Genomic DNA, 57671 nt, shown 5'->3' on the forward strand with positions numbered 1-57671 from the left:
CAAAATCGCAGCACGGCTCAATGAAAGGCCTAGAAAAACCTTGGACTTCAGATCCCCGGCAGATAAACTAAGCGAGGCTGTTGCAACCACCCATTGAACCCACCGCGGCGTACTTTGCGCAGGACACGCTGCAAGGTACGCCTGGATTCAAAAAATGAAATCATGCTGGCCCATTCGGGCAATGTGCCGGGTCTTGGGAGTTAGTGAGAGTGGCTATTTTGGCTGGCAGCGCCGGCAGAATGGCAGATCGCCACGCGTCTCGAGCTCCAGGCTTGGCGAGCCATGCGTGTTGGCCCACATCCGCGCCATACATGCCGAGGTCAAGGGCGAATATGGCTGGCCCCGGATGCACAGGGAGCTATCCAACCGAGGTGTCAGGGTGGGAAAAGAGCGCGTGCGCCTGTTGATGAAACGTCATGGCATACGCGCAAAAACGAAACGCCGGTTTATGGTTACCACGGACAGTCGGCACACCTTGCCGATAGCCCCGAATCTGGTGAGCCGTCAATTCAACGCCGGGGCTCCGAATCAGGTGTGGGCAGGTGACATCACTTACATCCGCACCGCAGAAGGTTGGTTGTATCTGGCAGCAGTGATCGATCTGTTCAGCCGGCATGTAGTGGGCTGGAGCCTGAAGCCGCACATGCAGACCGAGTTGGTCAAAGAAGCCTTCCTGATGGCCTGGTTCTGACGCCGCCCCAGTACAGGGTTGATCTTCCACAGCGACCGTGGCAGTCAGGGCTGTAGTCATGAATTCCAGCAGGCGCTTAAAGATTGCCAGACTCGTTCTTCGATGAGCCGCAAAGGCGATTGTTGGGATAACGCTCCCACAGAAAGCTTCTGGGCACGTTTAAAGGCGGCTACTCTGCATAGCGGGACATTTGCCACACATCAGGATGCCAAGGCCGTGATCATGGACTGGATCACCTTCTACAACCATCGCCGTCTTCATTCGACTCTAGGATATCTCAGCCCCATGGACTATGAGAAACGCTGGCGTGCAGCACAGCATAAAATCGCTGCATAACCTCGGAGCTAAGGACTACGAAATTCGAGGGCAACATCAACGTGACGCAAATGCATTATGCGCGCCGAGGAATAATCACGCCGGAAATGGAATTCATCGCCATACGCGAGAACTTGCGGCGCGAGCACTATATCGAAACGCTACGCGCCAGCGGGCCGGAAGGTGAAAAGCGGGTCGCCCGCATGTTGCACCAACACGCGGGGCAGTCGTTTGGCGCCGCTATTCCAGAGTCGATTACACCTGAATTCGTACGCGATGAGGTCGCGCGAGGCCGAGCCATTATTCCCGCCAATATCAATCACCCTGAAAGCGAACCTATGATCATAGGCAGGAATTTTCTGGTGAAAATCAATGCGAACATCGGCAATTCGGCGCTTGGCTCCAGTATTCAGGAAGAAGTCGAAAAAATGACCTGGGCGATACGCTGGGGCGGCGATACGGTCATGGACCTGTCCACAGGCAAGAACATTCACGAGACGCGCGAATGGATCACCCGCAAATCGCCCGTGCCCGTCGGTACGGTGCCTATTTATCAAGCCCTAGAGAAGGTGGACGGCAAGGCCGAAGAGCTGACATGGGAAATTTTTCGCGACACTTTGGTCGAGCAAGCCGAGCAAGGTGTGGACTATTTCACGATCCATGCGGGCGTCCGACTGCCCTTTATTCCGATGACTGCCGAGCGTATGACCGGCATTGTCTCTCGCGGTGGCTCCATCATGGCCAAATGGTGCCTTGCCCACCACAAAGAAAGCTTCATTTACGAGCGCTTCGAAGACATCTGCGAAATCATGAAGGCCTACGACATCAGCTTTTCACTCGGCGATGGACTGCGCCCCGGGTCGGGCTATGATGCCAACGACGAGGCGCAATTCGCCGAACTTAAAACGCTTGGCGAACTGACCCAGCTTGCCTGGAAGCACGATGTGCAGGTCATGGTCGAAGGCCCCGGGCATGTTCCCATGCACCTGATCAAGGAAAACATGGACATGCAGCTCAAGCATTGCCATGAGGCGCCTTTTTATACGCTTGGGCCGCTGGCCACGGACATTGCCCCCGGATACGACCACATCACGTCGGGCATCGGCGCGGCGTTGATCGGCTGGTACGGTACCGCCATGCTGTGCTACGTGACGCCCAAAGAGCATCTGGGTCTGCCTAATAAAAAAGATGTCAAGGACGGCATCATCACATACAAAATCGCAGCGCATGCGGCCGACCTGGCCAAGGGTCACCCCGGCGCGGCTATTCGTGACAACGCTTTGTCCAAGGCGCGTTTCGAGTTCCGTTGGGAAGACCAGTTCAACTTGGGTTTGGATCCAGACACGGCCCGGGACTTCCATGATGAAACCCTGCCCAAAGAGTCGATGAAGGTGGCCCATTTTTGCTCAATGTGCGGCCCGCATTTCTGCAGCATGAAAATAACCCAGGACGTACGCGAATATGCCAAGCAAAAAGGCATGTCTACAGACGAAGCTGTGCAACACGGCATGCAGGAGAAAGCGATCGAGTTCGTACAAAAAGGAGCCCGAATTTACCATCAATCATAGACGGCGCAAGGAGTCCACCTGCGGTTGTGTGAGGGCAAAAGCGAGGCGAAATCTTTCACGCAGCTCAATCTAAATATTCGTCAGAACGACATGGCTGTGCCTGAATAGCGGAGGCCAGAAACACTTGTCGTTCTGGTCTATTCATCGTTAAATCAACCAGCCGCTGATCGAATCGCGCAGTCCATTGTAATCGCGCGACCCTGCTCGAACCACAATGTTATCGGCAAGGTTTCTCCGATTTTCAATGTCGAGGTTGGCTTTTCAAGCATAACGTGATGGCCCCCAGGCGCGAACTCGAAGCTGCCGCTGGCCGGCACCTCGATCTTGTCCGTGTGCACCATGGCAGCCATGCCGGTCACGGTCTTGCTGGCATGCAGCATGACTTTGCCGAAGGCTTTGGACTGCGCGCCGACGAGCACGACATCACGGTCGCCGCCGTTGCTCAGCGTGAAATAGGCGGCCGATGGCAAGCGGTTAGGCAATGCGCGGATCCAGCAGTTCGTGACTGTGACACCTTCGGGCGCGGCGGCAGTGGCCGCATCGCCGAAACTGGATTGCCCCGGATGCGGGTGCGCAGGGTGATCATGCCCAGCGTGGGCCTGTGCGGACAGGGAGGTGGCGGCGGCGAACGCCGCCACGAGGAGCTTGAATGCGTACTTCATGGTTTTTCCTGTTTTAGTGCTTGTTATGGTGGCCACCGCTTGGCGCGCCGCTGGTCAATGGGCGCACGGGGGCTTCAATGTTGACCGTCTCACGCTTGCCGTCAGGACTCTCAAAGGTCAACGTCATGGGAACATGGTTGCCTTCGTGAACTTGCGTCTTCAGATCGATCAGCATGATGTGGTAGCCGCCAGGCTTGAGTTCGACGGCTTGTCCAGCGGGCAATGCCAGCCGAGGAATTTGGCGCATCTTCATGACATCGTTCTCCATGATCATTTCATGAATCTCGACATGTTGAGCGGCCGGTGAGTCGGCCTGCACGAGGGCGCTGTCCGCCTTGGAGGAAAGGCGCATAAAGGCTCCTGTGGCCTGTTGCTGCGCCACGGTGGCGCGAACCCAAGGTTCGTCGACGGTCACTTGGGCGTGAGCGCTTGCGGCTACGAGCAGCACGCCGGCGGTGGCGAGGGTCTCCCTTCATAGCCGACGCGCTCTTTGAGGCATCGGCCACCAGTGTGGGTGGCTACTGCTTGGGCAGCAGCGTCAGTCCCGGTGCGGGAGAATCGGAATGGTCATCTGGCGCTTTCTTATTGGCTGAAGGCAGGTCGATCCAGCGCGCCACACCCTGTTCGCACTCTTGTACGACAGGAAAGTACAGCGTGGTATCAGGCGCCGATTCGCCGCTCAGGTAGCCTACAAAGACGAATTCGTCGTAGTGTTCGTCCAGCAGCGGGCCGCCTGACCAGATCACCTCTTTGACGCCTGACGTGACCTTGGCGCCGTATTGTGTGTAGGGCTTGGCGTAATCGCCTTTGACAGTCTGAAGCGTCCACCCGGCCTTGGGTTGAGGCTTGACGCCGACGACCCCTTCAGGGACACGGACGCGGATTTTTGTGGTGGGTGAACCTTTGCAGCCGTGCGGAACGCTGAAAACGGCTTTGTAGCCGCTGTCTGCCGACGCTTGCTTGATTTGAAGCGTTACGTGCGAGTACGCCGCAGGGGCGAGAAAGAATGCGGCCAGCATGACGGTGGCACGCGTGCGAACGCGAAGAATGGACATGAAAAAACCTCGGGAATGAAATCGTTGGAAAGTGACCGGGTCAAGCACGATCACTTACGAAAAATCAACCGAGGTTTGAAGGGGGAGCACGTGAGCCCAGTGGCGGACCCAGCGCGGACATCGGCGGCATGAGGCATAATGACACGGTATGTTTTACCGTTGGTATCCAACCATACCGCCCCCATCCAGTTTTCAGCATGACATCCCCCTCCCCTAGAACACCTGAAGAATCTGCCGCGCTTTCTTCGGTATGGACGCTTACCATGCCCGTTGCCATGGGGTATATGCCCCTGGGCATGGTATTTGGATTTCTGTTCGTACAAGCCGGTGCAACGGCGTGGCTGGCCGTCCTGGCCAGCATTGTTGTCTATGCAGGCGCTGCGCAATACATGATGATTCCCATGATCGCCGCAGGACTGCCCGTGAGCTCCATTGCCCTGGCCACGCTGATCATCAATCTGCGCCATATGTTTTATGGGCTGTCATTGCTGGGCAAGTTTCCACAATCAAAACTGCCCCGCTGGTATATGGTGTTTGCCCTTACCGACGAAACATACTCTGTACTGACCACTTTGCCCACCGGTACCCCGGCGCGCCAGCTGCTTGGCATTGCTGCCCTGAACCATATCTGGTGGGTGTTGGGAACGGCTATCGGCGCCATCATTGGCGCACAGGCTCAACTGCCTTTATCGGGTCTGGACTTCGTGCTTGCCGCGCTGTTTGCCGTGCTGGCCGTGGAGCAGTGGCGTATTAAAACCTCCCCGCTTCCACTCTGGACGGCATTGGTATCCTATGCCTTGGCCTACGCTGTTGCACCGGCACACGCCCTGGTGATCGCGATTGCGCTGTCCATTGCCGCAGGCATGTTCTGCCGGCCTCGCGCAGACCGGAGGGGAGCTTAATGGAAACCCTTTATGTGCTGGGCGTACTTGCCGCCATGGCTGCAGTCACATTCGCACTGCGCGCCATACCGTTTTTTGCGGCGCAATGGCTGCGCAACAACCCTTTGATCAGGCACCTTGGGCGATTCCTGCCGCTGGCCATCATGACATTGCTGGTGCTGCATTCCGTGGTTGGCCTGGCCGGCCAGCACGCTGCCAAACCCTGGCCGGAGCTGGCTGCGCTCGCACTGACTGTGCTGGCGCAATGGAAAACAAGAAATCCCCTGGTCAGCATTGCGGCCGGCACGTTTGTATACGTGGTCATGCGCAATAATCTGCTGGCATTCGTTTCTTAGTGAACCAAAGGATAAATATGCATACCGCCATTGTCCTGCGTGAAGCAGGCCGCCCCGAGCAACTCAATTTAGAAAGCATCAACGTTCCTGAGCCCAGCCCTGGCGAAGTCCAGGTCCGTCACGAAGCCATTGGGGTCAATTTCCACGACGTCTACGTGCGCTCCGGCCTGTACAAAACCTTACCCTTGCCTGGCATTCCCGGCCTGGAAGCGGCCGGCGTCGTCACCGCGACAGGGGCCGGCGTCGAACACTTCAGAGAGGGTGACCGTGTGGCCTACTTCACCAGCCTTTACGGAGGCTATGCCAGCGGGCGCGTCATTTCACAAGAGCAGTTGATTCCCTTGCCCGAAGCAATCTCTTTCGAGCTCGCGGCCTCGCACCTGCTCAAGGGCCTGACTTCATACGCACTCGCGCATGAGGTCTATACTGTCAAACCCGGCGACACCGTGTTGGTTCATGCTGCGGCCGGCGGCGTAGGCTCCTTGCTGTGCCAGTGGGCGGCCGCTGCCGGCGCCACCGTCATTGGCACAGTAGGCTCTGCAGAAAAAGCGGAATCTGCACGCCGTTATGGGTGTTCACATATCGTGCTCTATCGTGAAAAAGACTTTGTGCCACGCGTGCAAGAAATCACTGACAGCAAAGGCGTTCAGGTCGCCTATGATTCGGTCGGCAAGGATACATTCGCTGGCTCACTGGCCTGCCTGGCGCCCTCTGGCCATCTGGCCAATTTCGGACAGTCCTCCGGCCCGATTCCTCCGTTCGAGATATCTCAACTGTTCCCCAAATCGAATTCTGTTTCTCGCCTGAACGTATTCGTGCATTTTCGTGATATCGCGCGCCGTCGCCAGGCTGCACAAGCCTTATTCACAGCCTTTCAAGACGGCACCCTTCAGCCTTCACCCATTCAACGCTTTGCTCTGTCAGAAGCTGCTCAGGCGCACCACAGTCTGGAATCACGCGATCGGCAGCATGCGCTGGTTCTGGTTCCTTGAGCCACCAATCTGTTGGATTAACACCTCTACCATGGCACATTAATGTCGTTACGGGTGGAGGTGTCCATCCCATTGCTACCGATTAGTCGAGCTTGATGCCAGCCTTGCGGATCACGTCGCCCCACATCTGGCCTTCACTCTTCGCAAATGCTGCGAACTCCTCCGGGCTCATAGGCATTGGCTGTATGCCCAGCAAGTCGAATTTCTCGATAATGACATCGCTCTTGAGCGCGTTATTCAGCGCACCACTCAACTTGTTGACGATGTCATCAGGCGTATCTTTAGGCGCCACGAAACCCTGCCAGGCATAGGCCTCGAAACCCTTGATTCCTAGTTCGTCAAAAGTCGGCACATCAGGCAACACGCTAAGGCGCGTGGGGGTTGCCACAGCCAGCACCCTGAGCTTGCCTGCATTGATCATTTGTATGGATGGCGGTAAATCCACAAACATGGATTCCACCTGTCCGCTCATGAGATCCTGCAAAGCGGGTGCCGACCCTTTGTAGGGGACATGAAGCAGGTCTACATTTTCGCGCTGATTGAATAGTTCAAGCGCTACATGCAACGGCGAGCCATGCCCGGAAGACGCAGAGGTGACCTTCCCCGGCTGCTTGCGTACGATGTCCATGAATTCCTGCAGATTCTTGGCTGGGAATTCTGGGTTCACCGCCAGGACCAGCGGCATACGCCCCAATCCGCCAATGAAGGTGAAGTCCGTTTTGACGTCATAGGTCAGTTCAGTATAAAGCGCGGGATTAAACGCGAGGGTACCCGAATCGGCCGTACCGAATGTGTATCCATCAGGCGTCGCGCGGGCGATCTGCGTCGCACCGATAATGCTGGCGGCGCCGGGCTTGTTGTCGATGACTATCGTCTGACCTAGAGATGAGCCCATTTCGTTGGCCAAATGACGCGCCATCACATCGGTCGTGCCGCCTGCAGCATAAGGCACAACCCAACGCATGGTGCGATCAGGAAAATCCCCGGCTGCGGCGGTATGCATGAGTGCTGCGGCCGACAGCGCGCCAATCAGTTTGAATAAGGTCTTGTTCAAGTTTGTCTCCAATAAAAAAAGTCAGAAAGTCGATTTCTCATGGCCATACTCGATGGCTGAATGTTGTTCGAGGCGGTAGGCCAAGGCAATGAATAGTGCCTGGGCCAAACAAATCGTCGAGGTAAGTGTCCTGAAGCCGAATGCAGTGTGTTCCCTGGTAAACAACACAACATTGGCCAGCGGACAGATCGGCGCGAGCGATGTATCAGTAATCAACAAGATGTTTGCACCGCATGCCCGGGCCTGCTCCAGGCATTTTGTGGTTTCCGGTGCGTACGGGGCTGCGGTAATAGCCAGCAATGTATCGCCAGGCTCCATGGTGCGAACGGCCAGCGTTGGCGTGCTGCCCATACCCGACACAAAATGCGTGCGCTTGCTCAGATTGCGCAAGGCATAGACCAGATAGGCCGCCACCGATAGTGACCGGCCCATGCCCACTACATAGATGTCGCGTGTGGTGGCAAGCAGCTCAACGGCGCGCTCGAAGGCCTGATCGTCCAACTCCCCCGACAGCTCATCCAGACCGTCTTTACTCGCCTGGATGAATGAATGAGCCAACATGGCGCCGGAATCTGGCGCTCCACTTGCCATTTCCCTGCGTATGCGTTCGGCATAGCTAACCGGTGAAGCGTCGCTGGCGCGCATCGCGTCGCGAAACACGCCTTGAAGCTCGCTATAGCCGGAGAATCCGAAGCGCTGCGCGAAGCGCACAACGGCTGAGGGCTGCACGGCACAAGCGCCGGCAATATCCTGCACCCGCTGGAATGCGATTTGGGCCTGATGGCTCTCGAGATAGACGGCAATGCGCTGCAGTTGCTTGGGCAGCTTAGGAAACTGCTCCGTGACCGCATCGAGAAACACGCGCTGATCTGCATTTGGCTTCATAGTCGTTTGCCCCTTATGGTCGTCTCATTGGCGCCAATGTTACGGCTGCCGAGCTTGCCGGCCATAATACAACAATTTTTCTATTTTAAAAAGAAATAGAAAATTATTTGAAATAAAACAGGAAAACCCGTAAAGTACTCTCTTTCATATCGTTCCAATCTGCTGCCCGTTCGCCGAAGACAGGCCTTCCGACTTAAAGAATTCGCCATGAAACACGCTACACATTCCGAGACCTCGCAGCGTCCCCTGGATCTCATTTGTCTGGGCAGGCTTGCCGTCGACCTGTATTCTCAGCAGGTCGGGGCACGCCTTGAAGACAGCAGCAGTTTTGCCAAGTATCTCGGCGGCTCGTCCGGGAACATCGCCTTCGGAACAGCAAGACTGGGCTTGAAGTCCTCCATGCTGACGCGTGTGGGCGATGACCACATGGGCCGATTTCTCATCGAAACACTGCAGGCCGAAGGCTGCGACACCAGCCACATTGCGATCGACCCGCAACGCCTGACGGCGCTAGTCCTTCTGGGCATCAAAGACAGGGAAACCTTTCCGCTGATTTTCTATCGGGAAAATTGTGCAGATATGGCCGTATCACCCGCTGATTTTGACGATGATTACATCGCCTCCGCAAAGGGTTTGCTGATTACCGGCACCCATCTTTCCTCACCGCAAGTGCTAGAAACCAGTCTTGCTGCGTTACAAGCGGCGCGCAGACACGACGTAAAAACCGTCCTGGATATTGACTATCGCCCGGTTCTGTGGGGCCTTACCGCCCGGGCTGACGGCGAGAACCGCTACGTTGCCAGCGATAAGGTATCGTCGGATCTGCAGAAAGTCCTGCCCTTGTTCGACCTGATAGTCGGCACTGAAGAGGAATTCATGATTGCCGGAGGCTCTTCGGATATCTTGGCTGCTTTGCACCAAGTGCGGTCGGTTACGAAGGCAACACTCGTCCTGAAGCGCGGTGCCGACGGGTGCAACGTTTTCGAGCATGAGATTCCCCACGAGCTGCCCAGTACCTATCCTACGTTCAAAGTCAGCGTCTTTAACGTACTGGGCGCAGGGGATGCCTTTATGTCGGGCCTGCTCAAAGGCTGGCTCGAGGGGCGATCCTGGGAGGCATCATGCCGCATTGCTAACGCCTGCGGCGCGCTGGTGGTATCACGCCATGGTTGTGCACCCGCAATGCCCACCTTGGCAGAGCTTGATTATTTCTTCGGTGAGGCCGATCTGAGTCAGCCGCTCGAGCATGACCGCCGCCTGCAGCGCTTGCACCGAAGCAGCGCAAAACAACGGCGATGGAAAGACCTGGCCGTATTTGCTTTCGACCATCGTAGCCAAATGCTGGAACTCGCACAACGCTGCAACGCTGACGTGGCACGCATTCCCGAGCTGAAGCGTCTTTTCGTTAAAGCCGTGGACCAGACGGAGCAATGGTTGCAACACAGCGAGCATGCCAACACCGACATCGGCATTCTGGCGGACGAGCGTTATGGCCAGGATGCGCTCAACGCAGCCACTGGCCGCGGCTGGTGGATCGGGCGGCCGGTGGAGCTACCCGGCTCATTACCAATACGCTTTGAATATGGCCGCAGCATCGGCACCAATCTCGTTTCATGGCCACGCGAACACATTATCAAATGCCTGATCAATTACGATACCGAACAGCCTGTGCCACTGCGCACCGAACAAGAAACTCAAATAAAAAGCCTATACGATGCCGCACAAGCGAGCGGGCATGACTTACTGTTGGAGATCATTCCCCCGGCGAGCCCCCAACTCGACCCGGACACCCAAATTCTGCACGCTGCAACCCGCTTGTACGCCTTGGGAATACAGCCAGAGTGGTGGAAGATTGGCGCCTTGCATAGGGCAGAAAGCTGGCAAAAGCTGGACGCACTGATTGATGCGAATGACCCCTATTGCAAGGGCGTCGTGCTGCTGGGCCTGGCTGCGCCGCTGGAAGACGTCACGTCGGGCTTCGGCCTGGCTGCTGCAAGCCAATACTGTAAAGGCTTCACCGTCGGCCGGACCATTTTCCAGGCCCCCAGTGAAGCCTGGCTGGCAGGCCGTATCAATGATGATGAACTCGTACATCAAGTACGCAACAATTTCGAAACACTGATCACGGCGTGGACTTCAGCACGCCACCAAACGATTGCAACTGTTTAGGACGAACCATGACCACGCTGAAAGTTCCGGCTCAGCCGGGCCACTTGATTACAGACGTTCCCCTAGGTGCCGGCGGCTTAAGCTATGTGGGCTTTTCCGCATATCGTCTGGCTGAAAATGAAACGCTTACTCTGGATAGCGCGGATAACGAAATATGCATCGTCATCCTGTCCGGAACAATATCGGTAACGACCCATGGGGAAGGCGGTGATGCGCAGTGGGATGCCATCGGCGATCGCAAAAGTGTCTTTGAAGAAAAATCGCCCTATGCCGTTTATTTGCCGGCGCAGTCCACGGCTACACTGACCGGAAACAGCACGGCAGAGATAGCCGTGGCGCGCGCACCCAGTGGCTCACTCACACTGCCGACCCGGCTGATCGAACCCGGGCGAATGAAACGCTCAGTGCGCGGCAGTGGCACCAACACCCGCTATGTCTGTGACATCCTGCCCGAAACTGAGCCGGCCAATAGCCTGCTCGTTGTCGAAGTCATTACGCCGCCGGGCAACTCATCCAGCTACCCGCCGCACAAGCACGATGCCAACGCTATTCCGCAGGAAAGTCAGCTGGAAGAAACCTACTACCATCGCCTGCATCCTTCACAAGGTTTTGCCTTCCAACGCGTCTATACCGATGAGCGCGACCTGGACGAAACGCTATGTGTCGAAGACCATGATGTCGTCAAAGTACCCCGGGGCTATCATCCTGTGGTCGTGCCTCACGGCTATACCTCGTACTACCTGAACGTAATGGCCGGGCCGGTACGCGCGTGGCACTTTCACAATGATCCTCAGCACGAGTGGATGCTGCAAAATAGTTGATGTGAGCCTTAAGGTTTTTTAAGTTCCACAAATTGACATCCAACATCGTCAGGCCGTCAGATAACCTCCATCAACTGGCACGATCGCACCCGTCATAAAGGCAGCGGCATCGGAGCACAGGAACATGACCGCCTTCGCGATATCTTCTGGCGTACCCCAGCGCTGCAAAGGCGTACGGTCGATAATGGCGCGATTTCGTACCGGATCGTCCTGTACGCCCTGGGTGAATTGCGTGGCAATCCAGCCCGGGGCGATTGCATTGACACGAATGTTGTCAGTGGCATAAGCCAGTGCCAGCGACTTGGTCAGTTGGGCAACACCGCCTTTGCTGGCCGCATAGCCTGGAACCAGCGCGCCACCAAAAAATGTCAGCATGGAAGCAATATTGACGATGGTTCCTTTGCTGGATGCGAGCAAAGGGCGCGCGGCACTGCAAACACGCATGGAGCCCGTAAGATTGACGGCTACAACGTGCTCGAATACGTCGACTTTATGCTCTTCACCTCGTTGAATTGCACCGGCAGCACTTGCCGGCGCCCCGGCATCGATCACGACACGCTGCAATCTCTGGTCAGCGATATTGTTGAAATCAATCCCGCTACAACGAAGCCGGCTCACCATGCAAGGTAAGCCGCGCTACGGTTCTGCCCGCCGTCTGAATCAGGGAGAACTCGTTGCGGCCTGGATAATGCAGATCCAGACGACGGCATAGGTTGCTCAATCCCAGACCGTACCTGTCCCGCACTTGCGAAGTATGTAATTGCCCGGGGTTGTCCACCTCAATAATCAACGACTCATGCAGACGGGCAACACGAAGGTTGATCAGGAATGGCTCATCGTCGTTCCAATGACCATGCTTGATCGCATTCTCTATCAGGCCTTGCAAGGTCATGTGCGGGATGAGGGCCGACAAGGTGGAGGGATCCACCTGACTTTGGTATGCCAGGCGCTTGTCAAAACGCAGTTCCTGTATGCGTATGTAGTATTCCGCAGCCGCCAGTTCTTCGCTCATGCGACACATACCATCGCCACGATTGCCCAGTGAGTATCGCAAGTAATCCGCCAGACGGCGTGTCATTTCCTCGGCAATGTGGGGCCGTTCGGGTATTTCTGCCACGAGGGTGTTCAGGGCATTGAAAAGGAAGTGCGGTTCTATTTGTGTCTGCAGATGCTCCAGCTCGATCTGTACTGCACGGGTTTCGGCTTTCATCTTGGATATGCGTTCGTTGCGTGCAGCCAGTTCGGCCTCTACACCGAAATAAATCAGTGTCCAGATGGACAGAATACCCATGTAGTAAATGACGCCCAGCCTGAACTGGTGTCCGCGCGTAATGGTGAGTTCTCCCAAATCGAACAGCCCATATACGGTCTGTCCGATCGCAGCCAGCAAGGCTGCGGCGGCCGCACACAGCATTACGACGCAAGGCAGCACGATCGGCAGCGGGATGCCTCTGGGCGCATGGCGCACATGCCATATTGCCGCAGCACTGGTCAGCGCAAAGGCCAGCGGCTCGATCACCAGCGTCAGCCATAGCGATGCCTCAATATTGCCGAACACCACAAGGCGTATGCAGAATCCGAGCACGAGAAGAATCAGCCATCCGGCAACCTGGGCGCGCCAAAACCCTGCAGAAAGGACCCTGCGAGCCGACTCACCAGTTTCAAATGTCATTGTCATAGAGCAACGTCGGAAGACGCCTTGCAGGAAAAATCAACCCACGCACACATTGGCTGTTCACTTGAGCCAAAACATGATTTATATTATGGATATTAAATAAAAGAAGCACCGGCACAACATCTATTTTTCGACGAATCAGCATTTACCGTCGACGAACAGACATAAATCAGACGTGCAGCCTTGGCAATCTAGCCGCCTAACTATGTCTGGCACGCCGGACACCCCAAAGGAGCCGGATGCTGCGGGTACTGATTGTTGACGATGAAGCTCCAGCGCGGCGATATATGCGCCGGCTGCTTGAAGCCGCACCAGATATCCTTATAGAAGGCGAAGCCGCCACACTAGATCAAGCACGCAAGCTCATCCACATACATCGCCCAGACGTCATTTTCCTGGATATTATTCTTACGCAAGGAACAGCATTCGAGCTGCTTGAAGGGCTGGATCACACGCCCAGCGTTGTATTCGTTACCGCACATAGCGATTATGCAACACAGGCTTTCGACATCAACGCGGTCGACTACTTGCTCAAACCGGTCAACCCCGATCGCCTTGCCCAGACCCTGAACCGGCTCAGGCCCCGCGCCACCGACTATCTGACCTCCCGAACCAGAAACGGCACGCGGCAGATTAAAGTCAGGGAACTAACAGTCATACAAGCCGAAGGAGATTATGTTCGCCTGCACAGGGCTGCCCATGCCAACGAGCTGATGCACATCACCTTAAAGCGCCTGGCGGCACAGCTCCCCTCTCCGCCATTCTGTCCGGTATCCCGCTCGCTGATCATCAACCTGGATCATATCGCTCATCTGACGCATCAGCCGGGTATGCAAACCGAAGTCAACTTCATCAACAACGTGGCACCTGTGGTGCTGGGACGCAACGCAACACTACGGTTGCGACGCGCCATGGCCTAGGCCCAGTCTGCCAGACACAATCATTAAGCCGCTCATCGGCTTTAAGACGTTGAGATGACTGTCATGATATAGATCATATAGTTGACTCATCTACCTTTTCACGCATACTATGGTTTGCAGCGGACCCCAATCTGCCGCATACTTTGACGAGCCCTGCGGTAAGTCGGCTCTCATATATAAAAAAATAAGTAGCGGTTTTAGTAGTTGTACATACAACCAGCCTAAAGGCGGAAAAGGAGACAACATATGAAACATGCATGGAAACTTTGCGCCGGCGCAGTAGCTATTGCGTCGTGTATGAGTGTGGCTGCGGCCGAGTATCCCGATCGAACAGTCAACTACATCATTCCGTTCGGCCCGGGTGGCGAATCCGACATTTCTGCGCGTCTTCAAGAGCCCGTATTTCAGAAACTGACCGGGCAGCGTTTGGCCATTCAGTACAAGCCGGGCGGTGGCGGCGCAGTGGTCTGGTCCCAGATGAACCGCCTGACCGACGATGGCTACACAATGATAGGTACGAATCTGCCGCATATTGTGCTGCAGCCTCTTCAGAAAGACGTCGGATATCAAACCGATGATATCAATACGATATTCTGGTTTCACGTAACACCAGATGCTCTGCTGGTACCGGCCGACAGCCCCATCAAATCGCTGAAAGAATATATTGAAGCAGCAAAAAAAACCCCTGGCGCTACCACCGTGTCTGGCTCAGGCACAAACTCGGCCAACCATCTGGCACAACAACGCTTTGACAAGATGGCCGGCATCAAGACCACGTATATTCCGTTTTCGGGTACTGGCAAAGCCAATATGGCCATATTGGGCAACCAGGTCAACGCTGGCTGGGGTTACACCACAGTAAAAATGCAATTGGGCGATCAGGTTCGTTGCCTGGCCGTGGCCATGGAGGAACGCCATCCCAAGCTGCCCGAATGCCCTACCTTCAAAGAGTCTGGCTATGATCTGGTCGGGGGGGCCTACCGCGGTATTGCCTTACCCAAGTCCACGCCCGCTCCCATACAAGAGAAGCTGACCAAGATCCTGCAAGATATCAACAAAGATCCCGACTTCATCGCCAAGATGGAAGACAACGGGTTTTCCATGCTCAATATCGGCCCCAAAGAGATGCCGGCCTTCATGACCGAGATCAAACAGCGGTACGGAGAGTTGGCCAAACAGATGGGCATTACAAAGAAATAAATATACCTATCGGTCCCGGTAGCTTGGTCGCTCCTTGAGTAAGCGGCCGGGCTATCACCATCATCTTCTTTTTAAGCCAACGATATGTTCGACCTATCTTTCCTGGCTGCAGCGATAACGCCGATCAATCTTCTTCTGGCCCTGGCTGGCGTAGTGGCCGGCACGGTTATCGGCGCACTGCCAGGGCTTACCGCCACCATGGCGATTGCAGTGCTGGTGCCGTTTACATTTGTGATGCCTCCCACATCGGCATTGATTACACTGGGCGCCATTTATACGGGTGCTATTTACGGCGGCGCCTATGCGGCAATTTTGCTCAATACCCCAGGCACACCGTCATCCATTGCCACCACCTTTGATGGTTTCCCTATGGCCAAGGGCGGCAATGGCGATCTTGCCATGACGCTGGCTTGCCTGGCTTCGGTAGTGGGTGGCCTGGTGGGTGCATTCTGCCTGATGCTGCTTGCCCCGCCTCTGGCCACCGTCGCACTCAGCTTTGGGCCCATCGAGTATTTTTGGCTCGCCATATTCGGGCTTACGCTTATCGCATCGCTGGACGAAGGCAGCACAATCAAAGGCCTTATCGGCGGATGTATTGGCATGCTGCTGGCGATGGTGGGTGTAGCTGAAGTGGGTGGCGACATTCGTTACGTCGGCGATTTCCAAAGCCTGCTGGGTGGCATCGATGTGGTCGCCGCTTTAATCGGCATCTACTGTGTTCCCGTGATTATCGATTTGGCCGCCAATGCCACCCCACACCTGAAAACACCCGAGAAGGTACGCGGATATCGTCTGTCCGAGGCGGTCGGCCTTATCCGGCGCGGTAAAGCAAATGTCGTGCGCAGCTCGTTGATCGGCACGGTCATAGGCATATTGCCCGGCGCAGGTGGCTCCATTGCTGGTTTGGTCTCGTACTCCGAGGCCAAGCGTGTCTCTCCCAGACGAGACAACTTCGGCAAGGGCGAACCTGATGGCGTCGTTGCCACCGAGTCTGCCAATAATGCCACGGTCGGCGGCGGCCTCATCCCCACGCTTGTGCTGGGCATTCCGGGCACACCACCCGACGCGATCATATTAGGCGCCCTGCTGGTACAAGGCATACGCACCGGCCCCACGCTGTTCAACGATCAAAGCGCCATCGTCTACACATTTATCTGGGGGCTGGTGCTGGCCACCCTTATTATGTTGCCGGTCGGCCTGTTCATCGGGCGCTACGCCTTCAAAACCATCATCGCCATACCCAAGACCATGCTGGTGCCGTCTGTGGCATTTCTTACCATATTGGGTAGCTACGCCATCAACAACAATGAATACGAAGTCCAGCAAATGGTGGTTCTGGGCTGCCTTGCATGGGGGTTGGCACGTGTCGGGTTCACTGCTTCTCCCATTGTCCTGGGGATCATACTGGGGCCAATCGCGGAACACGGCTTCGTTCAAGGCTATCTGATTGGTGGTGCGAAGGGCAGCATCGCAGCCGAGTTCTTCGGACGGCCGATTTCCCTGGGAATTATTGCCTTCATTATTCTGGGTCTGCTGTATCCATACATCATTAAACGACGGGCCCAACGGCGGGCAGCGCAAGCACAGGAGCGAGCATGAATAACAATTCCGCATCGCGCGTCGATATCGGTTCGGTCATTGGCTGCATTGTGCTGATTGTCGTCGGTCTGGCGGCCATTTACTGGTCGAACGACTTTTCAACACTGGGAGCCGTCTTTCCACGCGTTGTCGCCGGGATGATGGTGCTGCTTAGTTGCCTGTATCTGGTCATGGCCTGGACACGCCCTATGCCGCGCCGCACACATGAGCCGGGCTCTGGCATGCGCCGGTTTGGTGTCATGGCCGCCATGCTTGCATGGGCTTTCTTGCTTGCACCACTTGGCTTTTTGCTATCTGGCGTCCTGGCTTTTGCAGCATTGCTCGTCATTTCGCATTTTGGCCGCTGGACGCTTCGACTGGTGATCCTGTATGGGCTGTCGGGCCTGGTTGTGCTGGGCTCGCTATATTCCATCTTCAAATTTGCCCTGCAAGTGCCCTTGCCGGCGGGCTGGCTTTTCTAGCGCCCCGACATGCACCAGCACGGCGCTCTGTTTGTGGGCGCCGGCATCAATCCGGTATGAGCTGAGAAAGCTTGTCCGGATTGCGCACAATATAGATACCCACCAGACGGTTTTGCGTGTCGCAGGAGAAGCAGACCGTGGCCACGACCCGACCATGCTGAAGCAGAATCGCCCCACGCATGCCGTTTATGTCAGCCGCTTGCCATATATAGTCTTTCCAGTAATCGCCGAGTCGGGACGCGATGAAGTCCAATACGCTTTCCTTGCCGAATAGCGGTTCAGGCAATGTGACCACCTTACCCCCACCGTCTGCCCGCAATTCGACGTCGTCCGACATCAACCCGGCCAGCTGAGTAATCTCGCCGGTTCCGATTGCCAGGCTGAATGCCGCGAGCAACTCCTCCTGCCGCTCTCGGGGCACGACATTGCGCACCTCCGGACGACCGATATTGCTCCGTGCCCTGGATACAAGCTTGCGGCAAGTTGCTTCCTGCACCCCCAGCGCCTCGGCAGTTTCGACATAAGAACGATCGAAAATTTCGTGCAACAGGTAGGCCGCCCGCTCTTTAGGTGAGAGCCGTTCCAGCAAAAGCAAAAAGGCCACGGATAACGATGACGACATCTCTACCGCACTTTCGGGTGTGTGCTCAACGCTCTCATGCAAGGGTTCAGGCAGCCATGCTCCCACATAGATCAGACGCGCTCTCTGGGCGGATCGCAACATGTCTATGCAATGCCGTGTGCAGGCGGTAGTCAGCCATGCCGCCGGATTTTCAATCTGGTCATGCTCAGCCTGGCTCCATTTGATATAGGTATCGTGCACAGCATCTTCGGCTTCGGCAACCGACCCAAGAATCCGGTAGGCGAGCCCGGCTAGAAATTTTCGTTGGGCTTCGAACACGCTCGTAGGCTCTGCTGCGGTCATCAGTCCTTCCTTTCGGCTATCGGTAAGTTTCTTTATACGACGATCAAGTCCTGCAGTTTGTGACACGCCATCCCAACAATAACTGGCAATAGGTTAACCTTTATGCTTAACCCAACAGGCTTCTACAACTGAAAACAGGCACCGATATGCAATTGAATCAACTGGAAACGCCCGCGCTTATTCTCGATCGGGTCAAGATGGATCGCAATATCGCTCGCCTGAAAGCAAGGTTGCAGCCCTTTGGCGTCGTACTGCGTCCGCATGTAAAAACCGCCAAATCAGCCGATGTCGCCAAACGTATGGGTACCCCCGACACACCGATTACCGTTTCAACGCTCAAGGAAGCCGAATACTTCTTCAAGCACGGCTGGTCCGATATTCTGTATGCCGTCGGTATCGCTGAAAACAAATTTGCGCATATTGCCGACCTTGTAAGCCGGGGCGCAAAAATGACTGTCGTGCTGGACAACAAGGAAACCGCCACCACACTTGCGCGATTCTGTCGTGACCATACGCTGACGCTGCCGGTTCTGCTGGAGATAGATACCGACGGTCATCGTTCAGGTGTCGTGCCCGATGACCCCGCGCTGCTCGATATCACAGCCGAACTGGAGCGCACCGAGGTTGCCGGTACCGCCTGGCTGGCAGGTGTCATGACGCATGCGGGCGCCTCGTACGACTGCAAGAGTGTTGCCGAAATACAGGCGATTGCCGAACAAGAACGCGCGGGCGTCGTACAGGCAGCCGAACGCCTGCGGGCAGCCGGCTATGCCGCACCGGTAGTCAGTGTGGGCAGCACACCCACCGCGCATTTTGTCCAGTCCCTCGATGGTGTTACGGAAGTACGTGCCGGCGTATTCGTTTTCTTTGACCTGGTCATGAACGGATTGGGCGTATGCGATCAATCCGACATTGCGCTTTCGGTATTGTGCACAGTTATTGGCCACCAAAAGAAAAAGGGCTGGCTGATTACAGATGGCGGCTGGATGGCCATGTCTCGTGACCGCGGTACCGCCAAACAGGCTGTCGATCAGGGTTATGGCGTCGTCTGCGATCAAAACGGCACCCCCATCCCTGATCTTGTCATGCGTGACGCCAACCAGGAGCATGGCATCATTGTTCATCGCCATGATGCCAGCCTGACACCTATGTTTCCCGTTGGAACCATGCTGCGCATCTTGCCCAACCATGCCTGCTCAACAGCGGCCCAGCATGACGGCTATTCCGTCGTGGCAGGTACTGACCACATCGAGGCGCAATGGTCCCGGATCAGCGGTTGGTAAGAACAAGGCTCGAAAGAAGCGCAGCAATCGCATCCTCGTAGGTGCTGCCTTTTGTATTGCAGCCCAGTACCGCTTGCCTGAAAGTATGTTTTTTCGGAGCAAGTATGAAAATAACGCAGGATCCAAGCGGTGTGCTGATAGACGTGATAAAGCCGATACCGCCCAGCGAAGAGTTTCTTGCACAATTTGCAGGCGGCTGACGGGCCCGGAAAGCATATGGCCAGGGTGGCCCGCAAGCATGTATTTTTTTATGTTAAAACTACTGTATATCTAAACAGTAGTTTTAACGCGAGAAAATCATGCCCAACGATCTTTCTTCGCCCGAGCACATCCACCAAGCGCTCTGGCGTGCTTCCCAGCTTTGTCGCTCGCAGGGCCGCTGCGTTGACACCGGCTTCCCGCTGCTTTCAGCCGAGTTGCCGGGTGGCGGATGGCCACTGGGCAATCTGGTCGAATTTCTGGTGCATCAACCCGGCACAGGCGAGCTGCAGCTTCTACGTCCGGCACTAAACCACGTCAGCCAGCGGTCGGTCATGCTGGTCCAACCGCCATACCTGCCTCAAATTGCCGCCTGGTCAAATTGGGGCTGTTCGCCATCCAGCTTGTTATGGGTACACACCCGGCGTCAGGCCGATGCCCTCTGGGCTGCTGACCAGGTTTTGCGCAGCGGCACATTTGGCGCACTGCTGCTTTGGCAGAATCAAATTCGCAATCAGACATTGCGTCGTCTGCAGCTGGCTGCCCAGGCAGGTGACACCTTGTTCATCGTGGTGCGCCCATCAACAGCGGCAGATCAATCCTCTCCTTCGCCGCTGCGCCTGGTACTGCAGCCAAACCGTCAAGGACTCAACCTCTCTATCGTAAAAAGGCGTGGGCCCAGCCATGCCGGGCCGCTGGCCCTGAAGCTTTACCCCGACACCCGATTTTTTGAATTTGATCATGCAATTATGGATAGGCGTGCATCTATCGCACGCAAGCCTGGACACGCATTGCCCGAGCTGGCGCACTGAGCCTGTCGTCATTCTGGATGGCAATAAGGTCAAGGCTGCTTCGCCCACGGCCCTGCAGGCCGGCGTAAGACCGGGTATGCGCCAGGTTGGCGTAAACGCCCTTTGCCCGACAGCAGCCTTGATTGCATACGACGCCCACATCGAAGCACGCGCCATTGATGAAACATCACTGGCATTGCTGCAATACACCCCCGAGCTCACCCTGTCGGACGAGAACACACTGTTGCTTGACGTCTCTGCAAGCTTAAGTCTGTTCGGCGGCGTGCGTCGGCTATATCGGCGGGTCAGGTCTACCCTGGAAGGACTGGGCCTTGCAGCACAAATTTCAACAGCGCCCACCGCACTGGGCGCCTGGCTGCTTGCTGCACGACCTGCCCAGCAACGAAGGATTTTGCAGCTGAATACCCTGGGCAAACGGCTCGATGCGCTGCCGTGTTCGTATCTGCCCGCAACACGGCCTTACCGTGACTGGCTCGACGGCATTGGTTGCTCAACACTGGGATCGCTGCGTGCGCTGCCACGAGCGGGCTTGCAACGCCGCACTAATAAAGCCGTTCTTCAGACGCTGGATGCAGCCTACGGCCATGAGCCCGAGCTTTTCAACTGGGTGGTGGCACCGCCCGAGTTTATCAGGCGCATTGAACTCATGGAGCGCATCGAGCATGCCGAAGCGCTTGTTTTTGTAGCCCGGCGTCTTATCGAGCAGCTTTGTGGCTGGCTGGCAGCCAGGCAGCTTGCCGTCACCCGGATTGTGTTTGCATTGGGTCACGAGCGCGGCCGGCACGCCCGCCCTCCTACTGAGCTGGAACTGACACTTGGCACACCTGCCTGGGAATCCGGACACCTGCTGCGACTGCTCACAGAGCGTCTGCACAATCTTGAATTACCGGCGCCGGTCATCATGGTCGAACTGCATGCTGCCAATACGGAAACCATGGCACCGGTTCCCCAAGACCTGTTCCCCGATCCGGGTGGCAGCCCGGCAGACCGTCAACGACTGATCGAAGTACTGATCGCCCGTCTGGGGCGTGAAAACATTTTGCAGCCCAGCCCCATTGCAGACCATCGTCCGGAAGTTGCCAATCGCTGGATTCCCCTGGACGAAAAACCCGGCTCCGCCGTCTGTGTTGAACAGGCCGAACGTCCATTCTGGCTGCTTGAAGAGCCCGTCGCCCTGCCCATCAGGCAGCACCGGCCCTTTTACGGTTCACCGCTGCATGTTATTAAAGGCCCCGAACGCATCGAAGATGGCTGGTGGGCAGGGCTTGCTGTACGTGACTACTATGTGGCCCAGGCCGAAAACGGCGCGCGCTATTGGTTGTTTCAAGAGCGCGGCGGAGTATCCGGCTGGTTCCTGCATGGTTTGTTTGCATAATCTACTATGTATACACCTTCGATATTGCCGCCTTACAGCGAGCTTCATTGCCTGAGCAACTACACGTTCCTGCGTGGCGCCTCACACCCGGAAGAGCTGGTGGCACGTGCGGCAGAACTTGGCTATGGCGCGATCGCCATCACCGACGAATGCTCGGTAGCCGGCGTGGTACGGGCTCATGTTGAAGCCAGAAAGCAGAAGCTGCCTCTTTTGATCGGCGCCAGCTTCACCTTGCGCAATGCCGTGGGCGACGCAGCGGTGTCACTGGTCGTGCTGGCGCAAACCCGACGCGGCTACGGCAATTTATGCGAGCTCATCACGCTGGCCCGACGACGCGCTCCGAAAGGCGAGTATCGGCTTACGCCTGACGACATCGATAACCCTGCTGATCCTGCCCTGGCTCATTTGCGTGGCTTGCCCGAATGTGTGGCGCTGCTGGTGCCTGAATATGGCGCCCCCTTTGAACGCCTGCTTGCCCAGGCTGAATGGATAACCGCAACGTTCCCGGGCCGGTGCTGGATGTCGCTGACGCTTTTGCATCGCGCCCAGGACGACCGGCACAAGGCTGCCGTGCTGGCAGCGGCAAGCCATGCCGGCATGCGCGTGGCCGCAACCGGCCAGGCTCAGATGCATGTCAGATCGCGCAAACCCATGCACGATACCCTCACGGCGATCCGACTCGGAAAATCGGTACCGGAATGCGGATTCGAGCGCGCGCCCAATGCCGAGCATCATCTGCGTTCACGCCTGCGCCTGGCCAATCTTTACCCGCGTGAAGCATTGGAAGAAACCATAGAGGTAGCCAGCCAATGCCCATTTAATCTGGATGAACTGAAATACGAATATCCCGACGAGATTTGCCCCAAAGACCTGACCCCTGCAACCTATTTACGGCAGGAAACCTACGCAGGTGCCCACCGGCGTTTTCTCAAAGGCATTCCGCTTAAAGTCCAGAATCAGATCGAACATGAACTCGAACTGATTGCAGAGCTCGAGTACGAGCCCTATTTTCTGACGGTCTACGATATCGTCAGGTTTGCCCGAAACCGCAAGATACTCTGCCAGGGTCGCGGCTCGGCCGCCAATAGCGCTGTCTGTTATTGCCTGGGCATCACGGAAGTGGACCCGGCACGCGGCAACAATCTGTTCGAACGGTTCATCAGCAAGGAACGCAACGAGCCGCCCGATATCGATGTGGATTTCGAGCATCAGCGCCGCGAAGAGGTTATCCAATATATCTACGAAAAATACGGTCGTGATCGCGCCGCTCTTACTGCCGTAGTTATTACTTATCGGGTTAAAAGTACTTTGCGTGATACCGGCAAGGCGTTGGGCGTTGACCCGATGATTGTTGATGCAGTCGCCAAGTCTTACCATTACTGGGATGGCCGCAGCAATCTGGCGGCACGCATGGCCGAATGCGGACTGGATCCGGAATCAGCCACCGCCAGGCAATGGGTCAGCCTCGCCGAGCGACTGATGGGGTTTCCCCGGCATATGTCGCAGCATCCAGGTGGTTTCGTCATATCGCGTGGTCCGCTCTGCCGCCTGGTACCCATCGAGAATGCGGCCATGGCCGATCGCAGTGTGGTGCAGTGGGACAAAGACGATATTGATGCTGTTGGTCTGCTGAAAATCGACATCCTGGCCCTGGGCATGCTCAGCGTTATCCGCCGCGCCCTGGACATCGTCTCGCAGCAACGCGGCGAACCCTTCGAACTGCAGGATATCCCAGCCGAAGATACTCCAACCTACGACATGATTTGCGCAGCCGATACCATAGGCACCTTTCAGATCGAGTCGCGTGCGCAAATGTCCATGTTGCCACGCATGCGTCCTCGGGAATTCTATGACCTGGTGATTCAGGTGGCGATCGTGCGCCCGGGTCCAATACAGGGTGGCATGGTTCATCCGTATTTGCGGCGCCGCCAAAAACAGGAAGCCGTCGACTATCCCAGCGACGATGTGCGAACAGCACTGGAACGCACGCTGGGTATACCGATTTTCCAGGAGCAGGTCATGCAGGTTGCCATGCTGGCTGCCGGCTTCACCGCCGGAGAAGCCGATGACTTGCGTCGATCCATGGCGGCCTGGAAGCGCAAGGGCGGCCTGGGCAAGTTTTATGACAAGATCATTGTTGGCATGACCAGTCGCGGCTACAAGCGCGAGTTTGCCGAGCAGATCTTCAGGCAGATCCAGGGGTTTGGCGAGTATGGCTTCCCCGAGAGCCATGCAGCCAGCTTTGCCCTGCTGGCCTATGCAAGCAGCTGGCTCAAGTGCCACGAACCCGAAGCCTACCTGGCCGCGCTCCTGAACAGTCAGCCCATGGGGTTCTATTCTGCTTCCATTCTGGTGCAGGATGCCCGTCGACACGGCGTAACCGTCCTGGCGGCCGATGCCACAATCAGTAACCATGAGGCCACACTCGAAACGACCGGCGGCTCGCGGCCGGCCGTAAGGCTGGGATTGAATCAGATAGACGGCATGCATGCAGAAAGCGCCTGGCGAATCGAAGAGGCTCGTGCTGTAAGGCCATTCGATTCTGTTGCCGACATGGCCAGGCGCGCAGACCTTACCCGCCACGACTTGAACTGCCTGGCTGCCGGCGATGCCTTGCGTACACTTGCCGGGCATCGCCGCGCGGCGCTGTGGGAATCAGTAGTCAGCACGCCTGAACGCGGGTTGCTCAAGGAAGCACGAATCCACGAGCAGGCTACGCCGGAACTGCCCTTGCTCACAGAAGGCCAGGCGCTGGTGGCAGACTACCAGACGCTAGGCCTGACTTTGGGGCGGCACCCCCTGGCCCTGCTGCGCGACAAGCTCACAGCAATGCGGTTTTCTTCTTCGGGCCAACTGCGTCAACAGCCCGATCGACGCCTGGTGCGTGCCTGCGGCATTGTCACTGGCCGCCAGCGTCCCGGAACGTCCAAAGGCGTGGTTTTTGTGACGCTGGAAGATGAAGAGGGTCACGTCAACCTTATCGTGTGGCCAAAAATTATTGAGCGCCAACGCAAGGAACTGCTGACCGCAAGACTGCTTGGCGCTTATGGCACCTGGCAATCTGAAAATGGCGTGCAGCATCTGATTGTTGGCCGGCTCGTTGACTTGACGCCCATGCTGGGCAAGCTGGAAACCTCAAGCCGCGACTTCCATTAGCAGCGCTTTACAAAACGCCCTGCATGTCTCGGGCCGCCTTGTTCAGATACGGCAGCAGCTCGAGCGCCCGTTCCAGCGACATTCTTGCCGTGGGGGCATGCATGGCGATCGCCGCCTGCACTTCGCCGCGCGTATCGCGCACAGGCACGGCCACCGCAACCATGCCGGAGATGAATTCCTCGCGGTCAGTCGCATAGCCTTGCTCGAGAATCTGCCTGCATTCACGCTCCAGTTCCATCAAACAAGTGATGCTGCTCTCGGTGCAGGCATCCAGTTGAAGATAAGGAAGAATGCGCGCGGCTTCACTGGCTCGCATATGCGCCAGCAGCAGCTTGCCGCTGGCTGTGCAATGCAATGGAACACGTGAACCGGCATCAAAAATCAGGCGCAGGGGCCACTGCGCCTCGACACGATCCAGGTAGACCACCCGTGTGCCATCAAGAGTATTGAAATTGCAGGTTTCGCCAACCTTCTTGACCAGTTCAATCAGGATATCGTGACGCAGGCTTTGTATGGAGCGGTGCTTGAGCGTACTGAGTGCCATGCGCTGCAAGGCCTTGCCCACCGCGTAGCTGCGGTCATCCACATCACGTGCCAGATAGCCCATGGAAACCAGCAGGGAACAGAGTCGATGCGCGCTGCCTTTGGGCAAGGAAAGCGTTTCGGCAATCTCGGCCAGGCTCATGGCTCCGCCATACGATGAAACCAGGTCCAATATGCGCAAGGCGCGGGCCGGTGCTCCACCGTTGGTTTCATTATTTGCACGCTCTTCGTCGAAATTCGGAACAGAATTCACGGGAAAATCCTAGGAAGAAACTAGTGGCTCATGCCTTGTTAGGGCGCGACAGGATGTATACCATAGCAGCAATAGCAGAACAGATTGTTCCATTTTTTTCTGCCGCTGTCACGAAACATTAAAAATAAGGCAAGCGCATGAGCAAACACTACGACTACATCGTTGTAGGCGCTGGATCCGCCGGGTGCGTCCTGGCCGGCCGGCTAAGCGAAGATCCTTCCGTTCAGGTGTTATTGCTCGAGGCAGGGCCGCCCGACACCTCCGTCTGGCTGCATTTGCCCATAGGCTATGGCAAAACCATGTGGAGCACGAAATACAACTGGTGCCTGCACACCGACCCCGATCCCAACATGAATGGCCGCCGCATTTATTGGCCGCGCGGCAAAACCCTGGGGGGTTCCAGCGCAATCAATGGCCTGATCTACATACGCGGCCAGCGCCAGGATTACGACCACTGGGCTGAACTGGGCAATACAGGCTGGAGCTACGACGACGTGCTGCCCTACTTCATCAAGTCGGAAACGAATGAACTTGGCGCCACGCCCCATCATGGCGACAGCGGCCCACTCAGGGTGTCCAACATTCATCACAAGCACGAACTCATTGAAGCTTTCCTGAGTGGCGCACAAGAAATAGGCGTACCACGCACCACCGATTTCAACGGCGAAGATCAGGAAGGTGCGGGCTATTATCAACTTACCACCCACAAGGGATTGCGCTGCAGCACGGCCACCGCCTACCTGCGGCCGGCACGCAAGCGCAGCAACCTGACGATCATCAGCAATGCCCGGGCCACCGGCCTGATCATGGATGGTACCCGCGCGGCTGGTGTGAACTATCTTGTGGGCAACACTCGTCAAAGCGCGCAGCTCAATCCCAACGGAGAAGTCCTGCTGTCGGCAGGCGCCATCTATTCTCCGCAGTTGCTGCAGCTATCGGGCATAGGCCCCGCCAGCCTGCTGCAGGAACGCGGCATACCCGTGGTGGCCGATATACCCGGAGTGGGCGAGAATCTGCAAGACCACCTGCAGATACGTCTGGGTTTTGAATGCACCAAACCCATCACTACCAACGATGCGCTGAACAGCCTGTGGGGCAAGTTCAATATGGGCCTGCAATGGCTCACGCGGCGCGAAGGCCCGCTGGCCATCGGCATCAATCAGGGCGGCTGCTTCATGCGCGCCCTGCCCAGCGAATCCCCCACGCCAGACATCCAGTTCCATGTGGCGACACTGTCAGCCGATATGGCGGGCGGCAAAGTCCACCCTTATTCCGGCTTCACGTTTTCAGTGTGCCAGTTGCGGCCCGAATCCCGAGGCCATGTACGCATCAAATCCACCGATCCTCTGGAAACACCAGAGATCCAGCCCAATTACCTGGACACCGACCTGGACCGCCGCACAACGGTTGCAGGCGTAAAGGCTGCCAGGGCAATCGCCCAGACCGAGGCCATGCGGCCCTACGTAAAACGCGAGGTCAAGCCCGGGCCACAAGCAGAATCAGATGAAGATTTGCTGGAATTCGCCCGGGATACCGGCGCCACAATCTTTCATCCTAGCGGAACATGCCGCATGGGCCCCGACGGGGACGCCATGGCAGTACTCGATCCCCAGCTTCGGGTGCGCGGCGTGCAAGGTCTTCGCGTAATTGACGCTTCATCCATGCCCACTTTGATCTCGGGCAACACCAACGCACCAGTCGTCATGATGGCTGAAAAGGTGGTGGACCTTATGCGCGAGGAAAGGCGGCAGTAATTACAGGCTGTCAGCAGCCAATAAAGGAGACATCAAATGACAACGAAAACCCCTTTGGATCGTCGTGGTTTCATGCGTGTTGCGGGGCGCTATGGCTTAAGCTCCACCATGCTAGCAGCAGTTGGCATGTTCGGCCCGCTTACCCTTGAAGGAGTCGGGCAGGCAGCCGCTCAAACGGCAAACAACCGCAGCGGCAAGGCCAAATACAACTTCAAGATGGGCGCGGCAGGCTTTAACGAGGAAAACCTGAAGATCCAGGAATCCGGTCAGCTCTGGTTTGCCCGCGAGCTGGAAAAGCGCAGCGACGGCGCGATTCGTGTGGATTTCATTGGCAGCAATCAAATCTGCAACCAGCTCGATTGCGTCAAGAAAACCCAGCAGGGCATTGTAGACATGTTCACTGCCAGCACGCAGAACTCGGCCGGTGCGGCACCCTATTACAACGTGCTGGACTTTGCCTACATGTTCCCCAGCCGCGCCGCACAACACTACTTCTTCTACCACCCGAAAAGCGAGCCCTTGCTGCGTGATCCGTTGCGCCGCCTGCACAACATCCAGTTCCTGTTCACTCACTGCGAGTTGCGCGGCCTGATGATGGGCTCAAAATTCGCCGACAAACCAACGGTCTCCAAACTGTCCGAACTGGCCGGCACCAAGAACCGCGTCACGGGTACACAGCTGGGCCGCATCGCCATGGAGCTCATGGATCTGGGCCCCGTGCCGCTGGCCTGGGAAGAAACTGTCGATGGTCTGAAGTCGGGCCTGATCGACGGCGCTGAAACCTGGATGGGTGCCGCAGGCTATGGCGGTCTGTCGCCAGTGCTCTCGCAAGCGGTCGACCTGCGTTTCTTCTGCGGTACCGAACACACGGCAATGAACAACAAAACCTTCGAGAAGCTGCCTCCCGATCTGCAAGACGTCATCATGGAGACCGCTTACGCCGCCCAGCAATACACCCAGCGTGAAAACGAAAGGGCGCTGGTCGAAGTCGTGGGTGCCGTACCCAATCCAGGTCCCGACACCTTGTTCGCCAAGAATAACGTTCGGGTAGCCGTGCTGCCACCCGAGGAAATCAAGAAGGCCGAAGAAGCTTCCTCGCCCAAGTCCAACCCCAAACCCTGGGAAGAATGGCGCGAGCGTCTGAACAAGATGCAGGGCGGCGCAGACACCTACGAGGAAATCTACGCCATCGCGCGCGAGATTCCCGAAGATGCCACCGTAGAAAGCGTAAAGCCGCGCAAATGGTGGGAATCGGCCTAAGGCATCACAATGCGTGCGGGAAGACTCCCGCACGCTGCTGCCTGACCGTGCAGTGGGCCCGAGCAGGACCACTGCGCATACCCGCATAAGGACCAAGCAATGTCGCCTTTGATTTCTACGCTGAAGTGGCTGGATCGCAACGTCGAGCGTGCCTTCATTCTGGTTGCCTATTCCAGTATGGCAGCCATCATTATTTTTGCTGTTGGGCAACGATACCTGTTCAACACGCAAATCCCCTGGAGCGGGTCCATTCCCATTTACCTTTTCCTGTGGGTAACCTGGATAGGATGCTCGTATAACGTAAGGCGACGCTCACACCTGTGCTTTAACGAGTTTCGCGTCCGCATGTCATACCGTGCCCAGTTTGCCTGCATGTGGCTCGATGCCCTGCTATGGCTTTCTTTCGGCGTGCTTGTTGTTTACTTCACGCTCGAGCAGACCATGCTGGCCTACAACAATTTTTCCATCGTGCAAGGTACCGACAACATGATGCAATGGTGGTTTTATTGTGCCACCCCTGTCGCATGGATATTGCTGATGTTCCGCGCATTGCAAAACCTGGCGGCCGACATTGGCCGTTACCGTCGGCAAGAGCCGTTTATTGTCGCCATCCAAAGCGTCGGCGCTGAAACTGTTTAAGGTTCAAGGGTAAATCATGGATTCCAGTCTACTGCTTACGCTTATTACTGCTGGCGTGGTGATCTTGTTCATGCTGGGCGTACCCATCTTCCTGGTCCTGGGTTTCTGGGTGGTGGGCGCTTCGCTGGTCATAGACTTCACCCTGGCCAATATCGGCGTAACGCTATTCGAAGGCCTGAACTTTTTCGGCTTGCTCGCACTACCGCTGTTCATCCTTACAGGCGACCTGATCGCGGCGGCCGGTATTGCACGGCGCATGGCAAATTTTGCCCACGCCTGCCTTAGCTGGATGCATGGCGGGCTGGGCCTGGCAACCATAGGATCCTGCGGCCTGTTCGCAGCCATCTCGGGTTCCAATGCCGCCACAACCGCAACCATAGGCGGCATCATGCATCCGCTGCTGGTCAAGGATGGCTACCGGGCCAACTTTGCCGCCGCCACGGCAGCAGCCGGTGGCACGGTGGGGATCATCATTCCCCCTTCCATCATCTTCATTGTGTATGGCTTCATCATGAACCTGTCGATTTCCGACCTGTTCATTGCGGGCATATTGCCCGGGATACTGATGGTGACATCCATGATGCTCGTATGCTGGTGGCGCTGCCGCCGCGAAAACATGGGCGAAAAATCGCCACTGGATATGGGCAACGTGTGGCGTACCGCACGCCGGGCCTATCTGGGGTTCTTTGCCGTCTTCATCGTTATCTACGGTATCTATTCCGGCCTGTTCTCACCCACCGAAGCGGCTGCCATCACCGTAGGCTTTTGTTTGCTGGCAGGCCTGTTCGTTACCCGCGAGATCAAATGGCGTGAGCTGCCCGATGTGCTGCTGCGCTCGGGGCAGCTGACAGGCATGCTGGCGCCCATGATTGCCGTGTCCATCGTGATGCAACAGGTATTCGGCTTGCTGGGTGTGGGCGAAACCGTCGCCAACTTCATCGCTCTCTTTGGAGACAACCCCACACTTGTCTTGCTGATATGCATGGTGATCGTGCTGGCTGCCGGCTGCATTCTAGAAAGCTTGCCCATTACGGTTATCTTTGCTCCCATCCTGGCACCCATTGCAGCCTCCATGGGCGTTGATCCCGTCCACTTCTCGGTGATCTTTCTGGTTGGCGCCGCGATTGGCTTCATATCTCCGCCATTTGGGCTGAACCTGTTCGTCGCAAGCGGCATCACCGGCATCCCGTACATGCGCATCGTTCCGTCGGCCATACTGTATCTGGGCGGCTTGCTGATAGCCTGGATGCTGATCGCCTTTGTTCCATGGCTGTCTTTAGGTCTGATTCCGACCCGCTAGGAGCCCATGATCCCCGCGCTTTCTGACCTTGTTCCATTTGTACTGGTCGTTCTCTTTGCTGTCTATTTCCACACCGTAACGGGTTTCGGCCTTGCAATGATCATCATGGGTCTGGCCAGTGCCACTGGCATGGTGTCGGTGGCAACGCTTGCCAGCATCGTCAGCATAGTCACGCTGATGAACAGCGGTGTGGCGCTACGCGGCCGCCTGCATCACGTGCCATGGAAAGCAGTCAATCCCATGCTGATCGCGGTATTCCCGGCCAGTGTATTGGGCGTGGTAGCGCTGGATTATCTTAGTAGCGAAGCCGCCGATGTCATCCAGGTTTTACTGGGCCTGGTCATCGCCTACGGTGGTTTGAGTCTTGCATGGCAACCCCGCCCCCTGTCGCTGATCTCGGGCAGCGGCTCATTTGCATGCTTTGGTTTTTTGGGCGGGCTCGTAGGCGGCATGTTCGGCATACCCGGCCCGCCCATGATATTCCAGCTATACCGCCAGCCACTGACGCTGGCACAAATTCGCACGGCACTCATCTTCCTGAATGCCGCCATAGCAGGGGCGCGCACTCTGTTTGTGGCAATTCAGGGCCAACTGCACATGCAGGAGCTGGTACTGAGTGCAATCTGCCTGCCCCTGGTGGCACTGGCAACCCTTGCAGGCAAACATTACCCGCCGCCGTTCTCACCACAAGCAATGCGACGTATTGCCTTTATATTGCTGGTACTGATGGGGCTGACCTTAATAGCCCCGGTCGTCTTGCAATGGATGTAGTTGCTGCCATGTTTTACCGCAGCAACTACGCTGCGGTACTGTCGTCCAGAGCTGCGCCTGGTGCATGATTAGCCACCGATGCGATGCCGTTATTGCGTGATGCCTCGGTGTCGTACAGCTGGCTCGTACCGATAACCTGGCCGTTCCTGGCTTTCAGATTGAACATATGCTTGCCGGACGCGGTCTGCTTGCGCTCGAACAAGCTGTCGCTGGTCGCGTTCTTTTTGACAGACTCAACACCGTTCAGACACGAAGCCTTGGACTTGTATCCTTCGCTGGCCAGGATCGTCTGCCCATTGCCGGCATTGAGCCTGAACCGGAACTCGCCGGCCTTATCTTTATAGATTTCGAATTTTCCCGCCATGAAGTTTGCTCCTTGTACAAAAAGTGCAGTTCTTGCTGACGCAAGGCTCAAGCAAGACTATCAGATTCTTGTGAAGTGCAGCACACTTCAAATGACAGGATCTGTCAATTTTTCCCCTGCGATACAGGATTCGAACTCAGGCGCCCGCGCGCCTGGCGCCTGAGGCTCCGGAATGGCGTCAGGGTGCCAGACCAACCTTCTTTGCCAGCTCCCGATTGGAAGCCAGCTCTTGCCTGATATCCTCAGCAAACGCCTGTGGTGTGCTGGTGGCCGGGATGTTGTTGCTGTCTGCCAGCAGTTTCTGTATTTCGGGGCTGCCAACGATCTGGTTGATCTCTGAGTTCAGCTTGCTGACTATGGCCTCCGGAGTAGCGCCCGGAGCATAAAACCCGAATACCGACATCTTGTTCGCCTGCGCATAGCCCAACTCGCTGAAGGTGGGTACATTGGGCAGAGACTCCACACGCGCTGGAGCGGCGATCGCCAAAGGCACGAAGGCGCCACTGGCTATATTGGTTTTCACTGCCGAGCCCATATTGGTCGAAATAAGCTCGAACTGTCCGCCCAGCGCATCGGTCAGTTGCTGCCCTGCCCCTCTGTAAGGAATATGGGTAACTTGTATGTCTGCAGCCTGCTGTAATTGCTCAAGCATAAGGTGTCCCAGCGATCCCTGGCCCGATGTCGACCAGCGCAATGTGCCAGGCTTGGCTTTCGACTGCGAGACCACGTCGTCCATGCTCTTGCCGGTAAATGCCGAAGTACCGAGCAATATCACGGGTGAGACCATGACACTGCCTATTGGTGCAATGTCTTTAGCCGGGTCATACGGCACCTGGCGGATGGCGGGCGACAAGGCCAGCGGGCTGACGGACGAAAATCCTATCGTGTAGCCATCGGGTGCTGCCCTGGCCACTTCGTTCATGCCTATTGTCCCGCCGGCTCCGCCCTTGTTTTCGACCACGAATGAAACTCCCAGGCTGGTGCTGAGTTTGTCTGCAATGGCACGGGTAACGGAGTCGCTTACGCCGCCAGGCGGATACGCCACGATGACGCGTACGGATTTCTCGGGCCAGTCGGCGGCAAAGGATGCTGCAGGCACCGCCACAAGCACGGCAGCCGTCAGCGCGCAGCGAAGTATGCTGGAATACATGGATTTCTTCCTTAGGAAATATTGGATGCATCGCAAGGACAAAAATTGTACTGCGCCCGGGCCCGGTCGTCCCGGAGCAGCCGGCGCAGTCATAAACCGTCCAGTACCTGACGCTCGACCATCATGAAATCATCGTCGGTCTCGTCATAATCCCATCGCTCAACCATGCATTGCCGCGTACCTTCCGCATCAGCATGGCGAATCAGATTGATGGAGTTATTGGCATCATGACGAATCCGGGATGATACGGCCGTGCCCGCCTGCACGGCCCAGACAGGGCGCGGCAACGTAGCATCGACCTGATGCAGCGCGCTAATGAAAGGACGGTGGATGTGTCCGCCCAATATCATGTCTGCCCCCGCCTGTGCCCATGCCCGGATGGCATGTTCGTGACCACGCAACAGGTGCTCTTTATCTTCGTCGAGCTGCACATGGACAGGCTGGTGTGTCACCACGATGCGCAGTTGGCCTTGCCTGGCCTGCCGCAAACGGCCTGCCACCCGATCAATCTGCGCGGCGGAAACCTCGCCTTCGATATGTCGATAGCGCCGCGTAGTGCGTACTGCGATCACCAGCAGGGCGGGGGTATCGAGTACCGGCTCAAGATCGTTCCCGAAGACGCGCTTGTAGCGTGCGTAAGGCCAGAACAGCCGTGAAATCACATCAAACAGAGGCACGTCGTGGTTCCCGGCCATAACCAGTCTGGCAGGGATGGCCAGCCGATCCAGGAAGGACGCTGCAGCAGAGAACTCGGTCGCCTGCGCCCGCTGGGTAATATCGCCCGACAAAATCACCACATCAGGAGCTTCCCCATGCGCCAGCCTTTCCAGGGCACGCACGACAGCCGGCCTTTCAGTGCCAAAGTGGGTATCGGAAATGTGCAATGCCACCTTCATGCGGCAACCGCATCCGTGCGGCGCTTGACCAGCAACAAGGGTTCTGGAGCAACCCGGAACTCCAGTGGCGTCTGCAGCCACATGATTTCGCCATCGGCCGCCACTTTGATAGGGCGTCTGGCTTTGGCGACCTTGCCCGTTGGATGCCCGGCCTGATGCGTGCGGGATTGTTTGTTCAGCAGACCAAATGAAGCCACGACCAAGCGACGAAAACTGAAACCTGTAACATAGTCTGCATCACCCAGCGTTCCGAAGGCGCCACGCGCCGCCAGCCACAACAGGGCCATCGTCCCCACATGGTTCACGGCGATCGCCGCCAGCTGTCCTTGCTTGACCGTTTCGGCCTGCGGCATGCCGACCTGCTCGAGCTGGAGGCGATTATTGCCTATGAAGAGCGACGTTGCACGAAGGTGGACCCGCTCACCTTCCTTGTCCATTTCCAGATCAAGATAGCGATGCTTGCCGAAAGCCGTAACCAGGGCCGACCACATGGCAACAAGCCGGCTTCTGCCATAACGCTGCTTGAACGCTTCGCGGTCTTCAAGCAGATCCGGATATAAGCCTACGCTGGCATTGACGAGAAATACGTGATCATTCACCAGGCCAACCTGTACGGGCGTTGGTTCGCCATGCAGCAGGTCATCAAGCGCACCATGAATGTCTTCGGGAATGCCATGCGTACGCCCGAAATAATTGAAGGTACCTTGCGGAATTGCACCAAACGCACAACCGCGGCCCAGTGCCACATTGGCCACGGCATTGATGGTTCCGTCGCCACCAACCGCCACGACGACGCCCTTTTGCGCCTGCGCTGCTTCGACCGCCCGTTGAACGGTGGCGGCTATGTCGTCGGGTTCGCCGATGACAAACAGGCGGAACGTGCGGCCCGCCGAAGTCATGGTGTCGTTTATGACTTGACGGGTCGAACTTGAATCATTGCCACCCGAGGTGCCATTGAGAACGAAAAACAAGGGTGGATGGTCTGGCAGTTCATGGTCCACACGATTTCCCCGTGATTGCGTAAATTCAATCGTAGCAGGTTAAGCATGCGAAGCGTAGCGACCTGTACTGCCAGTTTGTCTATATCCCCAGGTAAGCCTTGCGCAAGCCATCATTCTGCAGCAGCTCCTGGCCACTACCCGAAAGAACGATTTCGCCGTGCTCCAGCACATAGCCGCGCGTTGCCAGACTCAATGAGCGCTGCACGTCCTGCTCGACCAGGAATATGGTGATGCCCCGTGCATTGATCTCGGGCAATTTTTCAAAGACTGTTTCCACCATGATGGGGGCCAGGCCTATGCTGGGTTCATCCAGCAGCAACAGCTTGGGGCCAGTCATCAGGGCACGACCAATAGCCAGCATCTGCTGCTCGCCGCCACTGAAAGAGCGGGCCAGCTGCTTGCGACGCTCTTTCAGCTTTGGGAACAGATAATAGACCCAGTCCAGGTTATCGCGGCTGCGCTTCTTGTCGCGCAGCACATCGCCACCTATCAGCAGATTGTCTTCCACGGTCATGTGATTGAAAAGCCGGCGCCCTTCCATGACCTGCGCGATACCCAGACGAGCGATCTCATGCGCGGGCTTGCCAGTGATGGTTTGGCCGTTCAGCGCCACCGAGCCGGCCGTAGCCGGCAAGGTACCCATGATGGTACGCACCAAGGTCGACTTGCCTGCACCGTTGGCGCCGACAATGCTGACGACCTCGCCCTCGGCCACCGACAGGGATATCCCCCGCAGCACCTGGACGTCGCCATACCCTGAGCTCAAGTTGTTGATTTCAAGCATTTGCGTGTTTTCCTTGATAGCTTTCACCCAGATAAGCGGCAACGACATCGGGGTCGGAGGCGACCGCGGAGGGGTCACCGTCGCCAATCTTCTGCCCATGATGAATCACGACGATCCGGTCGGACAAGCGCATGATGGCCTGCATATTGTGCTCAATGACCAATACGCTGACGCCGTCGGCCCTTACGCTATGGATCAATTCCAGCATCTGGTCGGTTTCAACCGTGTTCAGGCCCGCCATGACCTCGTCCAGCAACAACAGCTTGGGTTTGGTCGCCAGGGCTTTGGCCACCTCCAGGCGTTTGCGGCCCGCCAACGTCAGAGTGCGCGCTATCTGCGACGAGCGCGACGCCAGCCCCACGCGCTCAAGCACCTGCGCGGCCATCTCTTCAGCATCGCTGCGTGCACGGCAATGCAGGAAGGCACCGATCATCACGTTTTCCAGCACGGTCATTTCGCCAAAGGGACGCACAATCTGATAGGTGCGTGCCAGGCCGGCCTCGCAGATATCGGGCGGCGCAAGGCGATCCACCCGACGACCATCGAACCAGATCTCGCCTTTCGTGGGATGCAGGAATCCCGATGCAAGGGCAAACAAGGTGGTTTTTCCCGCGCCATTCGGGCCAATCAGGCCAACGATTTCACCCGTCTCAACCTTGAAGCTGACATCGTCGGTGGCACGCAAGCCGCCAAACTGCATGGTGACGTTTTTGTATTCGAGCAGGCTCATTGTTCAGCCTCCGCTAGTGTTGCGTTCTTTTGTTTCGGTGAGGCCCCGAACAGGCGCTTGAGTATGGCCAGCACACCCTGCGGCTGCACGCGTATGACGATCATCAGCAACAGACCGTAAAGCAGCATGTCTGCACCCACCATGCCACCGGTCACCGCACGCGCCACCTCTTCGGCAGGCAACAACAGGACTGCGCCCAGGATAGGCCCCCAGAGCGTTCCCCGGCCGCCGATGATGCAAAGTACGGCAATGATTACGCTGATGTTCGCACCGAACACCTTGTCCGGACTGATGAACAGCACATACTGCGCATAGAAGGTGCCGCCCAGTGCCGTCAACGCAGCGCTCAGCGTGGCGGCATACAGCTTGTAACGGGTCACTCGTACCCCCAGTGCCTCGGCCGCCTCCTGGTCGTTGCGTATGGCGGTCAGGTAATAACCCATGCGGCTGCGCAGAATGGCATGGTTGATATAGGCGGCAATGGCCACAAACGCCAGCGCTATCAGGTAATAGAAGACCTTGCTGGTGTGCTGGAAGTACAGCATGGCGTCGCGCAGCAAGGTAACTTCCATGCCGCGTGAGCCTTCAAGCAGGGTATCGGCGTTTTCAACCAGGGTTTTCAGAACCATACTGGCGGCCAGTGTGGCAAGCGCATAGTATGCGCCCCGCAGGCGAAAGCTGGCGGCACCGATCAGAATAGCGGCCAGGATCGCAAAGGCTGCGCCCACAAACATGCCTATCCAGGGGGTCAGGCCCAATTTGGAAAACAGCCAGGTCGAGGTATAGGCACCTATTCCGAAATAGGCCGCATGGCCCAGGGATAGCTGGCCCGCTATACCACCCAGGATATTCCAGGACAACGCCAGGTAGGCGTACAGCAGGGTCAGTATGGCAATCGACAGAATATGTGTGTCGCCGTACAAAAGTGGAAATATGGCCAGCGCGGCAAGAACCAGCTTGCCCGCCAGGGCTGCGTGTGTGGCATTCATCATTCTTTCTCCACGCCAAACAGTCCGGACGGACGGAAGTACAGCACCGCCAGGAACAAGGCAAAAATAAGCGCTTCGGTATAGGTCACGGGAATGAGCTGTCCGCCAACCGACTCAATCACGCCGACCAGGATGCCGGCAAAGAAGGTGGCACCGACCGAGCCTATGCCCCCCAGCACCACGATGACGAAGGCACGCAGACCGAAAATATCGCCCACGAACGGGTTGACCGGATACAGCGGCAGCAGCAAGGCGCCCGCAATACCGACCACCGCCAGACCGATGGCAAAGGAAATCTGGTAGATCGAGAAGCTGTTGATGCCCAATACGCTGGCGGCTTCCCTGTCCTGGCCCGTGGCACGTATGGCACGACCGGTACGCGTGTATCGCAGGAAAGCAACCAGTGCCGCGGTGGCGATGCAAGAGAACACAAAAGCCGCAATCTGCGGATAGGTCAGAATGTAATCGGAAAAGAACAACAGCCCGTCATTCCATGCGCTGGACACCGATTTGTTCTCTGGGCCAACGGCGATCAGCATCAGATTGTCCAGCATTATCCACAAGCCGGTCGTAAAGATCAGCACGCCTATGGGTTCCCGTGCCATTTCTTTCTGATAAATGGGATCGATCAGGTAGCGCTGGGTGAAATAGCCGATGATGAACAGGGCGACTGCGGCAACCGGTATGGTCAGCAGCGGATGAAAACCGTAGTACTTCGAAAGCCATAGGGAAACGAACATCGCAAGCATGAGAAACGATCCATGCGCGAAATTGATGATCTTCATCACGCCAAACTGCAGGCTCAGGCCCAGGGCGATCAGGCCATATAAGGCGCCGCTTGCGACGCCACTGATCAGTGCTTGTATGAGCGTAGTGGTCACAATAGAAATCTCTGGTTGATTGGCCGTCCCGCCAAAACAGGATGGCCGTGGGCCACAGCGGCCCACGGGTAGCCGGGATGGCCTCGTACTTAGTCTGCAGCGTTAACCGGCCAAACGAGTTTGTAGTCCTTGGACGCCAGCGACTCAGGCCACACGGTGCGGTATTTGGTGCCGTCGATCTGCTGCATGACGAAGCGCTTTTCCGTGTTCTGGCCAGTCTCATCGATCACGATGTCATAGCCCAGCAGCTTGGTGATATCGGTGTCCCTGATCGCGGTTTTGGCCAGGGCGTCGCGTACGGCTTGTGGATCCGCCGAGCCGGCGCGCTCCAGCGCATCCTTCAGCACCCATACGGCGCCGTAGGCACTGACCGACAGCTCATTGGGTTCGACTTTATAGGCCGCGACAAACTCGTCCCAGAAACGATGGGCGAAAGGCGTCGTGATGACCGAATCGTAACCGGCCCAGCCATTGGTGGTCAGGACATGATTGGCAATTTTCTCTCCGACCAGCGGGATGAAGTTGCTGTCTATCTGTCCTGCTGCACTGCCGATGTAACCCATGGCACCCACGCGCATCTGGTCCAGCAGTTTATGCAACTGTACGGCATCAGCCGCGTAGGCGGTCACCGTGACGACGTCGGGCTTGCGACCCTTTACCTTCAGGACCAAAGGACGCAGGTCGGCCGAATTGGGTGGATAGGCTTCGTCCAGCACGACCTCGACACCCGCCTCCTTGAATCCGGCACGCAAGGTGTTGGCCATGTCCTGGCCCCAGTCCGTGTTCTCGTAGATCATCGCCACGGTCTTGGCCGGCTTGTCGGTGGTCTCGTTCACATACTTCACGAAATCGACCATGCTGCGCGCATTGGCCGAAGCCGGCACCTGCGTTGGACGGAACACATACTCGTAGCCGCGTTCGGTGATCTCTTTCTTGGCCGCCAGGTCGACTATCCATGGCACCTTGTGCTTTTCCGCGACGGCCGTGGCAGGAAACGTGACGGAACTCTGGAAGGCTCCGATCAGCGCCGACACTTTCTCGTTCGAGATCAATCTTTCAGCCTCGGTAATGGCCACTTCCGCGTCGCCGCGGGTATCAACTTCCAGAAGCTTGAGCTCGGCACCGCCCATGGACTTGATGCCGCCCCCTTCATTGATGTGCTTAATGGCCAGGTGCGTGGCGCGGCTCATGTCGCGGCCTATCGAGGCGGCGGCGCTGGCCGACAACGGAATAAGATAGCCGACCTTGACGGGATCGGCGGCATAGGCCGAAAAGCTGACGCTGCTGGCCATTGCGACGCTTGCCAGTCCTATGGCCAGCGACTTCAGGTTGAATTTATAACCAGGGTTCATGAAGTGATCTCCTTTTTCCTTATGATGGGCTGTGTGGTTTTAGATCCTGGTCCAACCGGGCCAGAACTTGATATGTGGCGGTTATCAGCCTGTCCGCCCTTTCATTGAGCAGTACTCCCGCCCCCATGCGATTCATGGTGTAGGCAAAACCCATGCGCCGTGACGGCGATGCAAAGGCAACCGAGCCTCCCGCACCCACGTGCCCGTACGCATCACGCCCGATGCAGGCGCTGTCCGCCCCGACCGCACGGTTATCCATTTCCCGCATGAATCCGGCGGCAAACCGGGTGGGCACACACAGGCAGGCGTCCTTATGAGTGGCCGATGAAATACGCGTAGCGCTATCCAGCACATCCGGATCAAGCACCGAAGCTCCCTCGCGGCTGCCTCCGATCGCCAGCGTGCCGTACAAACGGGCCAGGCTGCGGGCGTTTGTAATGCCATTGGCCGCACCCAGCTGGGCGGCGTGGCCGGCCCGGCTGTTGAAGCCCGCCGGACGCCAGCCACCGGTGTTGGCGTAGTATTGTGCTGCAATACTGTCGGGCCGGGTCGCGATCTCGGCTTCAAAGGCATTGCGTGGGGCTTGCGCCGCAGGCGGCGCACTAATGACGGCCACGCGATGTTCATGCTCTTCGGGCAGGCCTATCCAGAAGTCCAGGCCCAAGGGCTCGGCGAACTGCCGGCGAAAGTAAATGCCCAGATCCACGCCCGAGACTCGTCTGACCAGCTCGCCGACCAGCCAGCCGAACGTCAGGCCGTGATACCCCACACGCGTACCGGGTTCCCAGAACGGCATTTCACGCTCCAGGCGACTGACCATATAGTCCCAGTCGAAGGCAGCATCGTGCGGCAGCTTCTCGCGCAGCGCAGGCAGGCCGGCGCTGTGGTCCAGCAGCATACGCGGCGTAATCTGCCGGCGTGGACCTTCGGCGAACGCAGGCCAGTAGTGACCCAGCGGTTTGTCCAGGTCCAGCATGCCGTCCTGCACCAGACGATGCGCACAAAGGGCGGTAGCCGGCTTGGTGTTGGAAAACACAATGCTCAGCGTATCTTTTCCCCATGCCTGGGTATTCGTCGCATCGGTATGCCCGCCCCAAAGGTCGAGCACACGCTGTCCATCGATTTCTATGGCCAGTGACGCGCCGGTTTCAAGGCCATCGATAAAGTTCTGCTGAAATGCCTGCCGCACGGGCTCGAAGGCCTGGTGGCTATAGCCCTGAACTGGCGCCTGCTGTACTTGCGTCATCATCGGGTCTGGGGCGCCTTGGCGGCAAAGCCAAGCAAATAGCGCAAGTCGTTCGAGAACCCGGCGGCAACTTCCGGTTTCATGGTAGAGGTGAAATCGGTAAAGGTGCGCAGCCAGGACAGGTTGTAGTTGCACAAAATGGCGCGGCGGGCCTTGTCCGTCGTGTTGGGGCCGGAGCGATGCCAGGTGTTTGACAGCCACATGGCCACCGAACCGGCCGGTGCCGTCAGCACGACTTCATCCGGCAGCGGATCGCTGCCCCAGGGCGGCGACTTGCGCAGTTTGTGGCTATAGGGCATGACACGTGTCGCGCCATTGTGCTCGGTAAAATCATCCAGCAGCCACACGTTCTGTATGGTCAGGGGAAACTCGGGCAATGGCTCTGCAATCTGCCCCAAAGGCGCATCAACGTGCCAGGCACCGCCGCCAGTCTGGGGGCCTATGCTGGTGGACTGGAAGTCATGCAGATTGCAGTCCGCACCCAGAATATTGCGCACAGCCGGGAGAACCAGGGGGTGTTCGATCAGGGGTGCCAGGTCGGGCGCCTTGTTGATCAGGTTCCACACCCGTTGCGACTTGCCATAGTCAAACATGGTGGGCAGGAACAGGAAGTTCTTGGACACCTTGTTGATGGGCACGGGCCAGCTGGTTCCTGCATTTTGCAGGCGATAGTGGCGAGTACGCGCCACCATGCGCTCCAGTTCCTCGTCGTCGACGGTGTAGGCCTTTTTGTAATAGGCGCGGACTTCCTCGTCTTGCGGGGAAGCTATGCCGTCCGTTGGGTGATACGGATGCTCCCGCTCGTGGGCCATCAGGCTTTCAACGCGCTCGCGTGCCAGCTGCACCAGCTCAGGTGAAAGCACATTTTCAATAACTACATAGCCCTTGTCTGCCAACTGATGGCTGATCGATTCAATATCATGTTTCATCTGCATCGCTCCAAACTTCAATTCCAAAGGTTCATGCCACTTGCTGCTTCACCGGCAGCAGTTTGCTTCTAATCAACTTGCCCGTGCTGTTCGTAGGCAGTTCAGTGGTAAAGCCTATCGCCGTGGGCACCTTGTAGCGCACCAGATTGGCCTTGCAAAAATCGATAAGATCCGCACTACTGGCCGCCGCCTGCTGCCTGAGCACGACCCAGGACTGGACGGTCTCTCCGTAATAGGCATCAGGCACCGCAAAGGCGGCTGCCTGGGCAACCCGGGGATGCTCCAGCAGTACTTCCTCGATCTCCCGAGGGTGCACGGTGTATCCGCCTACATTAATGGCGTCCTGTTTTCGGCCTTTGATATACACATAACCATCGTCATCCTGAGTGGCGATGTCACCGCTGTAGAACCAGCCATCACGCAGGGCCGTCCCGGTAAGTTCGGGCAGGTTGCGATAACCCGCCATAACATGCGGTCCGCGCACGCGAAGCTCTCCTTCCACACCAGCCGCCAGCACTTGCGTGCCCGTCTCGACATCCACAATCTGTATCTGGCTCAATGGCACGGGCAGCCCCACAGACCCCACCTTGCGCTCGCCGAGCGCCGGATTGTAGGTCAGGCAAGGCCCCGCCTCGCTCAGGCCGTAGCCTTCCAGAATGGGGCAGCCGGTCAGCGCATCCCATTGCCTAAGAACGGTTTCCGGCAGCGGTGCAGCCCCTGAATAGCAATAATGCAGGCTGCTGAAATCGGTATGCGCCGCCTGTGGGTCCGCCATCAGGCCGCGAAAAATCGTCGGCACGGCGGAAAACAGGGTAATGGCCTGCGTCGCGATGCTGCGCAGGGCCGCAGCGGGCTCAAAGCGGCGATGAATGACAAGTTCTGATGCCGCATAACAGGCCAGATGCAGGCTCATGGCCACCGCCGAGACATGAAACAACGGTGCCACGCACAACACACGCTCCTGGCCATACACCGTTGGCAGCAACGCCTCTCGTTGCGCCAGGTTGTACGCCAATTGCCGGTGACAGATATTCACCCCTTTGGGCCGGCCGCTGGTTCCGCTGGTGTATTGCAGCGTTGCCAGGTCATTGTGACCGGGCAAATCGTCAGGCAACGACATTCCTGCGTCGGCCATACTTGCAAAACCGGCACCGGCATGTATGCGCAGGAGCTGCTCTGCCGGCAGGGCTGCAGTCAGCAAATCAGGGCTGAACTGCGAGCCGTCGTCATAGACCACCAGCACGGGCTGCGCATCGGCCAGCACGCCCGAGAGCTCCCGGGCTGTGTAGCGTGGATTAAGCGCCACGACTTGCGCACGCAATGCGTGCACCGCGTAGATGGCAACAGCCAGATCCAGCGAATTCGGCAGGATCAGTACGACCCGATCTCCAGGCTTGACGTAACGACGCCAGCGCTCAGCCAGGGCGGCAATAACGGCCGCATATTCACGGTAGTTCAGCGTGACGCCATCGGAGGTGAGCGCCGGCTTGTCAGCATGACTGTCGAGCGCACGCATCAGCATATGGATGACAGAATCGGGCACCCATCCCATGCCTGCATCTGACGCCTGCGAAAAAGAAATTGCTTGGCTCATGGTCGGGACTGGCCTGCATCTTTCCCAGCTTTTCCAGCCTGGAGCTTCCTGTCGGTCGCTTCCCACACCGTCGTCCGTATGGCCTCGCGCCCCAGCAAGGTAATGGGGTCCTGGTTATCGATATGCCCGTACTGCCCTTTGTAGATGCCGTAACCGCACAGCTCCTGCAGCCGCCTGGGGAAACGTGCGGCAATATCCTGCGGAATACCCAACTGAAGATTTTCCTGCTGGCGCAGCCACCCGGCGCAGTAGTAGCAGGAAATGGCATAGCGGCGCTCGTCGGTCGTATTGGCGCCGCCTTTGTGCCACAAGGCACCATCAAACAGCATGACGCTGCCGGCGGGCATGGTGGCCGCCACGGTGGGATAATCGCCGCCGTAGGGAGCCTGTTCGGGGAATTTGTGGCTGCCGGGCACGACCAGTGTGGCGCCATTGTCTTCGGTAAAGTCCGTAAGCGCCCAAACCGCATTGACCGCCAGGGTTGGGCGCGGACGCGGTAGCTTCAGCTGCTGCATGTCGTCATGCAGTGGCTGGGCGGTTTGGCCCGGCCCCAGCGTCAGCGTGCACAGCGAAGACAGCAAGAGCTCGCGATCAAGAATGGCCTCGGCCACTTGCAGGACTTCGGATTGGAGCGGCACGGTCCAGAACAGCTCGTCGTAGACCAGAAGATTATTGATCCGGACGGTATTGAAGCCCTCAAATGAAGTCCGCGCGTAGGAAAACCCGCGCCGTTCCTCGGCCTGCCTCATCGCCAGAATCAGTGCATTGACGTCCGCAGGCGGGATCACGCGCTCCAATACGACATAACCATTTTTGTCGAATTGTTCCAGCTTGCTTGCTAATTGCTGATCGCCGTACACCGGTATTTGCCCCCAAAAGCGTAAGCCGTTCATGCCTTGCCAGGCTTTATAAACAGCCAAACTTGATCTGTATTAATATTTATGTAGCAATACTAGCTTGGGGGGCGTCGCACATGTGTGCAAAGCGTCCACGCCAACTACGCAATCCGACCACAAGGCCGCGCATTCGGGCGCCTGTGAATTTTTATTTTTGGGTTGAAGCATGCACACCAACTGGACCACCGGAGATGTCGACGAGCGCAATCGTTTCGACTACTGGCGAGATGCCATTTCCAATGCATTCGTACCGCTTGATCCCTTGCCTTTGGATCAGGCGGCCAGGCAATTCAACGGAACACTCAAGAGCCTGGAGCTCGAGTCCTTCCGGATATCGACCATTGCCGCGGATGGCCATGAAGTGAGCCTGACACGCAACGGTATTGCGCGACAGCACGGATCGCCCTTCTTCGTTAACCTGCTGCGCCGGGGCAGAATTCAGGTCTCCCAGTACGGCGAACAGGCAACCGCCGCCCCCGGCGATATTTATGTGGTCGATTCGGCTGCGCCGTGGTCGGTGTCCTTCACCGAGCCTTTCGAGATGTTCTGCATAGAAATCGGCGAAGATGCCTTGCGGCCAAGGCTGGGAACACGCGGACGCCTGCCCTCCCCGGTACTTTCCGGCGACAGCAACCAGATCCTGCGCAGCTATCTGAGCATGCTGGAAGATCGCCCCGCCCAGGAACTAGGCTTGTTGCACGACCTGGTGTTCGAGCACTGTGTCGCCTTGCTTGCGCGCTCGGGGGCTTCGGCAGACGGACTCGCGCCCACTCAACGCGACAGCTGTATCATGCGCCAGCAAGTGTTGAGCTTTATCGACCGCAACATTACCAACCCAGATCTGACACCGGATGCTGTCTGTGCCGCGATGCGAATCTCGCGCAGCTATATGTTCAAGCTTTTGTCATCCGGCGGCGACACCTTTGCCGGCTACGTGCGCCGGGCGCGCCTGCACGGCTGTCGTGACGCATTGCTGCGCTTTCCTCAACGTCCCATATCACAGATCGCCTGCAGCTGGGGATTCGGCGATGTCTCGACATTCAACCGCGCCTATCGGAGCGAGTTTGGCGAAACCCCCAGGGACAGCCGCAGCAGCATCTAGGCAAGGCGTCCGGATCAGGCTCACAGGTACGCAGCCTGCTGCAGCACCTCACATGCGTCAGTTGGCCGGGTAGTTGTGCCGGTATACCTCTTCACCCATGGCCTGCACTTGCTGTGCGATCTGCATCCTGAACGGCGTCAGCAATCGCTCGAAACTCTGGTCCGGCTCCAGCAGGGACAGGCTGCGTGCAATCGCTTCGATGGTGGAAACTGCGCCCGGCTGACGTGTCTTGCGTATGCGGTATTCAGACGGTGCGCCGGGCGGCAGGGTCAATCTGGGCAAGGTATCCAGCACGGGATTGGCCGCCAGAATCTTGCGTGCCTTGCGCCAGGTTCCATCCGGCACGATAAGCAATGACCGTTCACCTTGAGCCTTAGGAACCAGTGAACGGTCATCTCCCCTGTCGGGAAACAACAGCAACGCATGTTCTGCCGACGCAATGATTTCGGCGAGCTGCGGAAAATGCTCGCCCACCAGCAGCCGGGCATTGAGCAGCCCCGCCACAGCCAGACGTGCGGTGTTCAGGGCGTGATTCGCTTCATCGGGATGCTGCAGCACAAGTACATGCGTGCGGTTGGGCGTGCAGCTTATGTAAGCACACAGGCAATGCGATGCAGGCCGCTGGCAATGTTCGCAGCGAGGACGGGGCAGCTTTTTGGTATCCGGCATGCCCGCCATTCTACAAAACCGTCGGCCAGATCGAACCGTTGCAATAAGCGTTCAGCCGGCAACGAGCTCCGACAGGCAAAGCCCGGCGGGACTGTTCGGGTCGGCCATGGTCAGCACGATGCTAAGGTGATTCAGGCCTGCTTCTGTGCGCAACTGGGCATCGTGGCCCTGCGACTGCAGCAACGAAGTGAACTGAACGGCTTGCGTGTGGTACGGCGCAGTATCGTGTTCGGCAAGCATCACGATGCGTCGCGGTACAGGCAGTTGCTGCGAAACCATGGGCGTCCAGGCTGCCGCTTCTGCAGGCGTCATTTTGGCTTCGTGCTTCAGGAAGCTGTCTGGAATTTCGGCAAGATCATAGATTCCGCTGATCAGCAACAGGCCGCGTAGCGCATGCAGCCCAGCCGGCGGATTTTCTTCAGGGCCGATTGCGGCAAGATAGCTTGCCAGATGCGCCCCGGCTGAATGGCCGCTGGCCGTGAACCGGGTATGGTCGGCACCCAGCTCGGGTGCCATGGCGACCAAATGCGCCAGCGCCGCCCGCACCTGCCCCACGATAGTGCCCAGCCGGGTGCCCGGCATCAGGTCGTAGCCGATGAACGCCGCAATACCGCCGGCAGCCAGCACCGGCGCGGCAACCAGCCAGTGATCATCCTTGCTGCCTGCACGCCAGTAGCCACCGTGGATGAAGGCGTGCAATGGCGCCCCTTTGGCCGGGCGGGGCGGAAAGACGATGTCGATCCGCTCGCGCGCACTGGCGCCATAAGGAATGTTGCGGCGTGCCTGGACTCCGGCCGCAAACTCACGTGACCGTGCGGCGGTTTCGGCGATGAGTTCGTCGAAGTTCGGAATGAAATCGCGATTGCGGTAAAGGTCTGTCATGATTAAAAGTCTACCGCATAATACTTGGGCTCCATGAACTCGAGGATACCGGTTACACCACCTTCACGCCCCAGCCCGCTTTGTTTGGCGCCTCCGAAGGGCGCCGCCGGATCCGACATCAGGCCACGGTTGATCGCAATCATGCCCGACTCTATGCCCTTGCCTACTCGCAAGGCGCGCGACAGGTCACCCGAGTAAACGTAGGCAGCCAGCCCGTATTCAGTATCGTTGGCGAGGCAGATGGCCTCGGCCTCGGTTTCAAAGCGATAAACAGCGGCTACCGGACCAAAAATTTCGGCGTGGGCAATATCTGCATCGGCGGGGACGTTATCAAGAACCGTAGGCGGGTAGTAATAGCCGTTACCCGGCAGCGGTGTACCTCCGGTGTGCAAACGAGCGCCCTGTTCGATGGCGCTGGAAACCAGGCGATCGATCTTGGTCACCGCATTGCTTGTGATCATGGGACCGACCTGGGTTCGCACGTCGGTGCCCGGACCAACCTGCAACCCTGCCATGCGTTGGGTCAGCCCGGCAACAAAGGCGTCGTGTATGCCCGACTGCACGTAGAACCGGTTGGCGGCCGTGCAGGCCTCGCCCGCATTGCGCATTTTGGCGATCATGGCCCCATCAAGGGCTGCCTGAAGATCGGCATCATCGAATACCAGGAACGGCGCGTTGCCGCCCAGCTCCATTGAGCACGAGACGACCGACTTCGCAGCTTCGGCCAGCAAAGTGCGCCCGACCCCGGTAGAGCCGGTGAAAGACAGCTTGCGGACCCTGGGGTCAGCCAGCATGGCGTTGGTGATGGCCGCCGGTTGCCTGGTCGTTAACACATTCACCACGCCTGGCGGTACGCCCGCCTGGGCGCCCAGCCTGGCCATTGCATAAGCTGTCAGGGGCGTTTCGGACGCCGGCTTCAGAATGACCGTGCAGCCCGCGGCCAGTGCCGGCCCAATCTTGCGTGTGGCCATTGCCGCCGGAAAGTTCCAGGGGGTTATCAGAACGGCGATACCTATCGGGTCGTGATCGACAAGTATGTGATTGGCACCTGACGGGGCATGGCGAAATTCACCCGAAATTCGTACCGCCTCTTCGGCATACCAACGGAAGAACTCCGCCGCATAGGCGACCTCGCCGCGTGCATCGGACAACGCCTTGCCATTTTCCAGGGAGATCAGAACTGCCAGTTCTTCGGCGTGTTCTGTCATCAGCTGGAACCAGCGGCGCAATACCTCGGCACGCTGGCGGGCCGGGGTTGCGCGCCAGTTTGCCGCCGCAGCATCGGCGGCGTCGACGGCCCGCAAGGCATCGACGATTGACGCGTCGGGTACCTCGGCCATGACTTCAGCAGTAGACGGATTCACAACCGGAATGCCGCTGCCCGGCTGCCATTTTCCGTCTATAAAAAGGCCTTGTGCGTGCAGGGTGGGGTCGGAATAATCCGATGCGGGGGTAGTGGTGTTTGTCATTTGATAAGAGTCCTGTCTTACTGGATGATGCCGGCATCGCCCACGTAGGCGGCGCGCAGGAGCTTGCGCATGTCGCTGCGATCCAACGGGCGCGGATTGTTCTGGATAAGCCGTTCTATACCGCAGGACTGCTCGCCCACCCATTCAAGTTGCGCTTCGTCCAGCCCCAGCTCTGCCAGCGTGGCGGGAATGCCTATGCGCGCAAACAGGCCGGAGATTGCGGGGATGACCTGCGCTGCATTGGAAAGCCCCATGGCACCAGCCATTTGCTGCAGCTCCATGCTTATGGCGGGACGATTCCACTGCATGACCCAGGGCATCAGGCAGGCCACGCCAGCACCATGCGCAGTGTGTGTTACGGCGCCAACCGGATACTGAATGGCATGGGCGGCAGCCGTTCCGGCAACACTGAAAGCCAGCCCAGCAAACGTGGCCCCCTGCATGACCTGAGCCCGGGCAGCCAGATTGCTGCCGTCGGTGCAAGCGGCCTCGAGCCCCTGCCAAAGCAGCGAGATGGCTCTGAGCGCATACTGGTCGGACAGCATATTCTTGCCAACGAACACCCGTTCCTGCGTTAATGCGGCAGTGACAGGACGCCGTGTGGCCGTGAAGGCTTCAATCGCGTGAGTCATGGCGTCAGCACCCGCAATGGCAGTCAGCCCTGGCGGACACGTCAGTGTCAGTTCGGGATCGCAGATTGCCACGGTGGGAATCAGCTCGGGACTTGATATGCCTATTTTCAAGCTGCGCTGGCTATCGGACAGGACGGCGACCGGCGTAACCTCTGAGCCGGTTCCGGCTGTGGTCGGAATGGCGATCAGCGGCAAAATCGGGCCTGGTACTTTCAGCTCGCCATAATAGTCTTCAGGCTTGCCGCCATGGGTCAGAAGCAATGCAAGACATTTCGCCATATCAAGGCATGAGCCACCACCCACCCCAATGACCAGGTCGGGAGCAAAATCGCGGGCCGCTTCGGCAGCTACCACGGTACTTTCAGCCGGCACATCCGGCAAGGTTCCGCTTTCAATTCTTAGTGTCAGGCCATGTTGTTCAAGATCGGCAACAAGAGACTGAAAGTATGCATCACCGGCCAGTCGCTGATCGGTAACGACCAGCGCACGCCGACCCAGCCGCTTCGCCACCAGCCCCAACACCCTGCGTTGCCCGCTGCCCACTATAAGCTCGCGCGGCGACCTGATGGTCCCGAAGTCATCCATGGTTTATCTCCTGTTGTTCTTGGAATTCTTATATCAACATCATATATCAGATCGTATACGATATTGTATTTGACATTTGATATCTTATTTGCCATGATTCGAGCATGTCAAGGACAACTTACGGACCGTTACCACCACTATGACAGCGCAACGAGAAAAACAGCCACGCGCATCTCTACGCCCTACCAGCGTGGTAGATAGTGTGTACGACAACATCTACGAACAACTGATGTCGCTGACCATCGCTCCTGGAGCCCGCATTCCGATCGATGTGCTCGCGCGCGACCTGAACGTTTCCCAAACGCCGATCCGGGAAGCGCTCTCCCGGCTCGAACGCGAGGGCCTGGTACAAAAAGCGCACCTCATCGGTTATAGCGCCGCCCCTCAGCTGGATCGCAAGCAGTTCGAAGACTTGTTCAACTTTCGCCTGCTGATCGAACCCGAAGGCGCACGCCTGGCCGCCTTGAACATGACGCCTGCCAGCCTGAATCACATTGAAGAAATTGCCGCCGACATGGCTCATGGCGCAACACCCGTAGACCGCACCAGCCGCTATTCACGCTTTGCCCGTACCGATGCGCAGTTTCACGACGAAATCCTTCGTATCGCGGGTAATGAAGTGATCCGTTCAACACTGTTCAATCAGCACGTCCATCTGCATTTGTTCCGCCTGATGTTCCATAGCCGCGTTACTCAGGAAGCCCTTGAAGAACACGAGGACCTGATGGCGGCTTTTCGGGAAGGCGACGCCAACGCTGCAGAAGCGGCAATGCGCAAGCACATCGAGCGCTCGCGCGATCGCCTGATGCTGGCCTTCGAATGAACACCGGCACTGCCCTTCCCTCATCCATTGACGCACAAGCGGTCATGGACACCTCTGCGCCATCAACACTGGCAACATCGGAATTGTCCAAGGCTTACGGCCCCATCACTGTGCTGTCGGTCGTCACGCTCGACATCCATGCAGGGGAAGTCCATGCCGTCATCGGCGAGAACGGCGCGGGGAAGTCAACCCTGATGAAGCTGCTGTCGGGCTATGTCAGCCCCACGGCGGGCCACCTGCTCCTGAACGGACAAGCCATCGAGTTTGCCGATGCCTCGGCAGCAGAAGCGGCAGGCGTAGTACTGGTCCACCAGGAAATCCTGCTGGCACCCGACCTCACGGTCGCTGAAAACCTTTTTCTGGGCCGCGAATTGTCGCGTGGCTTCATGGTTGATGATCGCAGCATGAACCAGCGCACCGCCCAGGTGCTGGCTTCTATCGGCGCGCATTGCGGGCCACGCGATCTTGTAGGCGAACTGCCGCTGGCACAGCGGCAATTGGTACAAATCGCCAGGGCTCTGCTAGAGCCACGCAAGGTCGTAATCTTCGACGAACCTACCGCCGTGCTGGCCAACGACGAAGTGGCGGCGCTGCTGAACGTCGTGCGCGGGCTGAAGGCACAAGGCGTGGCCGTCCTGTATATCTCACATCGCCTGGATGAAGTCGAAGCGCTGGCCGACCGCATCACCATACTTCGCGACGGAAAGATGATAGGCACCTGGCCGGCAACCGAGCTGTCTCAACGCCAGATGGCCGAACTTATGGTCGGTCGCCAGCTCGACGTGCTCTATCCGCCCAAGCGCCAAAGATCTACCGGCGATCCCCTGCTCGTTGTCGAGCAGCTGTCTGTAGATCATGGTGCGGTACAGGCCAGCCTGACCGTCAGACCCGGCGAGGTACTGGGCATCGGTGGCATGATAGGTTCAGGCAGGACCGAGCTCTTTGAGGGCCTGATGGGTCTGCGTCCGGCCCATGCACAACATATCGAACTAAACGGGCAAGCCATCCGGCAACGCACGGTCAGCAGCTGGCAGGAACATGGCCTGGTCTATCTGACCGAAGACCGCAAGGGCAAAGGCCTGCTGCTTGACGAACCCCTGGCACCCAACCTGACACTTCAGGCTCTGGACCGGATCCACCCGAACCTTGCTCTGGATTACCGCCAAGAGATCGCCGCATTGGAAACGGCCGTAAGCAGCTACGACATCCGCGTTGGCTCCATCCACCTCGATGTCGGCCAACTATCGGGCGGCAATCAGCAAAAACTGCTGCTCGCAAAAATATTGATGGCCAACCCTTCGGTCGTCATCATCGACGAGCCGACACGCGGCATCGACATTGGCAACAAGAGCCAGATATACGAATTCATCGACCAGCTGGTTCGGTCCGGCAAGGCCTGCATTGTGATTTCCTCAGAACTGCCCGAACTGGTCGGCCTGTCCGATCGGGTACTGGTAATGCGTGCAGGACATATCGTGACCGAGCTTACAGAAAAACAAATAACAGAAGAAAACGTCGTCTATGCGGCGACGAGCACCGAAGGAGACAACCCTGATGACAAGCGCGACCACGCCTATCGCGACAGCTGAAGCACCCCGGCGCATCCGCTGGGCGACTATGGGGCCTTTCATTGCGCTGGGCATCGTATTGCTGGTCGGCACGATGCTCAACCCCAACTTTGCGACAGCCACCAACCTGGCCAACGTCGTCACCCGCTCAGCCTTCATTGCCATTATCGCGGTAGGAGCAACCTTTGTGATCTCGTCGCGCTGCCTGGACTTGTCTGTCGGGTCCATGATGGCATTCGTCACCGGCATCATGATCCTCACCATGAACCAGCTTGAACCTTCCATGGGTGCAAACGCCATTTTCGTTGGTGCCGCAGTAGGTTTGCTGGCAGGCGCTGCCTGCGGCTTGCTGAACGGGTTGATTGTCACCGTAGGCAAGATCGAACCCTTTATCGTCACACTGGGCACGATGGGAATTTTCCGTGCACTGATCACGTGGATGGCCGATGGCGGATCCATCCCCATGGAACGTTCATTGCGCGAACCTTATCGGCCCGTCTATTTCGGCGATGTACTGGGCATACCCATTCCAGTGCTCATTACTCTGGCCGTCGCCCTTGTCGGCGCCTTCATCCTGTATCGCACGAAATACGGACGCCGCTGCATGGCTACCGGTTCAAACGCCGAAGTGGCCCGTTTCTCGGGCGTGTCCGTCACCAAGGTTCGTACCATGGCCTTTGTAATCCAGGGGCTATGTGTGGCCATTGCGGCAATCTGCTACATCCCCCGGCTTGGCGCGGCCACTCCCACAACCGGACAGCTCTGGGAACTGCATGTGATCACCGCCGTAGTAATTGGCGGCACACTGCTGCGCGGCGGCAAGGCAAGAATCTGGGGCACCGTCGCAGGTGCGCTGATACTGGAAGTGATTGCCAACCTGATGGTGCTGTCCAACATGGTTTCCGAATACCTCGTCGCAGCCGTGCAAGGGGTGATCATCATCCTTGCCATGCTGGCACATCGCTTTATCAAGTAACCGCCAACAAAGAGCGGGTTTGTTTCACAAGTAGAAAAAATAACGACCATAACCAGGAGAAAGAAATGACGTCTATTACAAAGCGGGCACTTGGTTTGCTGTCTGCCGCCACTCTTGCGGCACTGACCACCACCGGTGCCTTGGCGCAAGATAAAACGACAATTGCCGTATCAATACCTGCCGCTACCCACGGCTGGACCGGAGGTGTTGTCTATCACGCGGAACAGGCTGCCAAAGAGATTAAGGCAGCGTTTCCAAATATTGATGTCGTGGTAAAGACCTCGCCCTCGGCGACAGCGCAGGTATCGGCGCTCGAAGACCTTTCGGCCAGCAAGCAGCTCGATGCCTTGGTCATCCTGCCCTTTACCTCTGAGGAACTGACCGGCCCCGTCGAGCAGGTCAAGGCAGGCGGCACCTTTGTCACGGTGGTTGACCGCGGCCTGACCGACTCATCAATACATGATCTGTATGTCGCCGGTGACAACATTGCCGTAGGAGCGAATACCGCAACCTGGCTGGCTGAAAAGCTGGGCAATAAAGGCAATATCGTGGTGCTGCGCGGCATCCCGACCGTGATCGACGATGAACGCATCAAGGGCTTCACCGATGTAATCAAGGGCACAGACATCAAGATCCTGGATATCCAGTACGCCAACTGGAACCAGGACCAGGCCTTTACACTGATGCAGGATTATCTGGCCAAATATCCGCATATCGACGCCGTCTGGGCCAACGATGACGACATGCTGCTGGGCGTAAGGGAAGCAATCAAAGAGTCCGGCCGCAAAGAAATCAAATATGCGCTTGGCGGTAATGGCATGAAAGAGGTTATAGAACTGGTCAAGGCCAAGAACGCCATGACCCCGATCTCGACGCCCTATCCCCCTTCAATGATCAAGTCGGCCATCTACATGACCACAGCACAGTTTGTCGGACAAGCGCCCATGCGCGGCACCTTCAAGCTCGATGCGCCGCTGATCACTCCCGAGAACGCCGATCAGTTCTATTTTCCCGAAAGTCCGTTTTAATGACACACGGCCGGGCCACGGCCCGGTCGTCTTAGCAACCAGGAGGACAACATGAGTGGCAAAAAGATTCTTATGCTCTGCGGTGAGTTCACCGAAGAATATGAAATTTATGTATTTCAACAAGGTATGGAAGCGGTCGGGCATACCGTTCATGTCGTCTGCCCCGACAAGAAAGCAGGCGAGATGATCCAGACCTCCCTGCACGATTTTGAAGGGCACCAGACATATATCGAACGGTTCGGCCACCTGGCCGAAATCAACAAGACATTTTCGGAAGTAAACCTGGACGAATATGATGCGGTGTATTGCGCCGGCGGACGCGGACCGGAATATATCCGTACAGACAAACGCATACAGGCCATGGTGCGCCACTTCCATGAGCAGCAAAAGCCCATCTTCACCATCTGCCACGGCGTGCAGATCCTTGTGGCCGTAGATGGTGTGGTCCGTGGAAAAAAAGTAGCGGCGCTGGGCGCTTGCGAACCCGAGGTCATTCTTGCCGGCGGCACCTACATAGATGTGAAGCCGCATGAAGCCTACGTCGATGGCACTATGGTTTCGGCAAAAGGCTGGACCGGCCTGGCCGCATTTATGCGCGAATGCCTGAAAGTGCTTGGAACAACCATCACCCATTCTTGACACCGGTAGCTTCACAAGCCCCGCAGATACGGGGCTTGTTTCATTATTCCGCACAGAAATAATAATTGTCGATGTCCCGGTTCCCGTGATTAAATTGCAGGATCATGAAACGTTTCGTTTCACGACAGCACAGGCTTTCCAACAGCATTGCCCCTCCATTCAATCATGAGGCCACAGAATGAAAAAAGCCACACTCACCTTAATTCTCATCAGTGCGGGCGCTCTTGCTGCCTGCCAGAGCCCTTCGGGCTCGCACAGCGGAAGCAGCTCACGCAACTCTGAGTTCAACTGTATCGCCGGCACAGTCGGTGGAGCCGTAATTGGCGGTCTGCTTGGCAGCACCATCGGCGGTGGACGCGGACGCACGGCAGCCACAGCTGTCGGCATAGGTGCAGGCGGCTATATCGGCAACTCCATGGGATGCAAGTAATGAAAAACACTAACATGCACAAACTTCTTTCCGTGGCCTTTTCCGCCATGCTGCTCGGAACCGCCGCAACGGCCACGGCTCAAAACAGCACCGTTGAACTCACACCTGAACATTTCGCACAGCTCGACAAGGATGAAAGCGGCGGAATCAGCAAGCAGGAATACGAACAGTTCATGCGCGACTCGTTCAGGCAGCTCGATACCGACGGCAGCAATAGCCTTAGCCCGGCCGAAGCCAGCAAAATCATGACGCCCGAGCAGTTCGCCTCGGTCGACAAAAACAATGACGGCGAAATCAGTCTGGACGAACTCATCGAACAAGTCATGCGTGACTTCGATCGCCAGGACAGGAACAACGACGGCACTCTGCAGCCCTGACAAAATAGCGGGAGCATGGCTTCCGCTATTTTTATTCCTGGCGTCTCACGCCGCAACGCCCACGCAACTCAGCCTATCCAGCACGGTTCAAAATAGCGCCGTATGCTGGACACTATGCTGCGCGATACTATCCATGAGGTCTTGGGGTTATCAGGCGACGGGCGATTGGCAATGGTCACAGAAAACGTGCCCGCCGGGCCATTTGTCCGGATGACATGCTGGTTACCCGAGGCCTTTGGATCGACCACAACCCGCACTTGCGTATCTTGCATGCCCGTACCCGCCAATGCCAGAGTGGCCGCAACGTTCAGGTTCTTGGGGTAGCGTGTTGCCGCCACATCGGCAGCCCCCGCAAAAAGCTCGAGTTCTTCGGCCAGCTGACCGGAGTCTATGCCCTGGTCCGCCAGCTCGGGCTTCCATGCCGAAGGCGGCTTGCGGGATTCATACGTTACCCTGGTGCCTTCGAACAGTGCCGCACTTCGTATGTAGTCGAGCCCACCGATTGCGCCTGAGGGTATCAGCATGCGGGTGTTGCCTTTGCGGGCTGCATCGAGCAGCGCACCATACAAGCTGTCGTCGGCCAAGGCACCAACAGAAGAAACCAGGAATGGCCGGCCGCTTTCCAGGCACAGCCGGGCATACTGCTTTACGGCTTCCTGACCGGCGGCTTCGACGATGAGATCGGGCTGCCAGGCCAGCAGATCGTGAATATCCGAAAATACCACCAGCCCGTCATCGGGACCCTGAAATGACGACCCGGGCCGCTTCAGAACCGCAATGGAAAAAGCACTGTCGCGTGCACTGTCGGGGCAATCTTCGGCAAGTAGACCAACCACCTGCCGACAGATATTGCCCGCGCCGATAATGGCAAGCTTGCGCATGGCCTTATTCATACATCATTTGGGGCAGCCCCAATACGATGTCGGGGAACACAACCACCAGCACCACCGCCAGAATCAGCATCAGGAAGAAGGGAAACGCGGCTTTCGATACATAAACGATGTCGCGCCCGGTCATGCCTTGCAATACAAACAGGTTCAAGCCGACCGGCGGCGTCAGTTGGCCCATCTCGACGACCAGCACCAGATAGACGCCGAACCAGATCGGATCCACCCCCACCGCCTGGACGGCGGGCAGCAACACGGCCGTGGTCAGTACGACGATGGAGATGCCATCGAGAAAGCAACCCAGAATTACGAAAAACACCGTCAGGGCAGCCAGCAAAGCGTAACTGCTCATGCCCATGTCGGTGATCCAGCGAGCCAGGTTGGCCGGCAAGCCCGAGTAGCCCATGGCTATGGTAAGAAACGCCGCTCCCGCCAAAATGAAAGCAATCATGGAAGAAGACAAGGTGGCCGCAATCAGGCCCTCTTTGAAAGTCTTCCAGTTCAGGTCGCCAAACAGCCAGCTTAGAAACAGCGAAATAACGACGCCGACTGCCGCCGAATCGGTGGGGCTGGCCAGACCAAGGTAGATGGAGCCAACCACCCCGATAATCAGCAATGTGACAGGCAGCAGTGTTCGGGTTGCCTTCAGTTTCTGGCTGAAGCTCATGGCCGGGTCTTTGGCGGGCACTTTGTCGCGGTTCTTTCCTGACCAGATAGCGACATAGCTCATGAACAGCATGATAATCATGATGCCCGGCACCACGCCGGCAATAAACAAACGGGCGATCGAGAGTTCGGCCGCCACACCGTAGACGATCAAAATGATGGACGGAGGTATGAGCAGGCCCAGTGTGCCCGAGCCGGCAATAGTTCCGAGTATCAGTTTTTCATCGTACCCACGCGCCTTCAGTTCGGGCACCGCGACCTTTGCGACCGTGGCGCAAGTGGCGGCGGACGAACCGCTTACAGCCGCGAAAATACCGGATGCCATGATGCCCACATGGGCAAGCCCCCCCGGCAAGGAACGCATCCAGGGCGCCAATCCGGAGAAAAGGTCTTTCGACATGCGGGACCGGAACAGGATTTCACCCATCCAGATGAACAAGGGCAAGGCGGCCAGCGACCATTCCGCCGACGTACTCCACATATTGGTCGCAAGTACATTAAGCGCCGGCGCATTCGAGAACAGCAGGACGCCAACCAGCCCGGTTACGAACAG

At 57.5% G+C, this 57671-nt stretch carries 55 protein-coding genes and 1 pseudogene (1 of these 56 running past the window's edge); 28 read left to right on the forward strand and 28 right to left on the reverse strand.

Going from position 1 to position 57671, the window contains the following annotated elements; all coding sequences use genetic code 11:
- Nucleotides 1–103 precede the first annotated feature (103 nt).
- Together LKR43_RS12295 and thiC are read left to right on the forward strand one after the other, a co-directional pair.
- Nucleotides 104–1027: pseudogene (locus LKR43_RS12295) on the forward strand (IS3 family transposase); the annotation flags it as partial.
- Nucleotides 1024–2574, forward strand: coding sequence for a phosphomethylpyrimidine synthase ThiC (gene thiC, locus LKR43_RS12300; protein ID WP_370632120.1), 1551 nt, complete (start codon nt 1024–1026; stop codon nt 2572–2574). The pseudogene LKR43_RS12295 and the gene thiC, both read left to right, overlap by 4 nt.
- A gap of 152 nt (nt 2575–2726) precedes the next feature.
- On the opposite strand, the gene LKR43_RS12305 is transcribed toward thiC, so the two are convergent.
- From LKR43_RS12305 to LKR43_RS12315, 3 genes are all read right to left on the reverse strand, one after another.
- Complete coding sequence (locus tag LKR43_RS12305; RefSeq protein WP_227684365.1) at nt 2727–3236, reverse strand: copper chaperone PCu(A)C; 510 nt, start codon at nt 3234–3236, stop codon at nt 2727–2729.
- Nucleotides 3237–3249: 13 nt separating this feature from the next.
- Nucleotides 3250–3651, reverse strand: coding sequence for a copper chaperone PCu(A)C (locus tag LKR43_RS12310; protein ID WP_227684366.1), 402 nt, complete (start codon nt 3649–3651; stop codon nt 3250–3252).
- Between the two features lie 103 nt (nt 3652–3754).
- Nucleotides 3755–4291 carry a YcnI family protein gene (locus LKR43_RS12315; protein WP_227684367.1) on the reverse strand — a complete coding sequence of 179 codons (537 nt, stop codon included), beginning with the start codon at nt 4289–4291 and terminating at the stop codon, nt 3755–3757.
- A 197-nt stretch (nt 4292–4488) separates the two neighbouring features.
- Between LKR43_RS12315 and LKR43_RS12320 the strand changes: the two genes are divergently transcribed.
- Genes LKR43_RS12320 through LKR43_RS12330 form a run of 3 tightly spaced genes read left to right on the forward strand, consistent with a single transcriptional unit; the run spans nt 4489 to nt 6520 of the window.
- Nucleotides 4489–5193, forward strand: coding sequence for an AzlC family ABC transporter permease (locus tag LKR43_RS12320; protein WP_227684368.1), 705 nt, complete (start codon nt 4489–4491; stop codon nt 5191–5193).
- Nucleotides 5193–5528: a branched-chain amino acid transporter permease gene (locus LKR43_RS12325; protein ID WP_227684369.1), complete on the forward strand. Its 336-nt coding sequence runs from the start codon at nt 5193–5195 to the stop codon at nt 5526–5528. The genes LKR43_RS12320 and LKR43_RS12325 overlap by 1 nt, the downstream gene beginning before the upstream one ends.
- A gap of 17 nt (nt 5529–5545) precedes the next feature.
- Nucleotides 5546–6520: a quinone oxidoreductase gene (locus LKR43_RS12330; protein ID WP_227684370.1), complete on the forward strand. Its 975-nt coding sequence runs from the start codon at nt 5546–5548 to the stop codon at nt 6518–6520.
- Nucleotides 6521–6602: 82 nt separating this feature from the next.
- On the opposite strand, the gene LKR43_RS12335 is transcribed toward LKR43_RS12330, so the two are convergent.
- The gene (locus LKR43_RS12335; protein WP_227684371.1) at nt 6603–7574 is read right to left on the reverse strand and encodes a tripartite tricarboxylate transporter substrate binding protein; all 972 of its coding nucleotides are present in this window, start codon (nt 7572–7574) and stop codon (nt 6603–6605) included.
- A 21-nt stretch (nt 7575–7595) separates the two neighbouring features.
- On the reverse strand, nt 7596–8459 hold the full coding sequence (locus tag LKR43_RS12340) for a MurR/RpiR family transcriptional regulator (RefSeq protein WP_227684372.1): 864 nt from the start codon (nt 8457–8459) through the stop codon (nt 7596–7598).
- A gap of 207 nt (nt 8460–8666) precedes the next feature.
- On the opposite strand from LKR43_RS12340, the gene iolC reads away from it, so the two are divergent.
- Both iolC and iolB read left to right on the forward strand, forming a co-directional pair.
- On the forward strand, nt 8667–10628 hold the full coding sequence (gene iolC / locus LKR43_RS12345; protein WP_227684373.1) for a 5-dehydro-2-deoxygluconokinase: 1962 nt from the start codon (nt 8667–8669) through the stop codon (nt 10626–10628).
- Nucleotides 10629–10636: 8 nt separating this feature from the next.
- Nucleotides 10637–11449, forward strand: a complete 813-nt coding sequence (iolB, locus tag LKR43_RS12350; protein WP_227684374.1) for a 5-deoxy-glucuronate isomerase — start codon at nt 10637–10639, stop codon at nt 11447–11449.
- A gap of 48 nt (nt 11450–11497) precedes the next feature.
- On the opposite strand, the gene LKR43_RS12355 is transcribed toward iolB, so the two are convergent.
- Nucleotides 11498–12070, reverse strand: a complete 573-nt coding sequence (locus LKR43_RS12355) for an SDR family NAD(P)-dependent oxidoreductase (protein WP_227684375.1) — start codon at nt 12068–12070, stop codon at nt 11498–11500.
- Nucleotides 12048–13121: a sensor histidine kinase gene (locus LKR43_RS12360; RefSeq protein WP_227684376.1), complete on the reverse strand. Its 1074-nt coding sequence runs from the start codon at nt 13119–13121 to the stop codon at nt 12048–12050. The genes LKR43_RS12355 and LKR43_RS12360 overlap by 23 nt, the downstream gene beginning before the upstream one ends.
- Before the next feature lie 242 nt (nt 13122–13363).
- Between LKR43_RS12360 and LKR43_RS16230 the strand changes: the two genes are divergently transcribed.
- From LKR43_RS16230 to LKR43_RS12385, 4 genes are all read left to right on the forward strand, one after another.
- A complete protein-coding gene (locus tag LKR43_RS16230; RefSeq protein WP_305080627.1) occupies nt 13364–14044 on the forward strand; it encodes a LytTR family DNA-binding domain-containing protein in 681 nt (226 codons plus the stop codon).
- A gap of 246 nt (nt 14045–14290) precedes the next feature.
- On the forward strand, nt 14291–15244 hold the full coding sequence (locus tag LKR43_RS12375; protein WP_227684377.1) for a tripartite tricarboxylate transporter substrate binding protein: 954 nt from the start codon (nt 14291–14293) through the stop codon (nt 15242–15244).
- Nucleotides 15245–15328: 84 nt separating this feature from the next.
- Nucleotides 15329–16843, forward strand: coding sequence for a tripartite tricarboxylate transporter permease (locus tag LKR43_RS12380; RefSeq protein ID WP_227684378.1), 1515 nt, complete (start codon nt 15329–15331; stop codon nt 16841–16843).
- Nucleotides 16840–17304 (forward strand): tripartite tricarboxylate transporter TctB family protein, encoded by a 465-nt coding sequence (locus tag LKR43_RS12385; protein ID WP_227684379.1) that lies wholly within the window; start codon nt 16840–16842, stop codon nt 17302–17304. Before LKR43_RS12380 ends, LKR43_RS12385 begins: the two co-directional genes overlap by 4 nt.
- Before the next feature lie 46 nt (nt 17305–17350).
- Here the strand turns inward: LKR43_RS12385 and sigJ are convergent, their stop codons facing one another.
- A complete protein-coding gene (gene sigJ / locus LKR43_RS12390) occupies nt 17351–18229 on the reverse strand; it encodes an RNA polymerase sigma factor SigJ (RefSeq protein WP_227684380.1) in 879 nt (292 codons plus the stop codon).
- A 146-nt stretch (nt 18230–18375) separates the two neighbouring features.
- Between sigJ and LKR43_RS12395 the strand changes: the two genes are divergently transcribed.
- The 4 genes from LKR43_RS12395 (at nt 18376) to LKR43_RS12415 (ending at nt 25053) form a co-directional block, all read left to right on the forward strand.
- Complete coding sequence (locus tag LKR43_RS12395) at nt 18376–19512, forward strand: alanine racemase (RefSeq protein WP_227684381.1); 1137 nt, start codon at nt 18376–18378, stop codon at nt 19510–19512.
- Between the two features lie 299 nt (nt 19513–19811).
- Complete coding sequence (gene imuA / locus LKR43_RS12405; RefSeq protein WP_227684382.1) at nt 19812–20522, forward strand: translesion DNA synthesis-associated protein ImuA; 711 nt, start codon at nt 19812–19814, stop codon at nt 20520–20522.
- Nucleotides 20452–21897, forward strand: coding sequence for a DNA polymerase Y family protein (locus LKR43_RS12410; protein WP_227684383.1), 1446 nt, complete (start codon nt 20452–20454; stop codon nt 21895–21897). The genes imuA and LKR43_RS12410 overlap by 71 nt, the downstream gene beginning before the upstream one ends.
- A gap of 6 nt (nt 21898–21903) precedes the next feature.
- Nucleotides 21904–25053, forward strand: coding sequence for an error-prone DNA polymerase (locus tag LKR43_RS12415; RefSeq protein WP_227684384.1), 3150 nt, complete (start codon nt 21904–21906; stop codon nt 25051–25053).
- Nucleotides 25054–25060: 7 nt separating this feature from the next.
- On the opposite strand, the gene LKR43_RS12420 is transcribed toward LKR43_RS12415, so the two are convergent.
- Nucleotides 25061–25849, reverse strand: a complete 789-nt coding sequence (locus LKR43_RS12420; protein WP_227684385.1) for an IclR family transcriptional regulator — start codon at nt 25847–25849, stop codon at nt 25061–25063.
- 137 nt (nt 25850–25986) lie between these two features.
- Here LKR43_RS12420 and LKR43_RS12425 point away from each other — a divergent pair, with 137 nt between their 5' ends.
- The 5 genes from LKR43_RS12425 (at nt 25987) to LKR43_RS12445 (ending at nt 31573) form a co-directional block, all read left to right on the forward strand.
- Nucleotides 25987–27603: a GMC family oxidoreductase gene (locus tag LKR43_RS12425; RefSeq protein WP_227684386.1), complete on the forward strand. Its 1617-nt coding sequence runs from the start codon at nt 25987–25989 to the stop codon at nt 27601–27603.
- Between the two features lie 36 nt (nt 27604–27639).
- A complete protein-coding gene (locus LKR43_RS12430) occupies nt 27640–28863 on the forward strand; it encodes a TRAP transporter substrate-binding protein (protein ID WP_227684387.1) in 1224 nt (407 codons plus the stop codon).
- A 99-nt stretch (nt 28864–28962) separates the two neighbouring features.
- Nucleotides 28963–29502 carry a TRAP transporter small permease gene (locus LKR43_RS12435; protein ID WP_227684388.1) on the forward strand — a complete coding sequence of 180 codons (540 nt, stop codon included), beginning with the start codon at nt 28963–28965 and terminating at the stop codon, nt 29500–29502.
- A 16-nt stretch (nt 29503–29518) separates the two neighbouring features.
- The gene (locus LKR43_RS12440; protein WP_227684389.1) at nt 29519–30802 is read left to right on the forward strand and encodes a TRAP transporter large permease; all 1284 of its coding nucleotides are present in this window, start codon (nt 29519–29521) and stop codon (nt 30800–30802) included.
- A 6-nt stretch (nt 30803–30808) separates the two neighbouring features.
- Entirely contained in the window at nt 30809–31573 is a 765-nt protein-coding gene (locus tag LKR43_RS12445) for a sulfite exporter TauE/SafE family protein (protein WP_227684390.1), read from the forward strand.
- A 25-nt stretch (nt 31574–31598) separates the two neighbouring features.
- Here LKR43_RS12445 and LKR43_RS12450 read toward each other — a convergent pair whose 3' ends face one another.
- The 13 genes from LKR43_RS12450 to LKR43_RS12510 all read right to left on the reverse strand — a co-directional run bounded on the left by LKR43_RS12450 (nt 31599) and on the right by LKR43_RS12510 (nt 44382).
- Nucleotides 31599–31937: a YegP family protein gene (locus LKR43_RS12450; protein WP_227684391.1), complete on the reverse strand. Its 339-nt coding sequence runs from the start codon at nt 31935–31937 to the stop codon at nt 31599–31601.
- Between the two features lie 178 nt (nt 31938–32115).
- Nucleotides 32116–33087, reverse strand: coding sequence for a tripartite tricarboxylate transporter substrate binding protein (locus tag LKR43_RS12455; RefSeq protein ID WP_227684392.1), 972 nt, complete (start codon nt 33085–33087; stop codon nt 32116–32118).
- A gap of 89 nt (nt 33088–33176) precedes the next feature.
- Nucleotides 33177–33983, reverse strand: coding sequence for a metallophosphoesterase (locus LKR43_RS12460; RefSeq protein ID WP_227684393.1), 807 nt, complete (start codon nt 33981–33983; stop codon nt 33177–33179).
- The gene (locus tag LKR43_RS12465) at nt 33980–34984 is read right to left on the reverse strand and encodes a diacylglycerol kinase family protein (protein ID WP_227684394.1); all 1005 of its coding nucleotides are present in this window, start codon (nt 34982–34984) and stop codon (nt 33980–33982) included. The genes LKR43_RS12460 and LKR43_RS12465 overlap by 4 nt, the downstream gene beginning before the upstream one ends.
- 79 nt (nt 34985–35063) lie before the next feature.
- Nucleotides 35064–35768: an ABC transporter ATP-binding protein gene (locus tag LKR43_RS12470; protein WP_227684395.1), complete on the reverse strand. Its 705-nt coding sequence runs from the start codon at nt 35766–35768 to the stop codon at nt 35064–35066.
- On the reverse strand, nt 35761–36498 hold the full coding sequence (locus tag LKR43_RS12475) for an ABC transporter ATP-binding protein (RefSeq protein WP_227684396.1): 738 nt from the start codon (nt 36496–36498) through the stop codon (nt 35761–35763). The genes LKR43_RS12470 and LKR43_RS12475 overlap by 8 nt, the downstream gene beginning before the upstream one ends.
- Nucleotides 36495–37490: a branched-chain amino acid ABC transporter permease gene (locus LKR43_RS12480; protein WP_227684397.1), complete on the reverse strand. Its 996-nt coding sequence runs from the start codon at nt 37488–37490 to the stop codon at nt 36495–36497. The genes LKR43_RS12475 and LKR43_RS12480 overlap by 4 nt, the downstream gene beginning before the upstream one ends.
- Complete coding sequence (locus LKR43_RS12485) at nt 37487–38368, reverse strand: branched-chain amino acid ABC transporter permease (RefSeq protein WP_227684398.1); 882 nt, start codon at nt 38366–38368, stop codon at nt 37487–37489. The genes LKR43_RS12480 and LKR43_RS12485 overlap by 4 nt, the downstream gene beginning before the upstream one ends.
- Before the next feature lie 89 nt (nt 38369–38457).
- Nucleotides 38458–39720, reverse strand: a complete 1263-nt coding sequence (locus LKR43_RS12490; protein ID WP_227684399.1) for an ABC transporter substrate-binding protein — start codon at nt 39718–39720, stop codon at nt 38458–38460.
- A 19-nt stretch (nt 39721–39739) separates the two neighbouring features.
- On the reverse strand, nt 39740–40969 hold the full coding sequence (locus tag LKR43_RS12495; protein WP_227684400.1) for a serine hydrolase: 1230 nt from the start codon (nt 40967–40969) through the stop codon (nt 39740–39742).
- Entirely contained in the window at nt 40966–41895 is a 930-nt protein-coding gene (locus LKR43_RS12500) for a phytanoyl-CoA dioxygenase family protein (protein WP_227684401.1), read from the reverse strand. The genes LKR43_RS12495 and LKR43_RS12500 overlap by 4 nt, the downstream gene beginning before the upstream one ends.
- A 31-nt stretch (nt 41896–41926) precedes the next feature.
- Nucleotides 41927–43489 (reverse strand): AMP-binding protein, encoded by a 1563-nt coding sequence (locus LKR43_RS12505; protein WP_227684402.1) that lies wholly within the window; start codon nt 43487–43489, stop codon nt 41927–41929.
- On the reverse strand, nt 43486–44382 hold the full coding sequence (locus LKR43_RS12510) for a phytanoyl-CoA dioxygenase family protein (protein ID WP_227684403.1): 897 nt from the start codon (nt 44380–44382) through the stop codon (nt 43486–43488). Before LKR43_RS12510 ends, LKR43_RS12505 begins: the two co-directional genes overlap by 4 nt.
- Nucleotides 44383–44551: 169 nt before the next feature.
- Here LKR43_RS12510 and LKR43_RS12515 point away from each other — a divergent pair, with 169 nt between their 5' ends.
- A complete protein-coding gene (locus LKR43_RS12515) occupies nt 44552–45487 on the forward strand; it encodes a helix-turn-helix domain-containing protein (protein WP_227684404.1) in 936 nt (311 codons plus the stop codon).
- Nucleotides 45488–45544: 57 nt separating this feature from the next.
- Here LKR43_RS12515 and LKR43_RS12520 read toward each other — a convergent pair whose 3' ends face one another.
- The 4 genes from LKR43_RS12520 to LKR43_RS12535 all read right to left on the reverse strand — a co-directional run bounded on the left by LKR43_RS12520 (nt 45545) and on the right by LKR43_RS12535 (nt 49724).
- Entirely contained in the window at nt 45545–46138 is a 594-nt protein-coding gene (locus tag LKR43_RS12520; protein ID WP_227684546.1) for a tRNA-uridine aminocarboxypropyltransferase, read from the reverse strand.
- A gap of 69 nt (nt 46139–46207) precedes the next feature.
- Nucleotides 46208–47038: an alpha/beta hydrolase gene (locus tag LKR43_RS12525; RefSeq protein WP_227684405.1), complete on the reverse strand. Its 831-nt coding sequence runs from the start codon at nt 47036–47038 to the stop codon at nt 46208–46210.
- 2 nt (nt 47039–47040) lie between these two features.
- Nucleotides 47041–48507, reverse strand: a complete 1467-nt coding sequence (locus LKR43_RS12530) for an NAD-dependent succinate-semialdehyde dehydrogenase (protein ID WP_227684406.1) — start codon at nt 48505–48507, stop codon at nt 47041–47043.
- Between the two features lie 17 nt (nt 48508–48524).
- On the reverse strand, nt 48525–49724 hold the full coding sequence (locus LKR43_RS12535) for an iron-containing alcohol dehydrogenase (RefSeq protein WP_227684407.1): 1200 nt from the start codon (nt 49722–49724) through the stop codon (nt 48525–48527).
- A gap of 139 nt (nt 49725–49863) precedes the next feature.
- Between LKR43_RS12535 and LKR43_RS12540 the strand changes: the two genes are divergently transcribed.
- The 7 genes from LKR43_RS12540 to LKR43_RS12570 all read left to right on the forward strand — a co-directional run bounded on the left by LKR43_RS12540 (nt 49864) and on the right by LKR43_RS12570 (nt 55565).
- On the forward strand, nt 49864–50547 hold the full coding sequence (locus LKR43_RS12540; protein WP_227684408.1) for a GntR family transcriptional regulator: 684 nt from the start codon (nt 49864–49866) through the stop codon (nt 50545–50547).
- A complete protein-coding gene (locus LKR43_RS12545; protein WP_227684409.1) occupies nt 50544–52136 on the forward strand; it encodes a sugar ABC transporter ATP-binding protein in 1593 nt (530 codons plus the stop codon). The genes LKR43_RS12540 and LKR43_RS12545 overlap by 4 nt, the downstream gene beginning before the upstream one ends.
- Nucleotides 52102–53091 carry an ABC transporter permease gene (locus LKR43_RS12550; protein ID WP_227684410.1) on the forward strand — a complete coding sequence of 330 codons (990 nt, stop codon included), beginning with the start codon at nt 52102–52104 and terminating at the stop codon, nt 53089–53091. Before LKR43_RS12545 ends, LKR43_RS12550 begins: the two co-directional genes overlap by 35 nt.
- 65 nt (nt 53092–53156) lie before the next feature.
- A complete protein-coding gene (locus LKR43_RS12555; RefSeq protein ID WP_227684411.1) occupies nt 53157–54119 on the forward strand; it encodes a substrate-binding domain-containing protein in 963 nt (320 codons plus the stop codon).
- Nucleotides 54120–54170: 51 nt separating this feature from the next.
- Nucleotides 54171–54758 (forward strand): DJ-1/PfpI family protein, encoded by a 588-nt coding sequence (locus LKR43_RS12560; RefSeq protein WP_227684412.1) that lies wholly within the window; start codon nt 54171–54173, stop codon nt 54756–54758.
- Between the two features lie 178 nt (nt 54759–54936).
- A complete protein-coding gene (locus LKR43_RS16235; RefSeq protein WP_305080628.1) occupies nt 54937–55188 on the forward strand; it encodes a glycine zipper 2TM domain-containing protein in 252 nt (83 codons plus the stop codon).
- A 14-nt stretch (nt 55189–55202) separates the two neighbouring features.
- Entirely contained in the window at nt 55203–55565 is a 363-nt protein-coding gene (locus tag LKR43_RS12570) for an EF-hand domain-containing protein (protein WP_227684413.1), read from the forward strand.
- Nucleotides 55566–55633: 68 nt separating this feature from the next.
- On the opposite strand, the gene LKR43_RS12575 is transcribed toward LKR43_RS12570, so the two are convergent.
- Together LKR43_RS12575 and LKR43_RS12580 are read right to left on the reverse strand one after the other, a co-directional pair.
- Nucleotides 55634–56446: an aspartate dehydrogenase gene (locus LKR43_RS12575; protein WP_227684414.1), complete on the reverse strand. Its 813-nt coding sequence runs from the start codon at nt 56444–56446 to the stop codon at nt 55634–55636.
- Between the two features lie 4 nt (nt 56447–56450).
- Nucleotides 56451–57671 carry the 3' portion of a TRAP transporter large permease gene (locus tag LKR43_RS12580; RefSeq protein ID WP_227684415.1) on the reverse strand. 81 nt of this gene lie beyond the right edge of the window, so 1221 of the gene's 1302 nt are visible here — the last part of the coding sequence; its start codon lies off the right edge, out of view — the gene reads right to left on this strand; it ends in the stop codon at nt 56451–56453.

The organism is Pusillimonas sp. MFBS29 (genome assembly GCF_020687695.1).
Lineage (GTDB): Bacteria > Pseudomonadota > Gammaproteobacteria > Burkholderiales > Burkholderiaceae_B > Pusillimonas_C.

Coding starts and splice junctions, on each gene's coding strand:
- LKR43_RS12445 (WP_227684390.1), top strand. CDS start 30,809: ATGATCCCCGCGCTTTCTGACCTTGTTCCATTTGTACTGGTCGTTCTC.
- LKR43_RS12435 (WP_227684388.1), top strand. CDS start 28,963: ATGTCGCCTTTGATTTCTACGCTGAAGTGGCTGGATCGCAACGTCGAG.
- LKR43_RS12505 (WP_227684402.1), bottom strand. CDS start 43,489: ATGAGCCAAGCAATTTCTTTTTCGCAGGCGTCAGATGCAGGCATGGGA.
- sigJ (WP_227684380.1), bottom strand. CDS start 18,229: ATGACCGCAGCAGAGCCTACGAGCGTGTTCGAAGCCCAACGAAAATTT.
- LKR43_RS12480 (WP_227684397.1), bottom strand. CDS start 37,490: ATGATGAATGCCACACACGCAGCCCTGGCGGGCAAGCTGGTTCTTGCC.
- LKR43_RS12440 (WP_227684389.1), top strand. CDS start 29,519: ATGGATTCCAGTCTACTGCTTACGCTTATTACTGCTGGCGTGGTGATC.
- LKR43_RS12510 (WP_227684403.1), bottom strand. CDS start 44,382: ATGAACGGCTTACGCTTTTGGGGGCAAATACCGGTGTACGGCGATCAG.
- LKR43_RS12540 (WP_227684408.1), top strand. CDS start 49,864: ATGACAGCGCAACGAGAAAAACAGCCACGCGCATCTCTACGCCCTACC.
- LKR43_RS12320 (WP_227684368.1), top strand. CDS start 4,489: ATGACATCCCCCTCCCCTAGAACACCTGAAGAATCTGCCGCGCTTTCT.
- LKR43_RS12570 (WP_227684413.1), top strand. CDS start 55,203: ATGCACAAACTTCTTTCCGTGGCCTTTTCCGCCATGCTGCTCGGAACC.
- LKR43_RS12325 (WP_227684369.1), top strand. CDS start 5,193: ATGGAAACCCTTTATGTGCTGGGCGTACTTGCCGCCATGGCTGCAGTC.
- LKR43_RS12535 (WP_227684407.1), bottom strand. CDS start 49,724: ATGGATGACTTCGGGACCATCAGGTCGCCGCGCGAGCTTATAGTGGGC.
- LKR43_RS12315 (WP_227684367.1), bottom strand. CDS start 4,291: ATGTCCATTCTTCGCGTTCGCACGCGTGCCACCGTCATGCTGGCCGCA.
- LKR43_RS12330 (WP_227684370.1), top strand. CDS start 5,546: ATGCATACCGCCATTGTCCTGCGTGAAGCAGGCCGCCCCGAGCAACTC.
- LKR43_RS12495 (WP_227684400.1), bottom strand. CDS start 40,969: ATGATGACGCAAGTACAGCAGGCGCCAGTTCAGGGCTATAGCCACCAG.
- LKR43_RS12425 (WP_227684386.1), top strand. CDS start 25,987: ATGAGCAAACACTACGACTACATCGTTGTAGGCGCTGGATCCGCCGGG.
- LKR43_RS12385 (WP_227684379.1), top strand. CDS start 16,840: ATGAATAACAATTCCGCATCGCGCGTCGATATCGGTTCGGTCATTGGC.
- LKR43_RS12450 (WP_227684391.1), bottom strand. CDS start 31,937: ATGGCGGGAAAATTCGAAATCTATAAAGATAAGGCCGGCGAGTTCCGG.
- iolB (WP_227684374.1), top strand. CDS start 10,637: ATGACCACGCTGAAAGTTCCGGCTCAGCCGGGCCACTTGATTACAGAC.
- imuA (WP_227684382.1), top strand. CDS start 19,812: ATGCCCAACGATCTTTCTTCGCCCGAGCACATCCACCAAGCGCTCTGG.
- LKR43_RS12525 (WP_227684405.1), bottom strand. CDS start 47,038: ATGACAGACCTTTACCGCAATCGCGATTTCATTCCGAACTTCGACGAA.
- LKR43_RS12575 (WP_227684414.1), bottom strand. CDS start 56,446: ATGCGCAAGCTTGCCATTATCGGCGCGGGCAATATCTGTCGGCAGGTG.
- LKR43_RS12395 (WP_227684381.1), top strand. CDS start 18,376: ATGCAATTGAATCAACTGGAAACGCCCGCGCTTATTCTCGATCGGGTC.
- LKR43_RS12375 (WP_227684377.1), top strand. CDS start 14,291: ATGAAACATGCATGGAAACTTTGCGCCGGCGCAGTAGCTATTGCGTCG.
- iolC (WP_227684373.1), top strand. CDS start 8,667: ATGAAACACGCTACACATTCCGAGACCTCGCAGCGTCCCCTGGATCTC.
- LKR43_RS12530 (WP_227684406.1), bottom strand. CDS start 48,507: ATGACAAACACCACTACCCCCGCATCGGATTATTCCGACCCCACCCTG.
- LKR43_RS12460 (WP_227684393.1), bottom strand. CDS start 33,983: ATGAAGGTGGCATTGCACATTTCCGATACCCACTTTGGCACTGAAAGG.
- LKR43_RS12415 (WP_227684384.1), top strand. CDS start 21,904: ATGTATACACCTTCGATATTGCCGCCTTACAGCGAGCTTCATTGCCTG.
- LKR43_RS12500 (WP_227684401.1), bottom strand. CDS start 41,895: ATGAAACATGATATTGAATCGATCAGCCATCAGTTGGCAGACAAGGGC.
- LKR43_RS16230 (WP_305080627.1), top strand. CDS start 13,364: ATGCTGCGGGTACTGATTGTTGACGATGAAGCTCCAGCGCGGCGATAT.
- LKR43_RS12550 (WP_227684410.1), top strand. CDS start 52,102: ATGACAAGCGCGACCACGCCTATCGCGACAGCTGAAGCACCCCGGCGC.
- LKR43_RS12475 (WP_227684396.1), bottom strand. CDS start 36,498: ATGAGCCTGCTCGAATACAAAAACGTCACCATGCAGTTTGGCGGCTTG.
- LKR43_RS16235 (WP_305080628.1), top strand. CDS start 54,937: ATGAAAAAAGCCACACTCACCTTAATTCTCATCAGTGCGGGCGCTCTT.
- LKR43_RS12340 (WP_227684372.1), bottom strand. CDS start 8,459: ATGAAGCCAAATGCAGATCAGCGCGTGTTTCTCGATGCGGTCACGGAG.
- LKR43_RS12555 (WP_227684411.1), top strand. CDS start 53,157: ATGACGTCTATTACAAAGCGGGCACTTGGTTTGCTGTCTGCCGCCACT.
- LKR43_RS12515 (WP_227684404.1), top strand. CDS start 44,552: ATGCACACCAACTGGACCACCGGAGATGTCGACGAGCGCAATCGTTTC.
- LKR43_RS12360 (WP_227684376.1), bottom strand. CDS start 13,121: ATGACATTTGAAACTGGTGAGTCGGCTCGCAGGGTCCTTTCTGCAGGG.
- LKR43_RS12470 (WP_227684395.1), bottom strand. CDS start 35,768: ATGCTTGAAATCAACAACTTGAGCTCAGGGTATGGCGACGTCCAGGTG.
- LKR43_RS12455 (WP_227684392.1), bottom strand. CDS start 33,087: ATGTATTCCAGCATACTTCGCTGCGCGCTGACGGCTGCCGTGCTTGTG.
- LKR43_RS12490 (WP_227684399.1), bottom strand. CDS start 39,720: ATGAACCCTGGTTATAAATTCAACCTGAAGTCGCTGGCCATAGGACTG.
- LKR43_RS12430 (WP_227684387.1), top strand. CDS start 27,640: ATGACAACGAAAACCCCTTTGGATCGTCGTGGTTTCATGCGTGTTGCG.
- LKR43_RS12560 (WP_227684412.1), top strand. CDS start 54,171: ATGAGTGGCAAAAAGATTCTTATGCTCTGCGGTGAGTTCACCGAAGAA.
- LKR43_RS12305 (WP_227684365.1), bottom strand. CDS start 3,236: ATGAAGTACGCATTCAAGCTCCTCGTGGCGGCGTTCGCCGCCGCCACC.
- LKR43_RS12380 (WP_227684378.1), top strand. CDS start 15,329: ATGTTCGACCTATCTTTCCTGGCTGCAGCGATAACGCCGATCAATCTT.
- LKR43_RS12410 (WP_227684383.1), top strand. CDS start 20,452: ATGCAATTATGGATAGGCGTGCATCTATCGCACGCAAGCCTGGACACG.
- LKR43_RS12355 (WP_227684375.1), bottom strand. CDS start 12,070: ATGGTGAGCCGGCTTCGTTGTAGCGGGATTGATTTCAACAATATCGCT.
- LKR43_RS12545 (WP_227684409.1), top strand. CDS start 50,544: ATGAACACCGGCACTGCCCTTCCCTCATCCATTGACGCACAAGCGGTC.